This is a genomic window from Isoalcanivorax pacificus W11-5 (genome assembly GCF_000299335.2).
Taxonomy (GTDB): domain Bacteria; phylum Pseudomonadota; class Gammaproteobacteria; order Pseudomonadales; family Alcanivoracaceae; genus Isoalcanivorax; species Isoalcanivorax pacificus.
In genome coordinates this window covers 1,835,315-1,891,756 of sequence record NZ_CP004387.1, presented here as the reverse complement: position 1 = coordinate 1,891,756, position 56,442 = coordinate 1,835,315, and the positions used below count along the sequence as shown (strand labels likewise).

Annotated in this window: 53 protein-coding genes (2 of these 53 only partly in view); 12 read left to right on the top strand and 41 right to left on the bottom strand. The window is 64.3% G+C overall.

The annotated features are described in order from the left end of the window. On the bottom strand, positions 1 to 8 hold the 5' end (the start) of the coding sequence (locus S7S_RS08530; RefSeq protein ID WP_008736034.1) for a TetR/AcrR family transcriptional regulator. Its footprint begins 625 nt before the window's first position; 8 of the gene's 633 nt are visible here — the first part of the coding sequence; the start codon lies at positions 6 to 8; its stop codon lies beyond the left edge, outside the window. A 309-nt stretch (positions 9 to 317) separates the two neighbouring features. Here S7S_RS08530 and S7S_RS08525 point away from each other — a divergent pair, with 309 nt between their 5' ends. Together S7S_RS08525 and S7S_RS08520 are read left to right on the top strand one after the other, a co-directional pair. Then, on the top strand, positions 318 to 1,484 hold the full coding sequence (locus S7S_RS08525; RefSeq protein WP_008736032.1) for an aminotransferase class V-fold PLP-dependent enzyme: 1,167 nt from the start codon (positions 318 to 320) through the stop codon (positions 1,482 to 1,484). A gap of 6 nt (positions 1,485 to 1,490) precedes the next feature. After that, positions 1,491 to 2,351 carry a hypothetical protein gene (locus S7S_RS08520; protein ID WP_008736031.1) on the top strand — a complete coding sequence of 287 codons (861 nt, stop codon included), beginning with the start codon at positions 1,491 to 1,493 and terminating at the stop codon, positions 2,349 to 2,351. An 8-nt stretch (positions 2,352 to 2,359) separates the two neighbouring features. Here the strand turns inward: S7S_RS08520 and S7S_RS08515 are convergent, their stop codons facing one another. The 15 genes from S7S_RS08515 to S7S_RS08445 form a co-directional block, all read right to left on the bottom strand. Continuing rightward, positions 2,360 to 4,000 (bottom strand): S1 family peptidase, encoded by a 1,641-nt coding sequence (locus S7S_RS08515; RefSeq protein WP_008736028.1) that lies wholly within the window; start codon positions 3,998 to 4,000, stop codon positions 2,360 to 2,362. 189 nt (positions 4,001 to 4,189) lie between these two features. After that, positions 4,190 to 5,533 (bottom strand): DNA recombination protein RmuC, encoded by a 1,344-nt coding sequence (locus S7S_RS08510; protein ID WP_008736025.1) that lies wholly within the window; start codon positions 5,531 to 5,533, stop codon positions 4,190 to 4,192. Beyond that, positions 5,530 to 6,342 (bottom strand): TatD family hydrolase, encoded by an 813-nt coding sequence (locus S7S_RS08505; RefSeq protein WP_008736023.1) that lies wholly within the window; start codon positions 6,340 to 6,342, stop codon positions 5,530 to 5,532. The genes S7S_RS08510 and S7S_RS08505 overlap by 4 nt, the downstream gene beginning before the upstream one ends. A gap of 13 nt (positions 6,343 to 6,355) precedes the next feature. Further along, entirely contained in the window at positions 6,356 to 6,703 is a 348-nt protein-coding gene (locus tag S7S_RS08500; RefSeq protein WP_008736021.1) for a PilZ domain-containing protein, read from the bottom strand. 190 nt (positions 6,704 to 6,893) lie between these two features. After that, positions 6,894 to 7,904, bottom strand: a complete 1,011-nt coding sequence (locus S7S_RS08495; RefSeq protein WP_238582953.1) for a DNA polymerase III subunit delta' — start codon at positions 7,902 to 7,904, stop codon at positions 6,894 to 6,896. After that, entirely contained in the window at positions 7,901 to 8,554 is a 654-nt protein-coding gene (gene tmk / locus S7S_RS08490) for a dTMP kinase (RefSeq protein WP_008736019.1), read from the bottom strand. Before tmk ends, S7S_RS08495 begins: the two co-directional genes overlap by 4 nt. Then, a complete protein-coding gene (gene mltG, locus S7S_RS08485) occupies positions 8,551 to 9,633 on the bottom strand; it encodes an endolytic transglycosylase MltG (RefSeq protein ID WP_008736018.1) in 1,083 nt (360 codons plus the stop codon). The genes tmk and mltG overlap by 4 nt, the downstream gene beginning before the upstream one ends. Then, positions 9,630 to 10,445: an aminodeoxychorismate lyase gene (pabC, locus tag S7S_RS08480; protein WP_041025969.1), complete on the bottom strand. Its 816-nt coding sequence runs from the start codon at positions 10,443 to 10,445 to the stop codon at positions 9,630 to 9,632. Before pabC ends, mltG begins: the two co-directional genes overlap by 4 nt. Before the next feature lie 3 nt (positions 10,446 to 10,448). Next, positions 10,449 to 11,687: a beta-ketoacyl-ACP synthase II gene (gene fabF, locus S7S_RS08475; protein ID WP_008736012.1), complete on the bottom strand. Its 1,239-nt coding sequence runs from the start codon at positions 11,685 to 11,687 to the stop codon at positions 10,449 to 10,451. A 205-nt stretch (positions 11,688 to 11,892) separates the two neighbouring features. After that, the gene (gene acpP / locus S7S_RS08470; RefSeq protein ID WP_008736011.1) at positions 11,893 to 12,126 is read right to left on the bottom strand and encodes an acyl carrier protein; all 234 of its coding nucleotides are present in this window, start codon (positions 12,124 to 12,126) and stop codon (positions 11,893 to 11,895) included. 162 nt (positions 12,127 to 12,288) lie between these two features. Further along, entirely contained in the window at positions 12,289 to 13,035 is a 747-nt protein-coding gene (gene fabG / locus S7S_RS08465; protein ID WP_041025968.1) for a 3-oxoacyl-ACP reductase FabG, read from the bottom strand. Positions 13,036 to 13,050: 15 nt separating this feature from the next. Then, complete coding sequence (fabD, locus tag S7S_RS08460) at positions 13,051 to 13,980, bottom strand: ACP S-malonyltransferase (protein ID WP_008736007.1); 930 nt, start codon at positions 13,978 to 13,980, stop codon at positions 13,051 to 13,053. Positions 13,981 to 14,062: 82 nt separating this feature from the next. Continuing rightward, positions 14,063 to 15,085 (bottom strand): phosphate acyltransferase PlsX, encoded by a 1,023-nt coding sequence (gene plsX / locus S7S_RS08455; RefSeq protein ID WP_008736005.1) that lies wholly within the window; start codon positions 15,083 to 15,085, stop codon positions 14,063 to 14,065. A gap of 141 nt (positions 15,086 to 15,226) precedes the next feature. Further along, positions 15,227 to 15,421 (bottom strand): 50S ribosomal protein L32, encoded by a 195-nt coding sequence (gene rpmF / locus S7S_RS08450; protein ID WP_008736003.1) that lies wholly within the window; start codon positions 15,419 to 15,421, stop codon positions 15,227 to 15,229. A gap of 18 nt (positions 15,422 to 15,439) precedes the next feature. Next, positions 15,440 to 15,979 (bottom strand): YceD family protein, encoded by a 540-nt coding sequence (locus S7S_RS08445; RefSeq protein WP_008736001.1) that lies wholly within the window; start codon positions 15,977 to 15,979, stop codon positions 15,440 to 15,442. Positions 15,980 to 16,127: 148 nt separating this feature from the next. Between S7S_RS08445 and S7S_RS08440 the strand changes: the two genes are divergently transcribed. Next, on the top strand, positions 16,128 to 16,730 hold the full coding sequence (locus S7S_RS08440; RefSeq protein ID WP_008735998.1) for a Maf family protein: 603 nt from the start codon (positions 16,128 to 16,130) through the stop codon (positions 16,728 to 16,730). Between the two features lie 12 nt (positions 16,731 to 16,742). On the opposite strand, the gene S7S_RS08435 is transcribed toward S7S_RS08440, so the two are convergent. From S7S_RS08435 to S7S_RS08420, 4 genes are all read right to left on the bottom strand, one after another. After that, entirely contained in the window at positions 16,743 to 17,666 is a 924-nt protein-coding gene (locus S7S_RS08435) for an N-acetylmuramoyl-L-alanine amidase (RefSeq protein ID WP_193786230.1), read from the bottom strand. Between the two features lie 67 nt (positions 17,667 to 17,733). Continuing rightward, positions 17,734 to 18,726, bottom strand: a complete 993-nt coding sequence (locus S7S_RS08430; protein WP_008735993.1) for a S49 family peptidase — start codon at positions 18,724 to 18,726, stop codon at positions 17,734 to 17,736. Beyond that, complete coding sequence (locus tag S7S_RS08425) at positions 18,707 to 19,426, bottom strand: HAD family hydrolase (RefSeq protein ID WP_008735991.1); 720 nt, start codon at positions 19,424 to 19,426, stop codon at positions 18,707 to 18,709. The genes S7S_RS08430 and S7S_RS08425 overlap by 20 nt, the downstream gene beginning before the upstream one ends. After that, a complete protein-coding gene (locus S7S_RS08420) occupies positions 19,423 to 20,556 on the bottom strand; it encodes an RluA family pseudouridine synthase (RefSeq protein ID WP_008735988.1) in 1,134 nt (377 codons plus the stop codon). The genes S7S_RS08425 and S7S_RS08420 overlap by 4 nt, the downstream gene beginning before the upstream one ends. Positions 20,557 to 21,278: 722 nt before the next feature. Here S7S_RS08420 and rne point away from each other — a divergent pair. Continuing rightward, a complete protein-coding gene (gene rne, locus S7S_RS08410) occupies positions 21,279 to 24,194 on the top strand; it encodes a ribonuclease E (RefSeq protein WP_008735986.1) in 2,916 nt (971 codons plus the stop codon). Positions 24,195 to 24,295: 101 nt separating this feature from the next. On the opposite strand, the gene S7S_RS08405 is transcribed toward rne, so the two are convergent. Continuing rightward, positions 24,296 to 25,342, bottom strand: a complete 1,047-nt coding sequence (locus S7S_RS08405; protein ID WP_169745555.1) for a helix-turn-helix domain-containing protein — start codon at positions 25,340 to 25,342, stop codon at positions 24,296 to 24,298. A 141-nt stretch (positions 25,343 to 25,483) separates the two neighbouring features. Here S7S_RS08405 and S7S_RS08400 point away from each other — a divergent pair, with 141 nt between their 5' ends. The 4 genes from S7S_RS08400 (at position 25,484) to S7S_RS08385 (ending at position 30,753) form a co-directional block, all read left to right on the top strand. Then, positions 25,484 to 26,329 (top strand): metal-dependent hydrolase, encoded by an 846-nt coding sequence (locus S7S_RS08400; protein WP_008735982.1) that lies wholly within the window; start codon positions 25,484 to 25,486, stop codon positions 26,327 to 26,329. A 162-nt stretch (positions 26,330 to 26,491) separates the two neighbouring features. Beyond that, complete coding sequence (locus tag S7S_RS08395; RefSeq protein ID WP_008735980.1) at positions 26,492 to 27,487, top strand: alpha/beta fold hydrolase; 996 nt, start codon at positions 26,492 to 26,494, stop codon at positions 27,485 to 27,487. A 189-nt stretch (positions 27,488 to 27,676) separates the two neighbouring features. Beyond that, positions 27,677 to 29,785 carry a YgiQ family radical SAM protein gene (locus tag S7S_RS08390; protein WP_238582952.1) on the top strand — a complete coding sequence of 703 codons (2,109 nt, stop codon included), beginning with the start codon at positions 27,677 to 27,679 and terminating at the stop codon, positions 29,783 to 29,785. Between the two features lie 125 nt (positions 29,786 to 29,910). Then, positions 29,911 to 30,753 carry a MerR family transcriptional regulator gene (locus S7S_RS08385; RefSeq protein WP_008735977.1) on the top strand — a complete coding sequence of 281 codons (843 nt, stop codon included), beginning with the start codon at positions 29,911 to 29,913 and terminating at the stop codon, positions 30,751 to 30,753. A 49-nt stretch (positions 30,754 to 30,802) separates the two neighbouring features. On the opposite strand, the gene S7S_RS08380 is transcribed toward S7S_RS08385, so the two are convergent. Then, the gene (locus S7S_RS08380) at positions 30,803 to 31,576 is read right to left on the bottom strand and encodes an acyl-CoA thioesterase (RefSeq protein WP_008735975.1); all 774 of its coding nucleotides are present in this window, start codon (positions 31,574 to 31,576) and stop codon (positions 30,803 to 30,805) included. Between the two features lie 212 nt (positions 31,577 to 31,788). Here S7S_RS08380 and S7S_RS08375 point away from each other — a divergent pair, with 212 nt between their 5' ends. Continuing rightward, complete coding sequence (locus S7S_RS08375; protein WP_008735972.1) at positions 31,789 to 32,247, top strand: hypothetical protein; 459 nt, start codon at positions 31,789 to 31,791, stop codon at positions 32,245 to 32,247. Between the two features lie 43 nt (positions 32,248 to 32,290). On the opposite strand, the gene S7S_RS08370 is transcribed toward S7S_RS08375, so the two are convergent. Both S7S_RS08370 and S7S_RS08365 read right to left on the bottom strand, forming a co-directional pair. Next, a complete protein-coding gene (locus S7S_RS08370; RefSeq protein WP_008735970.1) occupies positions 32,291 to 32,554 on the bottom strand; it encodes an acyl-CoA-binding protein in 264 nt (87 codons plus the stop codon). 91 nt (positions 32,555 to 32,645) lie between these two features. Next, positions 32,646 to 33,269: a lysophospholipid acyltransferase family protein gene (locus S7S_RS08365; protein WP_008735968.1), complete on the bottom strand. Its 624-nt coding sequence runs from the start codon at positions 33,267 to 33,269 to the stop codon at positions 32,646 to 32,648. Positions 33,270 to 33,650: 381 nt separating this feature from the next. On the opposite strand from S7S_RS08365, the gene S7S_RS08360 reads away from it, so the two are divergent. After that, complete coding sequence (locus S7S_RS08360) at positions 33,651 to 35,042, top strand: pectin acetylesterase-family hydrolase (protein WP_052269229.1); 1,392 nt, start codon at positions 33,651 to 33,653, stop codon at positions 35,040 to 35,042. Positions 35,043 to 35,123: 81 nt separating this feature from the next. Here the strand turns inward: S7S_RS08360 and S7S_RS08355 are convergent, their stop codons facing one another. From S7S_RS08355 to S7S_RS08340, 4 genes are all read right to left on the bottom strand, one after another. After that, complete coding sequence (locus S7S_RS08355) at positions 35,124 to 35,774, bottom strand: hypothetical protein (protein ID WP_008735964.1); 651 nt, start codon at positions 35,772 to 35,774, stop codon at positions 35,124 to 35,126. Between the two features lie 107 nt (positions 35,775 to 35,881). After that, positions 35,882 to 37,012: an SO2930 family diheme c-type cytochrome gene (locus S7S_RS08350; RefSeq protein ID WP_008735962.1), complete on the bottom strand. Its 1,131-nt coding sequence runs from the start codon at positions 37,010 to 37,012 to the stop codon at positions 35,882 to 35,884. After that, a complete protein-coding gene (locus S7S_RS08345) occupies positions 37,009 to 38,217 on the bottom strand; it encodes an SO2930 family diheme c-type cytochrome (protein WP_035204138.1) in 1,209 nt (402 codons plus the stop codon). Before S7S_RS08345 ends, S7S_RS08350 begins: the two co-directional genes overlap by 4 nt. A 62-nt stretch (positions 38,218 to 38,279) precedes the next feature. Further along, on the bottom strand, positions 38,280 to 39,719 hold the full coding sequence (locus S7S_RS08340) for a parallel beta-helix domain-containing protein (RefSeq protein ID WP_052269228.1): 1,440 nt from the start codon (positions 39,717 to 39,719) through the stop codon (positions 38,280 to 38,282). Positions 39,720 to 40,062: 343 nt separating this feature from the next. On the opposite strand from S7S_RS08340, the gene S7S_RS08335 reads away from it, so the two are divergent. Then, positions 40,063 to 41,079, top strand: coding sequence for a helix-turn-helix transcriptional regulator (locus S7S_RS08335; RefSeq protein ID WP_008735961.1), 1,017 nt, complete (start codon positions 40,063 to 40,065; stop codon positions 41,077 to 41,079). 4 nt (positions 41,080 to 41,083) lie between these two features. Here the strand turns inward: S7S_RS08335 and hrpB are convergent, their stop codons facing one another. Then, entirely contained in the window at positions 41,084 to 43,540 is a 2,457-nt protein-coding gene (gene hrpB / locus S7S_RS08330; RefSeq protein WP_008735959.1) for an ATP-dependent helicase HrpB, read from the bottom strand. Between the two features lie 79 nt (positions 43,541 to 43,619). On the opposite strand from hrpB, the gene ppnP reads away from it, so the two are divergent. Further along, positions 43,620 to 43,904, top strand: a complete 285-nt coding sequence (gene ppnP / locus S7S_RS08325; protein ID WP_008735957.1) for a pyrimidine/purine nucleoside phosphorylase — start codon at positions 43,620 to 43,622, stop codon at positions 43,902 to 43,904. Positions 43,905 to 43,920: 16 nt separating this feature from the next. On the opposite strand, the gene S7S_RS08320 is transcribed toward ppnP, so the two are convergent. The 12 genes from S7S_RS08320 to S7S_RS08265 form a co-directional block, all read right to left on the bottom strand. After that, positions 43,921 to 45,981 carry a transglutaminase TgpA family protein gene (locus S7S_RS08320; RefSeq protein WP_008735955.1) on the bottom strand — a complete coding sequence of 687 codons (2,061 nt, stop codon included), beginning with the start codon at positions 45,979 to 45,981 and terminating at the stop codon, positions 43,921 to 43,923. A gap of 1 nt (position 45,982) precedes the next feature. Beyond that, positions 45,983 to 46,951, bottom strand: coding sequence for a DUF58 domain-containing protein (locus tag S7S_RS08315; protein WP_008735954.1), 969 nt, complete (start codon positions 46,949 to 46,951; stop codon positions 45,983 to 45,985). Then, entirely contained in the window at positions 46,951 to 47,859 is a 909-nt protein-coding gene (locus S7S_RS08310) for an AAA family ATPase (protein ID WP_008735952.1), read from the bottom strand. The genes S7S_RS08315 and S7S_RS08310 overlap by 1 nt, the downstream gene beginning before the upstream one ends. After that, positions 47,859 to 49,079: an O-succinylhomoserine sulfhydrylase gene (locus tag S7S_RS08305; RefSeq protein WP_008735950.1), complete on the bottom strand. Its 1,221-nt coding sequence runs from the start codon at positions 49,077 to 49,079 to the stop codon at positions 47,859 to 47,861. The genes S7S_RS08310 and S7S_RS08305 overlap by 1 nt, the downstream gene beginning before the upstream one ends. 44 nt (positions 49,080 to 49,123) lie before the next feature. Next, positions 49,124 to 50,653 (bottom strand): amidophosphoribosyltransferase, encoded by a 1,530-nt coding sequence (gene purF, locus S7S_RS08300; RefSeq protein ID WP_008735948.1) that lies wholly within the window; start codon positions 50,651 to 50,653, stop codon positions 49,124 to 49,126. An 18-nt stretch (positions 50,654 to 50,671) separates the two neighbouring features. Continuing rightward, complete coding sequence (locus S7S_RS08295) at positions 50,672 to 51,169, bottom strand: CvpA family protein (protein ID WP_008735946.1); 498 nt, start codon at positions 51,167 to 51,169, stop codon at positions 50,672 to 50,674. 130 nt (positions 51,170 to 51,299) lie between these two features. Then, positions 51,300 to 51,905: an SPOR domain-containing protein gene (locus S7S_RS08290; protein ID WP_008735945.1), complete on the bottom strand. Its 606-nt coding sequence runs from the start codon at positions 51,903 to 51,905 to the stop codon at positions 51,300 to 51,302. After that, a complete protein-coding gene (locus S7S_RS08285) occupies positions 51,898 to 53,133 on the bottom strand; it encodes a bifunctional folylpolyglutamate synthase/dihydrofolate synthase (RefSeq protein WP_008735943.1) in 1,236 nt (411 codons plus the stop codon). Before S7S_RS08285 ends, S7S_RS08290 begins: the two co-directional genes overlap by 8 nt. Positions 53,134 to 53,247: 114 nt before the next feature. Then, entirely contained in the window at positions 53,248 to 54,135 is an 888-nt protein-coding gene (gene accD, locus S7S_RS08280) for an acetyl-CoA carboxylase, carboxyltransferase subunit beta (protein WP_008735941.1), read from the bottom strand. 2 nt (positions 54,136 to 54,137) lie between these two features. Continuing rightward, on the bottom strand, positions 54,138 to 54,947 hold the full coding sequence (trpA, locus tag S7S_RS08275) for a tryptophan synthase subunit alpha (RefSeq protein WP_008735939.1): 810 nt from the start codon (positions 54,945 to 54,947) through the stop codon (positions 54,138 to 54,140). Between the two features lie 9 nt (positions 54,948 to 54,956). Then, entirely contained in the window at positions 54,957 to 56,168 is a 1,212-nt protein-coding gene (gene trpB, locus S7S_RS08270) for a tryptophan synthase subunit beta (RefSeq protein ID WP_008735937.1), read from the bottom strand. A gap of 70 nt (positions 56,169 to 56,238) precedes the next feature. Continuing rightward, positions 56,239 to 56,442 carry the 3' portion of a phosphoribosylanthranilate isomerase gene (locus tag S7S_RS08265; protein WP_082027668.1) on the bottom strand. Its footprint extends 480 nt past the window's final position, so 204 of the gene's 684 nt are visible here — the last part of the coding sequence; its start codon lies off the right edge, out of view — the gene reads right to left on this strand; the stop codon is at positions 56,239 to 56,241.

Genomic DNA, 56,442 nt, shown 5'->3' with positions numbered 1-56,442 from the left:
TCACCCATCTGCACTGCTCTCCTGAATTGACACACCGCCCGACTGAAGCCCCACTGCGGGCGTGGCACTGGCCAGGCATGCTGCTCCAACATTAACGGCAGGCAGCGGACACCGACAAGCGCCACGGGGCAGACTGCGATGCTGGCCCGGCGCGCAAAAAGAGCGCGCAAAGAGCCTGCGACAAGCCACGGAAGTCTAGCCCACTGCCCGCCACCGGGCAAAAGCACTACCATGACGGGACACTGACCAAGGCTACCGATCAGAACAGGCCCGGCGCGATGATACGCCAACCGTCCCGAATGGCAACGAGGCACAGCATGGCATCCCGTTCCTCCCTCCCCTTGTCCCAGGTCCTGCCGGCACCGGCTGCGGAGATCGCCGCAGAATTTCCGCTGGCAGCGGACCTCTGCTATCTCAACCATGCCGCCGTGGCACCGTGGCCCGGACGCACGCTGGAGGCCATCACCGCCTTCGCGCAGGAAAACGTCACCCGTGGCGCTGCGGATTATCCACGCTGGCATGCCATGGAAGCGCGTTTGCGTGCGCAACTGTGCACCCTGATCAACGCGCCCTCCACAGACGACATTGCGCTGCTGAAGAACACCTCCGAGGGGCTGTCGCTGATCGCCGCCGGCCTGCCCTGGCAGGCCGGGGACAGGATCGTGACCAGTGATCAGGAATTTCCCTCCAACCGCATTCCCTGGCAGGCATTACGCCCGCGCGGTGTCGACACCCTGTGCGTGGACATCAGCGGGGACGATCCGGAAGGTGCCCTGATCGCGGCACTGACGCCCCGCACCCGTCTGCTGTCGATCAGCTCGGTGCAGTACGGCACCGGCCTGCGCATGGACCTGGCCCGGCTGGGCGACGCCTGCCGGGCCAACGGCACGCTGTTCTGCGTCGACGCCATCCAGAGCCTGGGCGCCCTGCCGTTTGACGTGCAGGCCTGCTGCGCGGATTTCGTTGTCGCCGATGGCCACAAATGGATGCTCGGGCCCGAGGGGCTGGCACTGTTCTACTGCCGCGACAGCGTGCGCGAACAGCTCGCGCTGACACAGTATGGCTGGCACATGATCGAAGACGCCGGCAACTACGACCGCGACGACTGGACACCGGCACAGAGCGCCCGGCGCTTTGAATGCGGCAGCCCGAACATGCTCGCCACCCACGCGCTGTCGGCCAGCCTGTCGCTGTTGCTGGAAGTGGGCATGGAACAGGTCAGCGAGGCACTGCTGGCGCGGACCGACTATATCGACCGGCAACTGCGCGCCAGCGGCCGTGGCACCGTGCTCAGCCCGGCCGACGCCGGCCGCCGCGCCGGCATTGTCACCTGGCGCCCGGATGAGCCACTGGAGGCCTGCTTCGAGCGTCTGCGGGCCGCGGGCGTAGTCTGCGCCAGGCGCGGCGGCGGCATTCGGCTGTCACCGCACTTCTACACTGACCAATCAGTCATCGACCATGCCCTGGGATTGCTGCTAGCATAGCCGGCCATGAGTGCAGACCCCGATTTTTCTGATACCGCAGACTGGCCGACCCTGGCGGGCTGGCTGGAATCCGAGCAGCCCGGCGCCACCCCTCGCCTGTCCGATTTCGAGCGGGTGCGGCAATTGCTGCGCCCCTGCGATGTGTTGCTGGTGGACGGCCGCACACGGCTGGATGAGCGCGTTCGTGGTATCACCACCAGCCGCTGGTCGCAGGCGGTGCTCTATCTAGGACGTCTGCATGAAATCCGTGACGCGGCGCTGCGCGCCACCATCACCGAATATTTCGCCTGTGAACCGGACACGCAGCTGATCCTGCGCGCCATACCGTCACGCGGGCTGTGTCTGGATGCGCTGTCGGAATTGCAGGAAGAACACCTGCGCATCTGCCGCCCGCGCGGCATGCGCGGCGACGATGCACAGACCGTGATCCGCTACGCCATCAGCCGCCTTGGCGTCGTGCCGCCGCTGACACTCAGGGAAGGCTTGCGCCTGCTGCTGCCCTGGGGGCTGGTGCCGCGCCGCTGGCGTACCGGGCTGTTCGCGCGGCTGGCAGGCCGCACGCTGCGCATGCTCACCGGCAGCGCTGTTGGCGAGGCCTTCTCGTTCATCCAGTTTCCGGTACTGCCGCTGGTCAAGCGGACCGAGACCGATATCAGCCGGCTGTACCGCCGCCATCCGCGTATTTTCTATCCGGCGGATTTCGATCACTCACCCTACTTCGATATCGTCAAATACCCGTTCGTGGACCATAACGACGACCGCCGCATCCGGCTGCTGCCCTGGAAAGGCAGCCTCGGTGCGCTCGACGAAGCCGCCCCGCGCCAGAACGAAACGGCCCGGGAAGCCCGGGCCGATCGGGAAGCCTGACACCTCAATCAATGCCGGCGCTGACGCAGTAATCGCAACAGTGCCAGCGCCGGCAACGCCAGCCATCCCAGGCTGCCACCACCGCCGCCGCCACTGCGGGCAGATGCCAGCAGGCCAGACGCAGGCATCGAGCGCTCTGCGTCACTGAGCGGGTAGCTGCCATTGCGTGCCGCCAGTTCAAAACGCAACTCGCCCTCGCCACTGCCCACTTCAATATCCAGCGGCAGATCGCGTGCTTCTTCCGGACGCAGCGTGCCGAGATCGCAGACCACCGGCACCCCGTTCACACAGCCTGCGGCCTCCAGGTTCGCAATGCGCGTGCCGCCTGGCAGGAACACTCGCAACTGCGTACCCTCGGCCGCCACATGCGGCGCGTCGTTGGCCAGTTGCACTGTCACGCGGGCACGACGATCGGCGAGCACTTCGCGCAGCAGGTGCAGGCTCAGGTCCGGTTTTTCAGAGAAACGCAGGCCAATCACATCATTGGCGCGCTGGCGATAATTGTGCTGGCTGGCAATCGGCGTCACTTCTAGCTCGACATCGGCATCCGTCTGGCCGCTATAGCTGATCTCGAAGCGGCGCGGGTTTGCCTGCTGCCCCACCGACAGCACGGTCTGCGAACGGCAGTCAGTGATGCCGCCTCGCTGGGTGCAGGTCAGGCCGTCCAGGCTGCGTACCGACACCGGGGCATCCGAACGCAGACGCCAGCCCACCGCCGAGGCCTGTGTCAGTGCACTCTCATTGCTGATCGCACTGGTGACCACGCGTGTCGTGAAACGGCTGCCGGAGGTGTTGTCAGAACGGCTGCTGGATGCCAGGTCTACCAGTTGCCCGGTCGCGGTCTGTTCCATCCACCCGGAGAAGGACGCTGCCGAAGTGTAGACGCCCGGCACACCGGGGCTGCCACACTCCTGGGCGCCATAGCTGGTGATGCCCACCAGCCACTGGGTGCCGTCATGCTCGAGCACCAGCGGGCCGCCACTGTCGCCGGTGCAGGTATCCACTGCCCCCGCACCGCCGGCACAGATCTGGCTGCCGGTCACGCTGCGCCAGGTGCTGCGGCACTGTTTGCCCGGCACATAGCCCAGCGAGACTTCATGCAGCAGCCGCGCGCCGCTGGCCGGGTCGTTGGCGCGGGTGCGCCCCCAGCCCAGTGCCGTGAACAGCGCGTTGCGACCCACCGCACCGAGGTAATCGAGTTGCGCGGCACCCGCCACGTTCACCGGCGCCACTGTGGCCGGGCTGGCCAGTTGCAGCAGCGCAATGTCGTTATGCAGACCGTCGCGGTTGTAATTCGGATGGGTTCGTACGGCGGCGACGCGCAGATGCTCCCCGCCACTGCCGTCGCGGTGGGCACTGCCCACAACCACCAGCAGGTTGTCTGGCAGCGTACGCTGCCCCTGGCTGTTGATGACACAGTGCGCCGCTGTCAGCACCCAGCGCGGTGCGATCAGCGTACCCCCACAGATCAGGGACTTGCGGGTGCTTTCAGGACCGGGCACATAGTTCACCGCGGCCATCCAGGGCCACTTGTTGCCTTGCTCGATTTCCGTTCCGCCGATGACCCGTGCTTCGACCTCGCCCCCCGCCACCCCCTGGCTGGTCAGGCACAAAGCCATGACCAGGCCAAAGCCCAGCAAGCGAAACATAGCACTTTATTCCTAGATTTATGATTTTTGTAATCGGTAATCTGGCGGAGAACTTGAGGGGCGTACAGGCCGAAAAGGCTGTTCTGTGATGGGTGGCTCGCTTTCACGCGGCCAGGGAAAAAAACTTGCGAAAGAGGTCTCAGGGAACAGCCGGCCTGCTTCACAGCACACCGCCTGCCCGCTCAGGTGTCAGTCAGTTTCTGGCTCGTCGTCTTCATCGTTGTCTTGGGGTGCTGGCAGTGTCCGTCGCGCTTTCGCCCCCAGGTCTCGCAATTGATGCGCCTGGCGCAGCAGGTTGCCACGGCCGTCGGACAGCCGCTTGTAGCTGGTTTCCCAGGCATCGTGGGCCTTGCTGATGCGGTCGCCCACCTCGCGCAGGGATTCTTCCAGCAGCGAAATCTGGTCGCAGATGCGGCCGGCGCGGTCGGCAATCGTGATCGCGTTGCGGTTCTGGTATTCGTAGCGCCAGATGTTGTTGATGGTGCGCAGGGTGACCAGCAGCGTGGTCGGGCTGACCAGCACGATGTTGCGGTTGTAGGCGTCGTTGTACAGCGTCGGCTCGTGTTCCATGGCAATCAGGAACGCCGCCTCGATGGGGATGAACAGCAGCACGAAATCCAGCGTGCGCACGCCGCTGAGGCCCTCGTAGTTTTTCCGGTTCAGCCCGCGGATATGGTTGCGCAGGGACTGGATGTGTTCGTCCAGTGCCAGACGCCGCACATCATCGTTTTCTTCGCTGCAGAAGCGTTCATAGGCCAGCAGCGACACCTTGCTGTCGATGATCACGTCCTTGTCGTCCGGCAGGTGTACGATCACATCCGGCTGGCGCCGCTCGCCTTCATCGCCGGTCAAGGATACCTGCGTATCGTATTCGCGCCCACGCACCAGACCGGATTCTTCCAGGATGCGCTCCAGAATCATCTCGCCCCAGTTGCCCTGGGTCTTGGTCTGGCCTTTCAGTGCATTGGTCAGGTTGCGCGCGTCCTCATGCATCTGTTGATGCAGGGCATGCAGGCCGCGAATCTGTTCGGTCAGCGTCGCCTGCTGGCGGGCATCCTCACCGTGGATCATGTCGACACGGCGGCGGAAATCCGCAATCTGCTCGCGGAACGGTTTCAGCAGGTCATCCAGCCCGGTGCGGTTCTGTTCCTGCAACTGCTGGCTGCGGGTTTCAAATATCCGCGCGGAAAGCTGCTCGAATTCCTGTCGCAACTGCTCGCGGCTCTGTTCCACCCAGGCGATTTTTTCCTGTTGCGACTGTTGCCTCTCTTCCAGCCGGGCCAGTTGCGCCTGCAATTCCGCCACCCTGCCCTGCGCCTGCTGCAACGCCTGCTGCGCGGCACTGGTTTGCGTGGCCTGTTCGGCCACACGTTGCTCGCCGGCCTGTTGTTGCGCCTGGGCGGCGGCCAGGGCCTGTTGCAGCGACTGCACCTGCGACGTGGCGCCGCGTGAACGCCAGAACATCAGCGCAACGCCGAGCAACAGCCCCAGCAAGGCCGCGAGGGCGCCAATCAATAACGTGCTGTCGGTCATACCGGGCGGGCCTTGTTGAACAGGCGAAAGAAATTGTCACGCGTACAGGCGGCGACATGCTCTACCGGCACACCTTTGAGCCCGGCCACGCAGCGCGCCACATCGGCGACGAAACGCGGTTCATTCTGTTTGCCGCGATGGGGCACCGGCGCCAGCCAGGGCGAGTCGGTTTCAATCAGCAGGTGTTCCAGGGGCAGTGCGCGCACTACGTCGCGCAGCGGTTCGGCATTGCGGAAGGTGACGATGCCGGAAATGGAAATCATGAAGCCCATCGCGATAGCGGCTTCGGCCATCGCCAGGTCTTCGGTGAAACAGTGCAGCACACCGCGCACCTCGCCACCGCCGTGCTCGCGCAGCATGGCCAACGTATCGGCACGCGCGTCGCGGGTGTGGATCACCAGCGGCAGGCCGGTCTGGCGTGCAGCCAGGATGTGCGCCACAAAGCGCTCGTGTTGCCAGCTCGGGTCATCGCCCGCGTAGAAATAATCCAGCCCGGTTTCACCGATGGCGACCACTTTCGGATGCTGTGCATGGCGCACCAGTTCTTCGGTGGTGGCGGCGCGGGACTTGCGGTACAGCGGATGCACACCGACCGTGGCATACACCTGCGGCCAGGTTTCCGCCACCGCCAGCACCTGCGGAAAACTTTCCAGGTCGACGCCGATACACAGCATGTGCGATACACCGGCTTCGGCCGCCGCGCGCATCATCGCATCGAAGTCGCCGTCGTGGGCCGTCAGGTCCAGGCGGTCCAGATGACAATGGGAATCCACCAGGCCTGCCACGGCCGGGTGTACGGAAGCATTCATGGGCGCGTCCGTGTTACATGGTGTGGGTGGGTCGGTCTGACTCCAGCGAGCCAGCCAGGTAATTCTCGATGGTCCGGCGGGCAATGTCATCCTGGTCGGAGAACTGCACGCCGATACCGGCAGTGCGGTTGCCCTGGGCGCCGCGCGGGGTGATCCAGACCACCTTGCCGGCTACCGGGATCTTTTCGGACTCTTCCATCAGGCTCAGCAGCAGGAAAATTTCCTCGCCCAGCTTGTAGTCCTTGGTGGTGGGAATGAACAGGCCACCGTGTTTGATGAACGGCATGTAGGCCGAGTACAGCACTGCCTTGTCCTTGATGGTCAGCGACAGGATGCCGCTGCGACCGCCAGGCATTTTCATAAGCAACCCCAATTCAGGATATCAATCGAGACATCCGCCGCCGGCGCAGGTTCCTTCACGCCGGCCGGGCCGTCCCGCAGCACCATAGCACCCGGCCCCGCGACAGGCGAGCCTGTGCCCTTCTCATCCGCCCCGTTGACCGGGGTCTTTGTAGCGGAGCAGTGCAGCTTCCGTGCCATGACGCAGCCCGTCAAGCCTGCAGCGCGTCAAGCGACTGGCTGCCCGCCAGCACCAGCAGCATCTGTTCCAGCAGCAGATCACGATTCGGGTTGGCGCCGGAGCGCGCCAGCCGCCGGGCGCGCGACACGGCCCCGGCGAAATCCAGCAGCCGGGCCGGGCCGACCGCCGCCAGATGCTTCAGCGGCTGGTTCAGTTCCGGATCGCTGACCAGTGGCGCCCCACCCGCCAGGCGCAGCGCCTGCCGCACCCAGCCGTAGCAGGCTTCCAGCAGGTCGCCGGTGTCGTGCGTCGCCAGTTGCCGGGCCACCACGGCCACACTCGCCTGCCCGGTGCCTACCCGGGCCAGTACCTGCACCAGTGCGCCACGTTCGGCGAACCAGTCGGCCTGCTCCAGCGCCAGCGCTTTCAGTGGCGCCCCCCCGGCCGCAGCCAGCAACGGTGCGGCGCGCTCCGGCACGGCCAGTTGCTGTGCCAGCCACGGTTCTGCCTGCGCCTGCGGCGGCACGGGCAGCAACTGCTGCTGGCAACGGCTGCGCACGGTGGGCAGCAACTGGCTGACCTGATCGCAGACCAGCAGCAGCAAGGTGTTTGCGCCCGGTTCTTCCAGGGTTTTCAGCAAGGCATTCTGCGCGGCGCGGTTCATCGACTGGGCCGGCATGATCAGCGCCACGCGATAACCACCGTATTGCGGGGTGCGGCCAGCGAAATCCACCAGTTCCCGGATCTGGTCGATGCGGATCATCTTGCCGGTCTCGGCCGGTTCCACCAGCCACAGGTCCGGGTGCGTGCCGGCCGTGCTCATGTGGCACGCGTGGCAGCGGCCACAGGCCAGGCCGCCACGGGGCGACTCGCACAACAGCAGCTGCACCAGCGCCAGCGCCAGGCGCGCCTTGCCGATGCCGGCCGGCCCGGCCAGCAACAGGGCATGAGGCAGCCTGCCGTCGTCGCGACGGGCCACCAACTGGTTCAGGGTATCGCGGTGCCAGGGGCAAGGCGCCTGGACGGCGGCCGTCTCGCTCACGATGCAGCTCCAGTGGCGTAGCCACGTACGATGTCATCAATCACCTGCTGCACGCGCTCGCGGACCTCGTCCAGGGGCGCGGCAGCATCGATCAGGGAAAAGCGTGCCGGCTCGGCCTGTTGCCGGGCCAGATAGTGTTCGCGGATGCGTTCGAAGAAGGCCTGCTCTTCGCGCTCGAAGCGGTCCAGAGCACCCCGCTTGCCGGCCCGGCGCAGCCCTTCCGCCACCGGCAGGTCAAACAGCAGGGTACGGTCGGGACGCAAGGCGCCCTGCACCAGTTGCTCCAGGGTGGCGATATGCGCCTGCGGCAAGCCGCGCCCGCCGCCCTGGTAGGCATAGGTGGCATCGGTGAACCGATCACACAGCACCCACTTGCCGGCGGCCAGCGCCGGCTCGATCACCTGGGCAATATGCTGTGCCCGGGCGGCGAAGATCAGCAGCAGTTCAGTGGCCGGGGCGACCGGCTCTGGCTGGTCGCGCAGCAGCAGGTCCCGGATCGCCTCGGCGAAAGGTGTGCCACCCGGCTCGCGGGTGATCAGCACTTCAATCTGGTTGGCGCGCAGCAACTCTGCCGTCCAGGCCAGATTGCTGGATTTGCCGGCGCCCTCGACACCCTCGAAGGTAATAAAACAACCACGCGCGGAGGTCATGGCTGCTCCACGTCAGGCACCGGTAACGGTGCCGGTGAGGAGCGGTAATCCTCCCGGCGGTTGAGCTGGTAGCGCCGCACGGCTTCCTGGTGCTCGCGCAGAGTCTCCGAGAACACGTGCGAGCCGTCGCCCCGGGCGACGAAGAACAGCGCCGCCGTGCGCTTCGGGTTCACCGCTGCCTGGATGGCGGCCGCCCCCGGCATGGCAATGGGGGTGGGCGGCATGCCAGCGATCACGTAGGTGTTGTACGGTGTCGCTTCGCGCAGGTCTGCGCTGCGGATGCGGCCCTGGTAGCGCTCGCCCATGCCGTAGATCACGGTCGGGTCAGTCTGCAGGCGCATGCCCTTCTCCAGACGGCTGACGAACACGCCGGCAATCTGGTCGCGCTCTTCCGGCACGCCGGTTTCGCGCTCCACGATCGAGGCCATGATCAGTGCGTCGTACGGATCACTGTACGGCAGGCCTTCAGCACGTTGTGCCCAGGCTTTTTCCAGAATCGTTTCCTGCCGCGCCAGCGCCCGGCCCAGCAGGGCCAGATCGGTCTCGCCGCGGGTGTAGAAATAGGTGTCCGGTGAAAACCAGCCTTCCGGGTGCCGGTCAGGCCGCCCCAGCTCGGACATGATCTGCCGGTCACTGAGGTTCTCGGTGACCAGCGTCAGGCCCGCCGCGCTGGCAAACTGGCGACGGATATCGCGAAAGGTGCTGCCCTCGACGATGGTGAAGGCACGCTGGATCACATCACCGTTTTCCAGCTTGTCGAGCAGCATGGACAGGTTTTCGCCGGGGCGGATGCGATACTCGCCGGCATGGATATGCCGCGCATCTTCATTGGTGAAGGCGTAGACACGCACCGCCATGCGACGCAGGCGCGCCTCCGACGGTTCGCCCAGCAGGCCATCGGCGGACAGCCGGCGTATCACTGAAAACAGGCTGCTGCCTCGCGGCACATCGAGCAGATATTCCTGCTCGGTCTCCAACGGTTCATGCAGGTGGCCGGCCAGCCAGGCAAAGCCCATGGGCACGGTGATCAACAGCATGAAGCTCAGCAGTACGAAATACTTGATATGGCGTTCTTTCATTGGAATATCTGTGCCCACCCGGACTGTAGCGCCAAGGTAGCCCTCCCCACGGGCCACTGCCAGTCTGCCAGTGTACGGACCGGCAGGATTCCGGCAACACTGTTGCAGGCAAAAACCTCATCGGCCGCTTCCAGCTGTGACAGTGAACGCATCTGCACGGTGGTTGCCAGGCCCGCGCCGGCGGCCAGCTGCTCAAGAATCAGCGCCCGTGCCACACCGGCCACGCCGCATTGGGTCAGCGGTGGTGTCCACAGGGTGTCACCGAACCGGGCGAACAGATTCATGCTGGTGAATTCCACCGGCGCCCCCGCGCTGTCCAGCAGCAGCCCTTCATCCCAGCCCGCCTGCTGCACTTCTCGACGTGCCAGCACCTGTTCCAGGCGATTGAGATGTTTCAGGCCCGCCAGCGCTGGCTGTTGCGCCAGGCGCAACTGGCACAGGCCAGTGGCCAGCCCGTCACGGTAGTGGGCAGCGGGACGCGCCGGCAGCGGGTGCAGGCTGGCCAGCAGACGTGGCTCGCACGGCTCGGGCGCGGCGTAGCCACGCCCGCCACTGCCGCGGGTGAGGATCAGCTTCAGTACGGCCGCCCCCTCGCAGCACGTCAGCGCCTGCCGCAGGGCCTCGTCCAGCGTGTCCTCTGTGAGGGGAATGGCCAGGGCCGCCGCACCGGCGAGCAGGCGTCGCCGGTGCCAGGGCCACAGGGGGGCACCGGCGGGGCTCAGGCGCAGGGTTTCAAAGCAGCCGTCGCCGTAGGCCAGGCCGCGATCATCTGCGGCCAGGGAGGGCTCCCAGAGTCCTTTCAGGGGCGCCATCGGTTACACGCGGCGAAACAGCAGCGATGCGTTGGTGCCACCAAAGCCGAACGAGTTGGACAACGCCACCTCCACCTCGCGCTTGAGCGCGGTGTGAGGGATCAGGTTCAGGTCGCAGCCATCATCCGGGTTATCCAGGTTGATGGTCGGCGGCAGCATGCCGTCGCGCAGGGCCAGCATGCAGATGATCGCCTCCACTGCACCGGCTGCGCCCAGCAGATGCCCGGTCATGGATTTGGTGGAGCTGACCGCGAGCTGTTCGGCATGCGCCCCGAACACGGAACGGATGGCGCGCACCTCGGCGATATCGCCGGCCTTGGTGGAGGTGGCGTGGGCGTTGATATAGCCGACCTGCTCCGGGGCGATACCGGCATCCCGCAGCGCACACTGCATGGACAGCGCGGCACCGGCGCCGTCTTCCGGCGGCGAGGTCATGTGGTAGGCGTCGCCGCTCATGCCGAAGCCGATCAGTTCGGCGTAGATTTTCGCGCCACGGGCTTTGGCGTGTTCGTACTCTTCCAGCACCATGATGCCGGCGCCGTCGGACAGGACAAAACCGTCACGGTCACGGTCCCATGGCCGGCTGGCTTTTTCCGGTTCGTCGTTGCGGGTCGACATGGCGCGGGCAGCGGCGAAGCCGGCCATGCCCAGCGCGCAGGAGGCTTTTTCCGAGCCGCCGGCAATCATCACGTCGGCCACACCGTGCATTACCTGCTGCGCCGCCAGCCCGATGCTGTGGGTGCCGGTGGTGCAGGCAGTGACGGTAGCGAAGTTCGGGCCACGGTAGCCGTACATGATCGAGAGGTTGCCGGCGATCATGTTGATGATGCTGCCTGGCACAAAAAACGGCGACACCTTGCGCGGGCCACCGTCGAGCATTTTCTTGTGGTTTTCCTCGATGCCGGTGAGGCCACCGATACCGGAGCCGATGGCAATGCCGATACGGTCGGCATCTGCTTCCTGGTCGGTCAGGCCGGCGTCACGAATCGCCTGTACGGCGGCCGCCAGGCCATACTGCACGAAGATATCCATCTTGCGTGCATCCTTGGCTGGCAGGTATTGCTCGATATCGAATTCCGGCACGGTACCGACAATGCGGGTGGACATGCCTTCCGGATCAAAATGCGTTATCGGGCGAATACCGCTTTTGCCGGCCAGGATGTTCTCCCACCCCGATGCCACATCAGTACCCATCGGACTGAGCATGCCCATGCCGGTGACGACTACTCGACGTCTTGTCACTGCCATTCCTCCATCCACACGTTGCGCGCAGTATACGAAAAACCGCTGCGCAGCATGCCGGAAAGTTGTGTCAATTAGTCAATGCGGCGCTGCCTTCGCGAGGACACGCGACGAGCGGCGTCGCGCGCAACGCAACACGCATAAAAAAACCGCAAGTTCACACCGTGAACCTGCGGTTTTTTTATTTGATCAGGCCAGAGCCGGATCAGGCGTGTTGCTTGACGTAGTCGATGGCAGCCTGAACGGTGCTGATCTTTTCGGCTTCCTCGTCGGGAATCTCGGTTTCGAATTCCTCTTCGAGGGCCATCACCAGCTCAACCGTATCCAGCGAGTCGGCGCCCAGGTCTTCCACGAAGGATGCTTCCGGCTTCACGTCTTCCGGTTTGACACCCAGCTGCTCGATGATGATCTTGGCGACCCTTTCTTCAATGCTGCTCATGATCCTGACTCTCTCCTGTTGTGGTGTCCATGCACCTCAGGCGGCTATTCTAGGTGAACGCTGTTTGCCCATGCAAGCCGCGATCCCGACCACCCGCTGCGCGTATGTTGCGAATTATTCGCTATAAATATCAACAACCTGTAAAGCAATCTTCAACGCCAATCAACCAGTGAACATGCCACCATTGACATGAATGGTCGTGCCAGTGACATAACCGGCCCCTTCTGATGCCAGCCACGACACCGCGCTGGCGACTTCATCCGCCTGCCCGAGACGGCCTAGCGGGATCTGTGCCAACAGGCCATCACGCTGCCCTTCGGCCAGCGCATCGGTCATGTCCGTCTGGATAAAACCCGGTGCAACCGTGTTCACCGTGATCGCCCGCGAGCCCAGCTCACGCGCCAGCGCGCGGCTGAAACCTTCAGCACCACCCTTGGCGGCAGCATAGTTGGCCTGGCCGGCATTGCCCATCACGCCAACGACTGAACTGATGGTGATGATGCGTCCCCTGTGTGCCTTGGTCATGCCCTTCAGGCAGGCACGGGTGACCCTGAACAGTGCATTCAGGTTGGTGTTGATCACCGCATCCCATTCATCTTCCTTCATGCGCAACATGATGTTGTCACGGGTGATACCGGCATTGTTCACCAGCACCAGCGGTGCGCCAAAGCGCTCCTGGACTTCAGCCATGGCGCGGGTAACGGATTCGCTGTCGCTGACATCCATCACCACACCACCGCCGGCGTTACCCTGCGCGGCCAGCGCCTCGGTGATACCGGCCGCACCGGCTTCCGTGGTGGCGGTGCCGACCACAATGAAACCCTGCCCCGCCAGCATTGCGGCAATCGCCTTGCCAATGCCACGGCTGGCGCCGGTAACCAGTGCAATCCTGCCTTGTGTCTCGCTCATTTCTGCTCCTGTGATTCAGGCATCCGGCGTTGCAGCCTGCAACGCGGCGGCATTCTCCAGCGCCACCACTTCAACGCTGCGATCAATCCGTTTCACCAGCCCGGCCAGCACTTTGCCCGGGCCGCATTCGTAGGCCAGCGTCACACCGTCGGCGGCCAGTTTCTGTACTGTTTCCGCCCAGCGCACCGGCGAATAGAGCTGCCGGACCAGCGCGTCGGTCACGCGGCCCACATCAGTTTCCACGGCGACGTCGACGTTATTGATGACAGCGATCTCCGGCTCATGCAGGCGCAGGCCACCGATCACGCCGACCAGTTGCTCCGCTGCCGGGCGCATCAGTGCGCAGTGCGACGGCACGCTGACCGGCAGCGGCATGGCACGCTTGGCACCGGCCGCCTTGCAGGCTTCCACGGCCCGTTGTACGGCGGCCACGCTGCCGGCAATCACCACCTGGCCCGGTGCGTTGAAATTGACCGCTTCCACCACGTCGCCGTTGGCCGCTTCAGCGCAGGCGGCGCGCACCTGTTCGTCTTCCAGGCCGAGAATGGCGGCCATGCTGCCCTGCCCTTCCGGCACGGCACTCTGCATCAGTTGCCCCCGCTTCTCCACCAGGCGCACGGCATCACCCAGGGTGAGCACGCCCGCGCAGCACAGCGCGGTGTATTCCCCCAGACTGTGGCCGGCCAGCATGTCCGGGCGCGCACCGCCACGATGCTGCCACAGACGCCACAGCGCCACCCCGGCGGTCAACAGCGCCGGCTGGGTCTTGTCGGTGCTGTTGAGGTCGCTCTCCGGGCCTTCCTGCACCAGCTTCCACAGGTCATAGCCCAGGGCGCCGGAGGCTTCATTGAAGGTGTGCTGCAGTACCGACTCGTCCCGATAGTCGGCGAGCATGCCGACGGCCTGGGAACCCTGGCCGGGAAACAGAAAAGCTGTCTTGCTCATAGGCGCTCCGTTCTGGGTGCTCTTGCCGGCGGCATTATGCGCAGCCTGGCCACGGGATGCGCGCCGGCGTTGCAACAAAATCTTATGCGGTGCCGTCGCTCTTGTTCACCAGGGTGGCGCCAATCAGCGCCGGCACATTGCGATCCGCCTCGCGCACCGCCACTTCCAGGGCCGCCAGGAAGCCGCTGACACCGGCCCCGCCGTGGCTCTTCACCACGATACCGTTCAGGCCAAGCAGGCTGGCGCCGTTGTAGCGCTCCGGGTCCATGCGCTTTTTCAGGCCGCGCAGGACCGGCAGCGCCAGCAGGCCGGAGACTTTTTTCAGCCACGAGCTGCTGATTTCGGTGCGCAGCATATGGCCGATCATGGTGGCAGTGCCTTCCATGGTTTTCAGCGCCACATTGCCGACAAAGCCATCGCAGACCACCACATCGGCCTCACCGTCGAAAATACCCTTGCCTTCGATAAAGCCGCAGTAATTCAGCGCCGGGTGTTCCTGCAACAGTTTCGCAGCCTGTTTGATCAGGTCATTACCCTTGATGTCTTCCTCGCCGATATTCAGCAGCGCCACGCGCGGCGCCTCGATGCGATCCAGCGCGCGCACCACGGCGGCGCCCATCAGCGCAAACTGCAACAGGTGTTCGGCTTCGGAATCCACATTCGCGCCCAGATCGAGCATGTGGCAGTGGCCGGTGCGGGTGGGAATGGCCGTGCAGATGGCCGGGCGCTCGATGCCCGGCAAGGTCTTCAGGACAAACCGGCTCACGGCCATCAGCGCGCCGGTATTGCCGGCGCTGACCACGGCCTGGGCCTGCCCGTCGCGTAGCTGATTGACCGCCACGCGCATGGAGGAATCCTTTTTATTGCGCAGCGCCACCGCAACCGGATCGTCCATGGTCACGATGTCACTGGCCGGCACGACACGTACCCGCGCGTGCTGCGCCAGGCCTGCATCGCGCAGTGCAGCCGCCAAAGGTACCGGCTGGCCCACCATCAATACTTCAACGGTGGCGTCTTGTTGCAGCAATTGCGCCACTGCGGGCACGGTCACCGGCAAACCGGCATCCCCGCCCATGGCATCCACAGCCAGCGTGACCTGTGCCATGAAATCCCTCATCCGCTTTTATAAAGCCGACATACAAACCGATTTGTCACATCGCCGCAACGGGCTGGACATATCCGGAAACTGTTATGTCAGCGCAACGAAAAACGGGAGCCTCGGCTCCCGTTTTCCGTGGTGTGTGCGTTACGCTTCGTCGTCGTCCGCTTCCACCTGTTTGATCACCTGGCGGCCGCGATACATGCCGTCCGGGGAAATGTGGTGGCGACGGTGCACTTCACCGGTGTTGGTGTCTTCGGTCAGCGCCGGCGCGGACAGGGCGTCGTGCGAGCGACGCATGTCACGCTTGGAACGGGTTTTCCGATTCTGTTGAACTGCCATGGTTCGCTCCTGTGGGGCTTATTCCTGACCGTCCCGTTTCTTGAGAGTGGCCAGTATTGCAAAAGGGTTATCCGCCTGTTCCTGTGACGCGGCTTCTTCTTCCTCCTCCACCTGGGTGGTGGTGGGAAGCTGCGTCGGGCATTGCTCGTGCATGGCGACCAGCGGCAGCGCCAGCAGCAATTCTTCTTCCATCAGCGGCGCCAGCGGCATCTTGTCGTCCGTCACCAGCCAGGGATCAAAACGATCCGGCACCGTATCAATATCGTCTTCGCTCCAGACCAGTGCCAGGCGTACTCTGGCAGTGATTCCGCAGCGGACCGGCTCGAGGCAGCGCTGGCAGGTCAACACCAGGTGGGTGCTGATGGTGCCTTCGACACTGCGCACGCCATCCTCGTCGCTGCGCGCAAACGTGAGCGCGACATCTACCGGCTCGCCCTGACTTTGCTCGAACTCGCTCAGTCGGGGAAGCGCTGCGACAGTGGTCTGGCCACCAATGGAACCGCCTTGATCGGCCAGCTTGCGCGGCTCAACGTAATGCGGCAATTGCCCGGAAAACATAAGCGCGCAATTCTAGGGCCGCAGCCCGCCCCTGTCAAAGCGTAAATTAAAAGCCAAGCCGTTGATGAAAAAGGGTTTTTCAGTGCAGCGTCAAAACCGTCGCGTTACACTGCGACAAACCTGGTGTGAAACCCCGACCGGAGCCCCCATGACAACCGCCGCACCGCCCCTCGTTCTGGCCTCTTCCTCCCCGTTCCGGCGCAGCCTGCTGCAGCGCCTGGGGCTGACGTTCAGCTGCCACAGCCCGGATATCGACGAATCCCGCCGCCCCGGCGAGACGCCGGTGGAACTGGTGCTGCGCCTGGCGCGGGAAAAGGCACGCGCAGTGGCCCAGGAATACCCGGGCGCCCTGATCATCGGCTCTGATCAGGTTGCCGTGACGGCAGACGGCGAGGTGCTCGGCAAGCCCGGCAGCCGCGACAAGGCCATTCACCAGCTCGAAGCCAGCAGCGACAGCACCGTCACCTTCCAGACCGGCCTGTGCCTGCTGAACAGCGCCACCGGGCGCGACCAGTGCGGCTGCGAGCCGTTCACCGTGCATTTCCGCCGGTTGTCGCGTGCGACCATCGAGCGCTACGTGGACCAGGAGCAGCCGCTCAATTGCGCCGGCAGCTTCAAGTCCGAAGGGTTGGGCATTGTGCTGTTCAAGGCCCTGGAAGGCCGCGACCCGAATGCGCTGATCGGCCTGCCGCTGATCATGCTGACCGACTTTCTTGCCACCGAAGGCGTGGCACTGCCCCCGGAACGCTGATCAGCAGTGGCCTCAGCCGTGACCGGTGTCGCGCATTACCGGGCAGGTCACGTTCCAGCCCGCCCAGCTCGGCGGGCCGCCCGTGTCCCACTCGGCCAGCGGCGGCAATAACGCCGGCCGATAACGCTCCAGCAAGGCCCACAGGATCGCCACCGTCTCGGCATCCGGCACACCACGGTAGTCCGCCGGACGGAAGCGCATCTGGAACGCCTGCACCGTGGAGCAGGTCTGCCGGTCCGGCTCGCCGGTCAGGCGAATCGGATACCCGAACGTGGCCAGCGCCTCCTGCACATCGCTTAACGTGGGCGGCAGCAGTGTGAACCAGTCACGATAACGCTGCACCACCCGCTCCTCCGGCCAGACGCCCAGGCCGGCGTCATACAATGCCTTCCAGGGAAACGCCGGACCGGGGTCCACCTTGCGCAACGGCGCCACATCCGAATGCCCGACGATATTGATCGGATCAATGTCATAGCGGCGCACCAGATCACGCACCAGCGCAATCACCGCATCGATCTGCTCCGGCGGATACGGCGCCCAGGCCACGCCACCCTCTGCCGCACGCGGGCCTGTGTTGATGATTTCGATGCCGATGGAGGTGTCATTGATATTGCTGCGGCTGCCCCACGCACTGACGCCGGCATGCCAGGCCCGCTCATGTTCCGGCACCATCTGGTAAATCACCGGGCGGGTTTCGCCCCGGGGCGGCACCGGCACCAGATAATGACTGCTGACTTCCGGCCCGGTCAGCGAACGCAGCGCGCGCGGCTCCTCGCTGCTGGTGTAATGCAGCACCAGATGATAGATGCGGGAACTGTAGGCAGTGGCCGGGTACTGGTGATCCACCCGATAGCCATCGCGGCGCTCGGGCCAGTGGGTGCAGGCGGCGAGCAACGCCGCCATGCACAGCAGAATGACGCACCGTCCTGACGACATGGCACTCCCTGGCCGACACAGACTGTTCGCAAAAAAAACGCCACAACCGACCTGTGGCGGTCATGACTTAACGCAGGCTCCAGCCATCCACGCCGAGCATCTGGCCAACGCCCTTGCCGATGCTGACGCCGAAACCACCCAGCAGACGCTCCAGCGGATGCGGCAGCACGGAGTAGTCGACGATCTCTTCCTCGCCCACCACCTCACGCGCCACCTGGCCGGGGCTGCCGGTGCCATCTGCCAGCCCCAGTCGCACGGCTTCTTCGCCAGACCAGACGAGCCCGGAAAACAGTTCCGGATGACCTGCCACCTGAAGACGATCACCGCGCCCGGCTTTCACTGCATCAATGAACTGCTGGTGAATCTGGTCCAGCATGCCCTGGAAGTGGGCGGTCTGCTCAGGCTTTTGTGGCTGGAACGGGTCCATCAGCGCCTTGTTTTCACCGGAAGTCTGCACGCGGCGCTCGACACCGAGTTTTTCAATGGCCTCGGTAAAGCCGAAGCCGGCCATGATCACGCCGATGGAACCGACGATGCTGGCCGGGTCCACATAAATCTCATCCGCCGCTGCCGCAATATAGTAGGCCCCGGACGCGCCCACATCGGTGATCACCGCGTAGACTTTTTTCTCCGGGTACTTGGCTTTCAGCCGCATGATTTCGTTATACACATAACCGGACTGCACTGGCGAACCGCCCGGGCTGTTGATGCGCAGCATCACCGCCTTCGACTGCTCCGCCTCGAAGGCGCGACGCAGCCCCTGGCTGATGGCATCGGCATTGGCTTCTGCGCCATCGGCAATCACGCCGGAGACATCAACCAGCGCCGTGTGCGGCTCCACTGCCGCCATGCTGCCGGAGAAGCCCGCGCGCAACGGCAGGAACATCAGCAACACCAGCACCAGATAACCGAGCGTTGCGGCGCGGAAAAAAATGCTCCAGCGGCGCTGCTTGCGCTGCTCGTCCTGCATGGACAGCACCAGTTTTTCGATCAGTTGCCATTCGCGATTGCTTTGCGGCGGCGACACCTGCGCACCGCGATTATCGTTGTACTGATCCATCCACTCTTACTCCACTTTCCGTCTGAACCGATGCTGCCTCAATCGACCGCCGCCGTGCGTCGATCAACGGCAGCAGCCCCTCAATATGTTCCAGCAATGCCAGCGGCCGATGCACCGCCAGGCGCTCACGCGGGTGCGCGCCGTACAGCACACCGACACGATCCACGCCGGCACGCTCGGCCATTTCCAGGTCGAAACTGGTGTCGCCAACCACCAGCGCCTGCTCCGGGGCATGGCCCAGCTCAGCCAGCAACTCCAGCACCATATCCGGGTGCGGCTTGGAACGGCTCTCATCAGCGCAACGGGAACTGTCAAACCATTTGCCCAGCCCGGTGCTGCCCCACACCCGGTCCAGCCCGCGACGGCTCGTGCCCGTCGCCACGGCCAGCTGCATTCCCTGACCACGCAATGCGGCCAGGGTTTCCAGTGCACCGGGAAACAATGCACTCGGCTGCACCTCCGCGGCAATGAAATGCACCGCGTAACGCTCCCGCATCGCATGTACCAGTGCGTCGTCCGCCTCGGGATAGAGATCGCGAATCGCCTCGAACAGCCCGAGGCCAATGATACTGCACAGCCTTTCCGGCGGCAGGGCCGGCAAGGTCACATCAGCAGCGGCGGCGGCCAGGCAACTGACGATACGCCCGGTGGAATCCATCAGGGTGCCGTCCCAGTCGAAAATGACCAGTGAATAGCTCATCCGCGCGACCTGCTCCGCCGCCCGGGCGGCTTGCCGGTCGGTTTGCCGGCTGGCTTGCGTCCTCCACGGGCCGGGGGTGCTGCCTTTTTCACCTGCGCACGCGGACGCTGCATCTCCCCGCTGGCCGGCTTCGGCGTTGGCGGGCTGGCCGGCAACGCGGCCGGCCCGCCGCGCAGCCGCACCAGGGCCTCCTCGAACGCTTCGTCCAGAGGCGCCTCGACACGCAGCTCGCGCCCAGTTTCCGGATGCCGCAATGCCAGCAAACGGGCATGCAGAAACATGCGCCGGGAACCGACCTGTTCCGCCAGCGCACTGTTGACGTCGGCATCGCCATATTTGTCGTCACCGAGCAGCGGGAAACCGCCGAACTGGGCATGCACGCGAATCTGGTGCGTGCGCCCGGTGGCCAACACGGCTTCCACCAGTGCCACGTCGCCGAAACGCTCCAGCACGCGGAAATCCGTGCGGGACGCCTTGCCCTCGCGGGACACCCTGACCACCCGCTCATTGCCATGGGTCTGCTTCAGCAGCGGCGCCTCGATGGTTTTCTGGGTGCCCTTGAAGCCCCGGCACAGCAGCCAGTAGCGCTTTTCCACCCCGCCGCCCTGCATCAGCCGTTGCAGGCGACGCAAAAAGGCACGGTGACGTGCCACCATGATGGCGCCGGACGTGTCGCGGTCCAGCCGGTGCACCAGTTCCAGAGATGCCGCCTCGGCCGGGTACAACGCCCGCAGCGTCTCGATCAGCCCCAGGCTGATACCACTGCCGCCATGAACGGCCAGCCCGGCGGGCTTGTTATAGATGTACAACCAGTTGTCTTCATGGATCAGGCTGCGCGACAGGCGCTCGGACAGCCCCTGCCCCACGGCAGGCGGTGGCCCGCTGTCGCTGGCCACCCGCACCGGCGGGATGCGCACCTCGTCGCCTTCTTCCAGGCGCTGGGTCTGCTTGGCACGGCGGCCGTTCACGCGCACCTGGCCATCGCGGATGATCCGGTAGATACGGGATTTCGGCACCCCTTTCAGGGTTGCCATGAGGAAGTTATCCAGCCGCTGCCCGGCACGATCATCACTGATGCGCACATGGCTGACGCCGGGAGAACCGGACGGAGATTCGGGGGTCTGTGACATGGCGGCGATTCTAGGGCCTGTCCGCCGCCAATGCATCATGCACGTTGCATGGCGCCGGCCCCGCTTGCCACAAACCGCTATCTGATTGATGTCGCTGTCATTTTGCTGCTATAGTCGGCTGTCGGCCTGGACCGGCCCCGGCGACGCGATGCGAACATTCGCCGGTAGCTGCGGACCCTGCGCCTTGTTTACTTCAAGCGCGCTCGCCATCCGCGTGGCCTGGCTCCGCCCGACAGCAAAGATAGCGAACACTGTGATATGACGCCTGTGCCACACGCACAGCGTCGCAGGCAACACACCCGATTGATTGACTGGCGCCATCATAACGCCCATTGCGCGGATGGCGATTCAACAACCCTGGTGGCCTGCAGAGACGCCCAGCACACTGGGCGACAGACACTGACGACAAGAGATGCCACGCGGGACGCCCCTTCGGGAGAGCGGCCCGCGGCAAACTGAAGGGCACACGCCCGCGGCCCGGCCTGAACCGCTTCGGCCCGCCCGTGTCCCTGGTATGACTCTCCGCAATCGACACGGGGATCAGCAGTACGGACAGCACCCTGCCGGCGAGACCGGCTCGTGCCAGCAGCAGGAAAGGATGTTCCCTGACAAGGCTATCCCGTTCCCGCGCCGGCGCTTATTTCACCGCTGCCCATGCCCTGCCCCGGTCTGCCGCCCCCTACGGGCGCTCTGCGCTGGCTGCCACTGAATGTGGTAGACACATGAAACGTATGCTTATCAATGCGACGCACCCGGAAGAGGTTCGCGTCGCGCTTGTCGATGGTCAGCGTCTGTACGATCTGGACATCGAACACCGCACCCGGGAACAGAAAAAAGCCAACATCTACAAAGGCAAGATCACCCGCGTCGAACCCTCCCTTGAAGCCGCCTTCGTCGATTTCGGCGCCGAGCGTCATGGCTTTCTGCCACTGAAGGAAATTTCCCGCCAGTACTTCAGCAAGGACCCGAAAGACATCCAGGGTCGCATCAACATCAAGGATGTGATCCGCGAAGGCCAGGAAGTGATCGTCCAGGTCGACAAGGAAGAACGGGGCAACAAGGGCGCTGCCCTGTCCACCTTCATCAGCCTGGCTGGCCGTTATCTGGTCCTGATGCCGAACAACCCGCGCGCCGGTGGTATTTCCCGCCGTATCGAGGGTGATGAGCGTCAGGAACTGAAAGAAGCCATGAACGCCCTGACCATCCCCAATGACATGGGTGTGATCGTGCGCACCGCCGGCCTCGGCCGCTCCGCCGAAGAGCTGCAGTGGGACCTCAACTACCTGCTGAAACTGTGGGATTCCATCAGCACCGCCGCCAACGAGCGCCCGGCGCCGTTCCTGGTGTACCAGGAATCCAACGTCATCATCCGTGCCATCCGCGATTACCTGCGCAAGGACATCGGTGAAGTCCTGATCGATTCCGAAGAGACGTTCGCCGAAGCCAACGGCTTCGTCAGCCAGGTGATGAGCGACTTCTCGCACAAAATCAAGCTGTACCGGGACGAGACACCGCTGTTCTCCCGCTACCAGATCGAATCGCAGATCGAGACCGCCTTCCGCCGTGAAGTGAAACTGCCTTCCGGCGGCTCCATCGTGATCGACCCGACCGAAGCGCTGGTGTCCATCGACATCAACTCCTCGCGCGCCACCAAAGGCGCCGACATCGAGGAAACCGCACTGCAGACCAACCTGGAAGCGGCCGACGAGATCGCCCGCCAGTTGCGCCTGCGCGACATCGGCGGCCTGATCGTGGTCGACTTTATCGACATGGGCCCGGCCCGCAACCAGCGCGATGTGGAAAACCGCATGCGCGAAGCGCTGGAAGCCGACCGTGCGCGCGTCCAGGTGGGCCGCATTTCCCGCTTTGGCCTGATGGAACTGTCGCGCCAGCGCCTGCGCCCGTCACTGGGTGAAACCTCCAGCATTGTCTGCCCGCGCTGTAACGGCCAGGGCCATATCCGCGACGTGAAATCCCTCGCCCTCTCGATCCTGCGTCTGGTCGAGGAAGAGGTAATGAAAGAGCGGACCGGCGAAATCCAGGCCCAGGTGCCGGTGGCGGTGGCCACCTACCTGCTGAACGAAAAGCGCCAGGCACTGCGTGATATCGAGGGCCGCTACAAAGTACGCGTGCTGATCATCCCGAACCAGAATCTGGAAACGCCGCACTTTGAAGTGCAGCGTATCCGCGACGATCAGGTGCAGTCGGATCTGGTCAGCCACGAAGTGGCGCTGCTGGAAGGCGAAGAAGACCCGACCCTGGTGTCCGCGCAGGATACCGAGATCAAGCGCCAGGAAGCGGCCGTCAAGCTGGTGGCTCCGGACACCGCCCCGCCGCCGCCGAAACCGGTCGCCGAACCCGGCCTGTGGGAACGCTTCTTCGCGTTCCTGGCACGCATTTTCAAGAGCGAAGAACAACCGGAAAAGCGCACCAAACCGAAAACACAACGTAGCCAGCCGGCAAATCGTCGCGGCAACGACAACCGCAATGCCCGCAACCGCCGTGGCGGCACCGAGCAGCGCGGCAACCGTCGTGACAACGACAAACGTGACGACAAGCGCGATAACGAACGCGACAGCAAGCGTGACGACAAGCGCAGCGACAACGACAAGCCGCAGCGCAATGCCCGTGACGACAGCAACCGCGACAAGCTGCGTGACGGCAATCGCGATGGTGGCAAGGGTGCGCGCAACGACAACCGCCCGGAGCGAGCGGAACGTGCCGAACGCCCGGAGCGCCAGCCGCGCCAGAATGACCAGGACGCCGACAACAAGGGCAACCAGGACAAAGCCGCTGCACGCCCGGATAACAATGCCCCGCGCAATGACGACGGCCAGGCCCAGGAACGTCCCGGCCGCCGCCGTCGCCGCAACCGTGGCCGCGGTGGCAACAGCAACACGGAACAGCCGGCCGCCCGGCAGGACAACAGTGCCGACAGCGACAACCAGGACGACCACAACACCATCCGCGAACAGGACAGCGCCGAGCGCCGTACCCATGTGAAGGATGATCGTCCGCTGCGTCAGCGCCAGCGTCCACGCCGTCAACGCGATGACAGCAACGAAGCCGAAGAAGCCGCCATTATTGCAGCGGCCACCGCCAGCACCGTTGTCGTCACCGAAGCGACTCCGGAAGCACCCCGGACCGGGACAGCCGCCAGCGCCGACGAAGCAGCTCAAACCGAGCAAGCACCGGTTGCCGCAGACACGGCCCCGGCTGACAACACGGCACCGGCCGAACCCGTAGCCCAGGCCGACAATGCCGCGCCAGAAGTGGTTGGCGTTGAGGCTGAAGCCGAGGCAACACCGGCGCAACCGGAAGAACAGACCACCGACACCGTTAACGCCCCCGTCGCCGAAACACCGGCCACCGAGGTCGAAGCCGAGGTGCCGGCCGATGTGACGCCGGCCGCTGAAGAAGCCCCCGCAGCAGCCATCGCTGACGTCGTCACTGAAACGGAAGTGAAGACCGAAACCGGCACCGCGCCGCAACCGGCCGCTCAACCGGCAGAGGCAGAAGCCGCAGCTCCGGCCGCCCAGCCCAGTGGCGGACGCGCTTCCAACGATCCACGCGTGCTGCGTCGCCAGCAACTGGAAGCAGCGCGCCGGGAAACGGAGCAAAGCGGATCGGATAGCTGATTCGTACGCAGCAAAAATGAAAAAGGGCGGAATTTTCCGCCCTTTTTTTTAGCCGCTACCCGTCAGTCAGGTCGTGCCGCGGAATGGAAAGAGCGCACACCTTACCGCTCTCGCGCCCCACGCCACTCGCGCGGCGTCTGCCCTGTCCAGCGACGAAACGCACGGGAAAAATTCGACACATCGTTATAGCCCAGCTGATACGCCACTTCGCTCACGCCGAGCCGGGTGTCACCGAGCAGGCGGCAGGCACGCTGCTGCAATTCCGCATCGACCAGATCCCGATAGTTGGCACCTTCCTCCTGCAAACGTCGCTTCAGTGTGCGGCTGGAGGTATGCAGGACAGCGGCCATCTCTTCCAGGCCGGGCAGCGGCTCACCTTCCGGCACCTGTTGCAGGCGCTGCGCCACGTGCATGACCTGGCTTTCTCCGGCGGCAAACAACTGGCGGAATTCCTGTTCGCACTGTTCCCGCGCCAGCGCAGCGATAGCCGGATCAGCCAGGCGGGGTGAGGCCATGAAATACGACTGCGGGACACGCAACTGGCACACGGGTTGCTCGTAGCGCATGCGCGCCGGCACCTGGGCAGCCTGGCGGGCCAGATATGCGGGCTCAGCGCCGCGCATATGGATTTCAGCCCCGGTCAGCGGCTCCCCCATCAGTTGCTCGGCCATGTGCGCCAGGCTCACCAGCATCACTTCGAGAATGAAGATTTCCAGATCGCCAAGATCCCACAGGGCCTCAAGCGTGATGGCGGCGGTATCGCCGTCAGTTTCATACCGCACCGCCAGAAACGGCGCGCGCAGCGTGACGTAACGCGCCGCCGCATCGATGGCCGCGCCCACGGAGGGGCTGGACAGCGCCATCATGCCCAGCGGGCCATGCAGGCTGACTTTCAGTGCGCGCGCGTAGATCAGCCCCAGGCCCTGCTCCCCGGCCAGCGCCACGGCGCGCTGGCAAGCCGTATGGCAGACGGCAAGGGGCGCCCGGGCATCCGGTTGCAGCAGGCTGCTGCGGGTGACGCCGAGCCCTTCCAGTAACGTCGCGTCGTCATGCCCGAGACCACGTATCACATCGCACAACAACAGCAGATATACCGCCGGCACGCCGGGCCGGTTCTGCAACAATGTCTTCTGCTGGCCTGAATTCACCTGAAAATGGCCTCCCGACACCAGACTTTCCACTTCCGCGTGGCCAACATAATGCCGTGCAGACACCGGGTAAAGGCCCGGTGCGCCTCAAGGCTGTGCCATGCAGTCAGTCATCGTGCCTTTAGCACCGAGGAGAAACGTATGCGGTCGCGGAAAAAAAAGCCGGCCAATACCCTCACCATCACGCCGCAGCGGATGGATTTTGATTTCGCCGGGGTACCGAAGCACTGGTTCGACAATGATCCGGTGCTGTCACACTTTCTGAATGCCCTCTCGCTCACTTTCCCCGATGGCGAGCGCTTTTTCGTCGATGCCGTGCGCGCCTTCCGCGACACGGTCAAGGACCCGGAACGGCAGAAGGAAATCTCCGGCTTTATTGGCCAGGAAGCGATGCACTCGCTCGAACACGACACCTTCAACAAGATGCTTGCTGCCCAGGGCTATCGCGAACAGGCCGAGGGCGGCCAGAAGCTGGCGCGCTATCTGATCAAGCAGGGCCGCGAGCGCCTGTCCGCGAAAAAGCAGCTGGCCGCCACCGCCGCGCTGGAGCACATCACCGCGATCCTGGCCAACCGCCTGCTGAAAGACCCGGCCCTGCTGGAGAGCATGGACCCGGCCGTGCGCGACCTGTGGATGTGGCACGCCATCGAGGAAATCGAGCACAAGGCCGTCGCCTACGACCTGTATCAGGACGTCTGCGGCGATTACCGGCTGCGCGTGCGCATCCTGCTGGCCGCCAGCCTGGCCCTGGCCAGCTACACCTCCAAATACACCTGGGCGTTCCTGAAGCAGGACAACCTGCACCGCAACCCGCTGGTGCTGGCCCGTGGCGCCTGGCGCCTGTTCGGCTTCAACGGCCTGCTGACCCGCACCGTGCCGGACTTCCTGCAGTTTCTGCGCCCGGGCTTCCATCCCTGGCAGGAAGACAACAGCGCCCTGGTGGCGCGCTGGCGGGGCGTGCTGTCCGAGACCGCCGAAGCCGCCTGATGCCTTGACCCTCGCGCCGTGGGCGGCTGTCGCGCTGCCCACGGCTCTCCCCGTACCGCGTCCGTATTATGGCTCAATGTGACATCGAACAATGTCACTGTTTGGGTGAGTATCGTCTGCAACCTGACCCTGCGCACAGCAGACACGACGCGAGACCAGAATATGAAAAACGCCGCCTCGAACACCGTCAGCGCTTCTTTCGTGGAGACCATCGGCCAGCCTTTCCTGGCCAACAGCCGCTATACCCCGGACGCTGCGGAACTGGCACGCTGGAAACCGACCCGCTCGCTCTGGAATATGGCGCGCCGCAGCCAGATCGCCGTGTCCGGCCTGAAACGGCGCCACGTCTGGCTCGACCAGCACCGCATCACCTTCCTGGAAGGCGGTCGTGCCGATGGCGAGACCGTGGTACTGCTGCACGGCTTCGGTGCCAACAAGGAAAACTGGCTGTTCATGGCCGGCCTGCTGGCGCGCCGTTACCACCTGATCATTCCGGACCTGGCCGGCTTTGGCGAAAGCCATTTCATTGCCAGCTCCAACTATCGCCTGGCCACCCAGGCGGAACGCATCCATCGCATGCTCGGCCTGCTCAAACTCGGCCCGGTGCACATCGTTGGCAACTCCATGGGCGGCGCCATTGCCGGTATCGTCGCAGCACGCGCCCAGGACGATGTCCTCAGCCTGACGCTGATGAACTCCGCCGGCATGCGCGGCCACAACATGAGCGATTTCGAAACCGCGCTGCTGCGTGGCGAGAACCCGCTGATCCCGCGCACCCTGCTGGATGTGGCGCGGCTGTTCCGCATCACCACGCACCGTAACCGCCACAGCCTGTCCGCGTTGCTGACGCCGCTGCTGTACCGCGAAATGGCGCACCGCTACCCGGTCAACCACCGTATCTTCCGCGACCTGCTGGAAATCGACGAAGACCCCAATGACCTGTTCGCCGATATCCGCTGCCCCACCCTGATCATGTGGGGAGACCGCGATGAGGTGCTGGATGTGAGCTGTGCCGCCACCTTCAAGCAACTGATCCCGCATGCACGCACCTGCATCTTCAAGGATGTGGGCCACCTGCCGATGCTGGAAGCCCCGGCACTGACCGCCCGCGCCCTGCGCAGCCACTGGCGCGAAGCGCGCCGGCAGCGCAGCCACTGACCTGTCGCGCCCCGGACTGCCGGGGCGCTTATTGCGGCGGCGGCTTTCAGGTACACTGGGCGCCCCGCTGTTCCTGGTATACGCCTGATGTCGTCGTCACCCGCCGTTTCCATCCCCCGCCCCGGCACGGCCCTGTATGGCTACACGCCCTATTGGGCAGAGTGTTTCGGCACTGCGCCGTTTTTGCCCATGTCCCGGGCAGAGATGGACCAGCTCGGCTGGGACAGTTGCGACATCATCATCGTCACCGGCGACGCCTACGTGGATCATCCGTCGTTCGGCATGGCGATCATCGGCCGGCTGCTGGAAGCCCAGGGCTTCCGCGTCGGCATCATTGCCCAGCCGTCCTGGCAGGACACCACCGATTTCATGGCGCTGGGCCAGCCAAACCTGTTTTTCGGCGTGGCGGCGGGCAACATGGATTCCATGATCAACCGCTACACTGCCGACCGGAAGGCCCGCTCTGACGATGCCTATACGCCCGGCGGCAAGGCCGGCAGACGCCCGGACCGCTGTTCGCTGGTCTACAGCCAGCGCTGCCGCGAAGCCTATCCGGAGGTGCCGATCGTGCTTGGCGGCATCGAAGCCTCGCTGCGCCGCATCGCACATTACGATTACTGGCAGGACAAGGTGCGCCGTTCGATCCTGGTGGACGCCGCCGCCGACATCCTGCTGTACGGCAACGCCGAACGCGCCGTGGTCGAGGTGGCCCACCGGCTGGCCCGTGGCGATGCCATCACCGACATCACCGACGTGCGCGGCACCGCCTTCGTGCGCCGCGATACCCCCGCCGGCTGGCTGGAAATGGACTCCACCCGGATCGATCGCCCCGGCCAGATCGACCGCATCATCAACCCCTATGTGAACACCCAGGAACTGGACAGCTGCGAACTTGAAAAGCGCAATGCCATGCAGATCGACCCGAACGCCGAACAGGCCGTGGTCGTGCAATGGCACCCGCGCCACGACCGTGACCGGACCGTGATCCGCCTGCCCAGTTTCGAGAAGGTCCGCGCCGACGCGGTGCTGTACGCCCACGCCAACCGCGTGCTGCATCTGGAAACCAACCCCGGCAACGCCCGGGCGCTGGTGCAACGCCACGACGAGCAGGACATCTGGATCAATCCACCGCCGATTCCGCTCAGTACGGACGAGATGGACTATGTGTTCGGCCTGCCCTATGCGCGCGTGCCGCACCCGGCGTATGGCGGCGAACGTATTCCGGCCTACGAGATGATCCGTTTCTCGGTGAACATCATGCGCGGCTGTTTCGGCGGCTGCACCTTCTGTTCGATCACCGAGCACGAGGGGCGCATCATCCAGAACCGCTCGCAGGAATCGATCCTGCGCGAAATCGAGGACATCCGCGATAAAGTGCCCGGCTTCACCGGCGTCATCTCCGATCTTGGCGGCCCCACGGCGAACATGTACCGCATCGCCTGCAAGTCCCGCGAGATCGAAGCCGCCTGTCGCAAGCCAAGCTGCGTGTACCCCGGTATCTGCGAGAATCTCAATACCGATCACTCGGCGCTGACACAACTGTACCGCGACGCCCGCGCCCTGCCCGGCGTCAAGAAAATCCTGATCGCCTCCGGCCTGCGCTATGACCTGGCGGTGAAAGACCCGGAATACGTGCGCGAACTGGTCACGCATCATGTCGGCGGTTACCTGAAGATAGCACCGGAGCACACCGAAGACGCCACCCTGTCGAAAATGATGAAGCCCGGTATCGGCGCCTACGATGAATTCCGGCAGCTGTTCGAGCGTTTCTCACGCGAGGCCGGCAAGGAGCAGTACCTGATTCCCTACTTCATCGCCGCCCACCCGGGCACCCGCGACGAAGACATGATGAACCTGGCGCTGTGGCTCAAGCGCAACGGTTTCCGCGCCGACCAGGTGCAGGCCTTCTATCCCTCGCCGATGGCCACCGCCACCGCGATGTACTATTCCGGCCGCAACCCGCTCAAGCGCATCAGCTACAAGAGCGAGTCGGTGACTATCGTCAAGGAAGCCCACCAGCGACGCCTGCACAAGGCGTTCCTGCGCTACCACGATCCGGCCAACTGGCCGATGCTGCGCGACGCACTGAAGGCCATGGGCCATGCGGACCTGATCGGCAATGGCGAACACCAGTTGATTCCGCGCGACCAGCCGGACAGCAAGGGCGAATACCGCGCGCCACGGCGCAAGAATTCCCAGCAGGCGCACAATGCGCGGCGCGGGAAGGTGCTGACACAGCACACCGGGTTGCCGCCGCGCGAAACTGGTGCACCACGACGCCCACGCAAGGGGCGCTGACGTCATTCAGTGCACACCCGGTGGCGCTCCGGCCACCGGCTTCGACTTTCGGATAATTCGTCCCCAGTGGCCGGTGGTGAAAAAGGGAAATCCTCGCTATCATCGCGCCCATGAAACCAACTCAAATGACCCCCACTGCCATCTTCCAGAGCCTGCGCAAGTATGTGCGCCAGTCGCCTGCAACAGTGGAACGTCAGGAAGGACGAGAATTCACCATCGATGAACTGGCCCGCGCGGCAGACACCACCGTGCGCAACGTCCGTGCCTACCAGGATCGTGGCCTGCTGCCGCCGCCGGAGAAACGCGGCCGCACCGGCATCTACAGCGATGTGCACCTGGCACGCCTGCGTATCATCGGCCAATTGCTCAACCGGGGCTTCACCCTGGCCAATATCCGCGACCTGCTGACCGCCTGGGAACAGGGCCGCGACCTGAACGATATCCTCGGCCTGGAAGTGGTCGTCACCAGCCCCTGGAGCGACGAAGCGCCCTCCTACATCAGCTATGAAGAGCTGCTGGAGTATTTCGGCGACCACCTGACCCAGGACGTGCTGCTCAAGGCCGTCAACCTCGGCTACATCATCCCCGAAGGCGACCGCCTGCGCGTGCCCAGCCCACGTGTGCTCAGCGCCGGGCGCGAGCTGGTGGCCGCCGGCATCCCGCTGGAAGCCCTGCTGGATGAAGTGAACAAGGTGCGCTATGAAGTGGACCGCATCGCCGAAGGTTTCGTGCGCCTGGTGACCACGCACCTGATCGACAAAAAATACGGCGAGAACGACCTGCCGCGCGGCGAGGACGTGCCGAACCTGGCCCACTTCATCCAGCGCGTGCGTCCGCTGGCCGACATGGTGGTGTCCGCCGAGCTGGCACGCATCCTCGACAAGTCGATCAACAAGGTGCTGGTGGACCGGCTGGCCAACGTGCTGACCCATCTGGAACAGCAACGCAGCGAACAGAACGAAGCCTGAACACGCCTTCTACCGGGCAGAGCGGGTGCCACCCGCCCTGCCTCTTTCCCTAGATAAACACCGTCACTGTCTGCCGGCTGATGGCCACCATCTCGCCCCGGTCGTTCCACAGGTTGGCCGCCGCATGGCAATAGCCCTCGCTGGCGTACTCGGTATCGGCCCGATACTGCCACCACTCGCCGGTAAACGGCCCGTCCTGCAGAAACTCGATGGTCCAGGTGAGGCTGCTGCCCGGTGCCGGACGCGAATACATCGGCAGCACGGCCGGCGGCCAGGCATCCACCAGCGCCAGCAATGACGCCACGCCGTTGTGCTGCGTCGGCTCGGCAAAGCGCACCCAGCCACCGATCAGGCCACGGTCACTGCGGCTGAACGGCGCATCGCCCTCGACCCAGCGGAAATCAAAGTGGAAGGTGAAATCCGGCACCAGCCCTTTCACCCTCGGCATCGGCATCCCTTCCTCGGGGCGTTTCGCCTTTGGCGCGGCAGCGGACGGCACACTGATTTCCGAACTGCGCGCCTTGCCGAAACTGGCCAGCATCACCGCCAGCGTTTCCCCGTTCTGGCGCAGACGGCTCTGTGCCTGGGTCACCGACTTGCCGGTGCGCAGGATCTCGGTTTCCAGCGTCACCGGCCCCGGTGCCACCGGGCCGACAAACGACACCGTGATCGACCGCACCGGCCGGTCGTTGATCAACCGCCCCAGCGGCGCATACAGCACCGCTGCCACCAACCCGCCAAAGCACGCCCGTCCCTGCCCCCAGCCTTCCGGAATCTGCGCAGCGCTGTCCGTTACCTGCGCCAGGATCTCATCAAACGTCATAGCGGATATTCCCGATCTGATCTGCCTGCGGCCCGCACCGCGGGCCTTCCGGACGACACCATACCCCAGCCGCGACGCCGGATCACTGGCGAGTGTGTTCACGTTTTTTAACCTTTTTACTCATCACCGCGCGGGTTGGCAGAACCCGCAGCGGCACACGAGTCAGAATCAGAACGGGAGGATCAGTCACCACGCTGCCGAGGAGGCCTTACATGCGCTTCAAGACCATCGAGGAAGTACTGGAATGGACCGGCGTCTTCCACGACCACCTGGCCGGGGAGTACCAACGACTGTCCGAACGCCAGCAGCGGCAGCGTCTGGACCTGCTGCTCAGGTATCTGGCCGACCACGAACGCCTGTTACAGCGAAGTGTCGAGCGATTTCGCGAAGACGCTCCGGCACGGCTGCGCCACACCTGGTTCGACATGGCGCCGGATGTGCCGCTGCCAGGCACGCTGGCTGAATTCAACGCGCTGTGCCGGGTCAGCAATGTGCCGGAACTGGTGGACATCGCCGTGCGTTTCCACGACGGCGTGCTGGCGGTCTACACGAGCCTGCGCAACCAGGCCCCCAACGAGAGCATCCGCGAGCTGTTCGACAGCCTGGTGCAACTGGAGCATCACGAAAAACTGAAAATGGTGCGCGGCGCGCAGCAACTGGAGGATGTCTGAGGGAGGTGGCGCCGGGCGTCGTCGACACCCGGCGCGGCAGCGGTTATTTGTGAGTCTTGAGCAGCGCCTGCACTTTATCGATGTATTTCTGCATTGCCTGGTCCTTGCCGGTGCCTTTCAGCTTCGCCCAGGCGTCGTACTTGGCCCGGCCGACCATATCCAGCATGCCCGGCCGCTTGCCCGAGACATCACCGTCAGCGGCCTGTTTGAAATGCGCATACAGAAACAGCAGGTCATCGTTGCCGGGACGGCGTGTCAGTGTCTTGACGTCCTTCTGTGCCTGTTCAAAAGCCTGTACATCACTCATGGGTCGCTCCCTGTTGTTCTGGTGTGGTGCTGCCCTCGCGCAGCGGCCTGATGACGTTTAACCATATGCGGCAGGCCCGCACAAGCAGCGGTCAGCGAGGCGGCTCATCATTGAGCGCCTTCAGCGGTGCCGACAACCGCGCCGGGCGCCGGGGCACCACACCACGAAAGCACGCGAGAATGCGCCGCATGTCCGCGTCGAGATCTTCTGATGGAGTGATGACGTCGGCGAAGCGCAGTTCGCGCCGGCCATAATCCAGCACCGCCACCACGATCGGCACGTCTGCATGCCGGGCGATATGCCAGAAACCGGTTTTCCACTGCGTCGCTGCCGCGCGTGTCCCCTCCGGCGCAATGCCGAGAAACAGTTGCTCGCGCTCGCGGAAACGGTCCAGCGACTGCTCCACCACGCCGCGCTTGCTGCGACGGTCAATCGGGATGCCGCCCAGCCAGCGCAGCAGCCCGGCAACAGGCCAGCGAAACAGACTGTCCTTGGCCATCAGGCCAATGCGCACCTGCAGTGCCAGCACCACACCGGCTGCCACCAGGCCATCGTAGTTGGAGCTGTGAGGTGCACCGATCACCACGGCCTTGGGCACATTCGGCAACTCGCCAACAATGCGCCAGCCGATCAGACGCAGCAGCCACATCCCCAGCCAGCGGCTGAAGGCATTGCCCCGGCGTGGAATGCGGTCAGGGAAAAGTGTCTCGTTCATGGTCCGGATCTGGGCTGTTATGGTTATCGGCGCCTCGCCGTACTGACGCCCCGGTGGTGCCCCGCCAGCGTGTCGCACGCCGGTTTCCTGATAGACCACAAATGATAGCAGCGGGTGGCCGATGATGTCAGTTCGCAAGCATCGGCGAAGTTTATGTGCGTTGCATCCAATGCCTGTATTTTTCCCGGGTGCCAGCATTGTTGAGGCTGATTTTTTGTACTAACGTGCCTGACAAGATGGCACCAAAGTACACAATATCAAGGTGCCATCTTTCTCCTCTGTTTCCCTGCCGTACTCAGAGAACACATTCCGGCCCTGCGCCAGGATATGCCCTGTACTGAGGCCGGAGAAAACAACAAGGACTGAGGGAGAACTCTATCCATGAGAAGCACTCTTTTTTTGCCCAGCCTGCTCGCAGGCCTGCTGCTGTCCGGCCCTGTGCTCGCCGAACTCGGCGATTACAACGCCTGGCAGACCACCGTCAATATTTTCTCGCCACGCACGGCAGACAACCCGGTCACCCCGGCGGACCAGACCGGCCCCTACCCGCTGCTGACCAACCCTTCCGGCTTCAGTGACGGCTTTGCCCCCGGTAATTACTACGCCTGGCAAACCATCCAGATGGCTCCGGAAACCGGCGCGGTATGCGGCAACGGTTCACCGTTCAAGTTCTTCGTCAACCGTGTGCCCAACACCAGCAACACCATCGTCTATTTCGAAGGCGGCGGCGCCTGCTGGGATTACGAAAGCTGCTCCGGGGATTTCGGCATTCGCGGCGCGCGCAATCCGAACGGCATTCCTGACGATTACATGAGCCTGCTGAACCCGTCCTCCAGTCTGGTAAGCCCGTTTGTAGTACGCCTGCATCCGTGGACACGCACCAAGGCGCAGAACTGGAACATGATCTATGTGCCCTATTGCACCGGCGACATCTATTCCGGTGACACCGTGGCCGTGTACGAAGACCCGACCGGGACCAACGATCCGCTGGTATGGCATCACAACGGCGTGCGCAACACCCGCGCCGTGGTCGCCTGGCTGAAGAACAACCTGCAGCGCTCCGGCCAGATGCTGGCCACCGGCTGCAGCGCCGGCGGTGCCGGCAGCTTCACCAACTACCTCGGCGTACGTCGTGATCTGGCGCCCACACGCGGTTACCTGATCAACGATTCCGGGCCGGTCTTTACTGCCCCGGTGGGCGGTGATCCGGAAGACTATCCGTCGCTGCCGTTGCAGAATCACATCCGCGACGCCTGGGGCCTGGATCAGCCGGATGGCCCGCTGGAATATATCGCCGACGCCATGCCGGGCCTGGATCTCAATGACCTGGGCACATTGTACCCGGCCCTGGCTGCCACCTTCCCGAACGACAGACTCGGCCACACCCATTTCTGGGATGACCTGAACTACTCCTCCTATTCCTATGAGCGGTTCTTCCCGGAAATTGAAAACGCCCCGGACCAGGCCACCAAGGAAGCGCTGATCCATGAGCGCTGGTACATCGACACCGCTCGCCTGCAAAGCGAACTGTCCAGCCTCGATAATGTCGGCTATTTCATGCCGCGCTACCGCGCAGTGAACGAAAGCCATTGCACCAGCATCATCGAGTTCGCCAATGCGGATATCCAGGAACAGGGCCTGGAGCTGGATGATTTCATCAACAACGTGATGGAAGGCAGCGGTGCCGTCATGCAGGCATCGGAGTCGGATACCACCGCCGACTACAACAAGCCGTTCAACCTGCTGTACTACACGCTGGATCAATTGCTCTGAGCCTGAAACAGGGATGGCGCCTTTCGGCGCCATCCCTGTTGTATTACTCCACGTTTTCAGCAAATGCCCTGCGGCAGTCTGTTAACGCACGCTCCGGTAACTTTCCTCTCTGGCTGCCTGTAACTGCTGGCGCAGATACTGCGCCCGGGTCATGCCGCCGGGAAACTCTGTCATCTGCTGTACTTCACGCACAATCTCTCGCTCGCGGGCCTTGTAATCGGTAAAGGCCGGCGGCTGGTTGGCAATGAACTCGGCCATCGCGGCTTCACTGCGCTCGGCGTACTCTGCCATGATCCTTTCTGACGCAGCAGCGTACCCGGCGTCGTCGGTCGTTTCGCGCAACAGTGCCAGGCGCAACGTCACGGCTTCAGCGGCGGATAATTGCCCGGCCTGTTCATAGCGATCCACCTGGGCCACCAGAACCTGTGCGCGGGCGGCGCGCTCCGCATCGCCCAGGGTGTCCGCCTCGGCCAAAAAATCACGCACCGACTGTTCGAACTGCTGGCGTTCGCGATACGCCCGCATTTCCGGCGTGCTTTCCAGTGCGGCAATGTCCACCTCCGGCGGCGCAGACGGCGTGGGCGGCGGTGGCGACACCGGCGCGGCGGCCGGCGGCGGTGTCACCTCCCCCACATCCGGTGCGACCACCTCGCGCTCCGGCGCCAGGTAAAAAATCAGGGCGCCGAGCAACACCAGCGCGAGCAATATCAGGATGGCGGGGATTCGCTTCATGGGACCTCCTGTCGACCGGTGCACGCCGGCCTTGTCCGTGTCATTTTTTTGTCGATGGATGATAGCGCAGATAACGCGGCCCACGCATGCGGGCCGCGCGTGATGAATCAGCGGTCACAGGATTGCGGCGGCAGGCTGTCGATCCAGGCGCTGATCAGGGCGACGCCCTCTTCATGCACCAGCTTGCGCCCCACGGGTGGCATCATGTCCCGCGCGGTCAGCTGTGTCATGCGGTAGCGCAGAATGGACGCCTGCGCATCGCCCGGCACGATATCATAAGCCAGGTTTTCCGCCCCGCCGTCATAACCCGGTGGCTGCTTGCAGATACCATAGGACGCCGTGGTCGGGTCCTGCTCAAAGCCCAGGCGCAAGCCGGAAATACCGGCAAAGCCGCCTTCCCGATGACAATGCGAACAATTGATATCCAGATAACCGCGTGCCTGTTCGGCCAGCGTCACACCCGGCATGTCGGCAGCGGGCACACGGAACAGCCCCTCCAGCGATGCAGGCACATCGCGCAGCAACCCCTGATCCGCCCACAGGCGCAACTGGTTCACCGCACTGCCCTGGTGGTCGATCTCCTGGTTCAGGTAACGTGCCCGGACGCCGATGGGCTGCATGCCCTGTTCGCCCCGGCGATGGCATTTGAGGCACTGGTTCGCATCCGGCACCTGATAGGTGAAATCCACCTGCACGGCATCGCGCAGTATCTGCTGTGGCAACAGCGCGCCGGCAATGCGCAGGCGGGCTTCGCTGCCGTCTTCATCCCACACGTAGGGCAACCCTTTCCAGCCATGCTCACGGCGGATCATCAAGCGGGTTTCCAGCGCACGGGCCGGCAGGTCGCCAGCCGTGGTCGTCGGCAATGAAAAGGTCTTGCTGATCACCGAGCCGACGGGAAAATCAAATGCCTCCTCCGCGTCGAACCGCGCCTGCTCTCCCGGCGGGATGAACACCACCCGGTACTTCAGCGTGTAATCGGAAAACAGCTTTACGGACGGCTCGAACACCTGCCCTGGCGTGCGCGGTGCACCCGCAGCATCGAACAGGTTGTAGTCACTCAGCCGGGGACAATCCGCGTCGCGCAGCGCGGCCCAGTTGATACTGTCCTGCTGCGCGTCACAGACACTCGGCGACGGGGGCGGTGCAGCGGCGCCACTGCCGCCACCGCCCCCTCCGCAGGCGGAGAGCGATGACCACAGCAGCGCGACAGCCGCGAAAAATATAATGGGTTTCATTGATCAGAAGGTGTACAGGAAGGCAACTCCAATCTGTTGATCCAGGCCTCAATCAGCGCCACGCCTTCCTGATGCACCAGCATACGGCCTATTTCCGGCATGCGATCACCCGGCTGATTAGTGCTCATCCGGAAGTGCATGATTGACTGCTCGGCATCCCCCGGCACGACATCAAAGCTGAGCGAATTCGGACCACCAGAGTACGCAGTCGGCGTTTTACATACACCGTGCGCACTTTCGTTGCCAGCAAAGGGTCTGTCATATTCAAGACGCAAGCCAGTAGTACTAGCGCTGCCGCCAGGTCGGTGACAATGCGCGCAGTTTATATCGAGATAACCTTTGACTGTATCCAGCAGCACTTCATCATTCATGCCGTCAACTAGTCCTGCGTCTTCATCATTATAGGCGGGAATGGTGGCAATGCTACTCAAGTCCGCCGGTATATCACCAATCAGTCTCCCGGTGTTAATCCACACTTGAAGCTGGCTCTCTGGTCCACCCCCGTAATCCACATTCATATTCAGCAATCTGGCTTTTGGCCCAATCAGGCTCATTCGGGAGTCTTTCTGGTGGCATTGCAGACACTGGTTGGTGTCCGGCACGCGGTAATTGAACTCGATCTGTTCGCCGTTGTGGATCAGTGTCGACGGAATAGGGCCGCCGGCCACTTTCAGTACCGCGTCCGTGTGTGCTTCATTCCACACATAGGGTATGGCCACCCAGCCATTTTCGCGGTGGATCAGCAGACGGGTTTCCAGCAGCGTTTCGTTCTCGAAGCCACGGTGTGCGGTATCCGCAGGCAGGGAAAATGTCTTGGTAATCACCGTGCCCACCGGAAAATCGAAGACTTCCGATTCCGTATAGGTTGCGCTCTCTCCTTCCGGCAGGAACACAAAACGGTATTTGCTGGTGTAGTCGGTAAACAGTGGCGTGGTCAGTTCATAACGCAGGCCACCGCCGTGGGCGTCCGTGGTCGGGTTGGCGGCGTCGGCAAACAGGTTGTAGTCGGACAGCCTCGGGCAGTTTTTCTGCATCAAGGCATGGTGATTGATCTCGTCGCCACTGGCTTCGCTGCACACATCCCCGGTCGGTGGCGGCTCTTCCGATCCACCACCACCACCGCCGCCACCCCCACCGCCTCCACAGGCAGTCAGGGCAACGCTGGCCAGGCCAAGCAGCATTACGGAAAACAGTCTGGTAAGCATGGCAATATCCTCGTCAATGCGGGGCCGTCACCGGCCCCGCGACTGCTGATGAGTACGTCGGCTCAAAGCGCGCAGGCGGCTGAGTTATCATCAATGCCACAACCGTATTCCACGCCGTTGATGGTGGCGCTGGCGGCGGGCAGGCGCGGCTGGAAGCAATTAATAAGACTGTTGTTCCCCTGCCCGATACCCGGCATCGGGTCCATCGTAACGGGGTCGAACGTCATGCCTGGCTGATAGAGGTAACCCAACGATACAGCCCCGTTGTTCTGTGCACAGATGTTGTCACTGCCATCGCTGGCGAAAGGCACCTCACTGAAGACAGGACCGGCAACAGGATCATTGGCAATCGCCTGCCCCAGGCCGTCATAGAGAATGGCCGGGATACCGCCAAATGCCTCAAAGGCCATGATCACCATTTGCATCAGGTCCCCGCGCGGATCGTTGGCGAAAGAACCGATATTGTTGTCGTGTATGTAGACATTCCGCGGCACGGAGCGGAAGCCGTCAGCGATAGCTGAGGTTTCCGGCGTCTGCGAAGCAATCATGTAGCTGCTGACAATCACTGCCGAGCCATCGTGGTCATCGATCATGTTGTTATAGATTTCCACGTCACGGGTGGACAACACGATCACGCCAGTACCCGGCGGCACGATATGTACCCCCGCCGGATTGCTGCTCTGGTTGGCAAAGTTGTCGGTGTTGTTGCTGAACACTTCGTTGTCGAACACACGCACGGTGCTGCCGTAGATACCGTTGCCGATCGGCAGGTCAAAGATCAGCACGCCACCGGTGTTGCCCCGGGCAATGTTGCTGTACACATCGGCGTTGGTGGAGTTTTCGATTTCGATACCGGCGACGTTTTCCACCGCTTCGTTATGTCGCACCACGATGTTCTGTGACTGGCCGACGTAGATACCGGCATCCGCCGAACCGCGCACATAGCTGTGCTCAATCAGGATATTTTGCGATTCCACCGGATACAGGCCATAGGCCCCGTTTTCCTCATTCAGTTCGCCGCGCCACTCGGTGCCGGTGTGGTGAATGTGGATGCCATTGACCCCCTTGAGCTTGATGGCGTTGTTGGCTGCCTCGATCACCGTCAGGTCGCGGATGGTGACGTTGCTGACGCCCTCGATGTAAATGCCGTCACCGCCACTGGAATCGCTGAAATCCAGCACCGTGCGCTCGCGGCCATAACCGCGCAGCGTGATATTGCTGACGCCGGTGGCGTTGATCAGGCTCAGGGTGTCCTCAATCGCGAATTCACCGTCGGGAAACACGATCACATCCCCGGACTCGATATTGATCAGTGCCTCTTTCGCGCTGGTGGTCAGGTCCTCTGCGTCGAGGAAAATGGCATCAGCGGGAAAACTGGGGCCGCCTCCGCCGCGTCGGCTGCTGCTGTCGCCACCACAGGCGCTCAGCAGCGCCAGGCTGGTACTCAATGCCACCACTGCGGCAACACGTCCGCGGCCGCCTGCCAGGTAAGGCTTGTTCATGATGCTCTCCCTTGGATTCTTGTCGGTATAGGTCGCTGCCGGACGACGGGGGCGTGCCGGAAGCGCTCAGGAGATAGTCGTAATCCGGGGTGTACACCGGCAATGTCATGAGACGCCAGTCAAAGCCCTGAACTGTCGTATAGAACCATCGTACAAACTGGTGTTATGGTTGTGTGGCAGAGTGTCGCGGACCGGTGTGAGTCCGCGGTCCCGGAAGCAGCCTGGTGGCGTTATGTCATTACCCATCCGCTTTTTCTGGTACGTTTTCGGTGAACAGGGCTCTGCTTTCCCGCTGTCGCCACACGACAGTGGACCAGAACAATAAAGAAGACAGGACACGACCATGATCCTGACCAAACACCCGGCCCTGCTTGCCAGTCATCTGCGTTACTGGCAGTACAAGGGCATTACACTGAGTGAGCTGAGTGCCGCCGCCGGCACAGAGATTTCCACTTCCGAGCGCGTGTCGGCGGAAATCGTTCATCGTCTTTACAGCTACACGGAAAAGCGCCTCAACGATCCCTACATGGGCCTGCGTATCGGGCATCAGATTCTGCTCGCCGACATCGCCCCGGTGATGAATGCGGTGCTGTACAGCGCCGACGGCTGGCAGATGCTGCGCACCGTGCAGCACTTCTGGCCGCTGCTGAGTGAAATCGAACGGCTGGAAATTCATATCGACCCGCAGCGCTACCACATCCGCATGGTGCCGATCCTGCCGGAGCTGGTGCATCCGCAGCAGACCGATACCGTGCTCAGCGGCTTCCTGCGCCTGGCGGCCGTGCTGCTGGGGATCGACCAGACACCGGATATCGGCGTCAATCTGCGCCGGCCGCCGCCGGCGGACGAAGCACTGTTCAGCCGCCTGGCCGGCGCACCGGTACAGTTCAACCAGCCGCATGACGAGTTGTATTTCAGCCGCCATGTGCTGGATGTGAAAAACCCTACCGGCGACCCGGTGCGGATGCGTGACGCCCTGCAGGACACCCAGCGCCTGCTGTCATCGTTGCGCAGCCGCGTGCTGGCCGACGAGATTTCCTCGCTGATCCGCGACCAGTTAGTGCACGGCACGCCCGACCAGGGCCGCATCGCGGCCCTGCTGAACATCAGCGTGCGCGCACTGCAGCGGCGGCTGCAACAGCAGCACACCAGCTTCCGCCTGCAACTGGATCAGGTGCGTTTTCATCTGGCGCGGGAACTGGTGGCCGACAGCAGCCTGAGTTTTCCGGACGTGGCGAACCGCCTCGGCTATACCGAGACCGGTTCGCTGTTCAAGGCGTTCAAGCGCTGGACCGGCCTGACACCGGGAGATTACCGGCTGTTGTACGGCAGCGACGTGCCGCTGATGGACGAAGCCTGAGCGGCTACCCGCGCGGTTTTACCCGGCCGGTGGCGATGGCGGTGTGCGGGTCTTCCGGCCAGGGGTGGCGGGGATAACGGCCCCGCAGATCCTTGCGTACCTGCGGGTAGCCCTGTTGCCAGAAGCTGGCCAGGTCCTGTGTCACCGCCACCGGCCGGCGGGCCGGTGACAGCAGATGGATCGTCAGCGGCTGTTTGCCGCCGGCGATCTGTGGCGTCCGGGTAAGGCCGAACATTTCCTGCAATTTTACCGCCAGCACAGGGCCGTTTTCGTCGCAGTAATCGATCGCCGCCTGGCGCCCACTGGGCACTGCCACGGCGGGCGGTGCCAGTACATCCAGACGCTGCGCGGCGGCATAATCGAGTTGCTGCCGCAGCGCATCGCCCAATGGGAAACGCTCCAGTTGCCGCAGCCGGCTGACACCGGCCAGCCACGGCGCCGCCCAGTTTTCCAGACCCGCCAGCAGCGCCGTGTCGGACACATCGGGCCACACCTCACCTTCCAGACGCCGCAGCAGCATCACCCGGGCCTGCCACTGGCGCAGCGCCGGCTGCCACGGGAACGCCTGCATGCCCTGGGCGCGAAGGCCTTCGCACAGTGCCGCCAGCAGGCCCTCCGGCGACGGGTCAGGCAGTGGCCGGCTGTCGAGTACCAGCGCGCCGAAGCGCCGTTCGCGACGCGCCACGACGGCGCCTTCGCGGGCGTCCCAGTCGAGCCGTTCCTGCTCGATGATCTGCCCGGCGAAATCCGTTTCCAGGTCGGCCTGATCCAGCGCCGCCGCCAGAAACACGCGCGCCTCGCGCTGCTGCCCGTCCAGTTCCGCCGCCACCAGCCAGGGCTCGCCGGCCAGGCCGTCGTGTGCGTCCAGCAGCGCACCACGGCCGTTGCTGAGCAGGTAACGCGGTGCATCGCCGGGCCGGCGCCGGGCCACCCGGTCCGGAAAGGCGGCGGCCAGCAGGCGCCCTGGCTCGTTGCTCGCCAGCGGGCGTTGCGGCGCGCCCTCTGCCAACCGCTGCACCAGTTGCCCGAGCCGCTTCAGGCGGGCCGGGTCGACACCGCTCTCGCGTCGTTCGCCGCGCAGACAGGCCAGCCGGTGCAGGATATCCGTGCCCTGACGGACGCCCAGCAGATCGCGCTCGGACAGCAGCGCTGCCAGCTCTGCCGCCAGTCGGCCCTGCCCCCGCTCCCGCCCGGTGACCAGCATATGCGCCAGCCGTGCCGGCAGGCCAATACCCTGCATGGCCTTGCCGTGTCCGGTGATGGCGCCCTGTGGATCAAGCGCACCGAGCCGCTGCAACAGTTCGACCGCCTGCTGACAGGCCGGGGCCGGAGGCACATCCAGCCAGCACAGGTCAGCGGGGGTGCGGCAACCCCAGGCCGCCAGTTCCAGCATCAGGTCGCTCAGGTCGGCGCCGAGTACTTCCGGTACGGCAAAGGCAGCCAGCCGTTCGCTCTCAGGCCATAGCCGGTAGCAGACTCCGGGGGCGGTCCGCCCCGCCCGCCCGGCGCGCTGGTCGGCCGCCGCCCGGGACACTCGCTCGGTCACCAGCCGCGTCATGGCGCTGCCGGGATCAAAGCGGGCCCGGCGGGCGTAACCGGCATCCACCACGATGCGCACGCCGTCGATGGTCAGGGAGGTTTCGGCAATGGCCGTGGCCAGGACCAGCTTGCGCTCGCCGTCAGGCGCGGGCGCGATGGCGGCATCCTGCGCCGCCGCGCTCAGGTCGCCATACAGGGGCGCCAGCCGCACATCGCCGGGTAGCCGCCCGTTAAGCGCCCGGACCAATCGATGGATCTCGGCGGTGCCGGGCAGGAACACCAGCATGGAGCCGGTCTCCTCTGCCAGCAGGCGGGGAATCTGTGCCGCCAGGTGTGCTTCCCAGTGCTCGCGGGCCGGGGGCAGGTAGCGGATATCGACCGGCCAGGCACGTCCTGCGCTGGCAATCACGGGCGCCTGGTCCAGCAACGCGGCAATGCGGGCACCGTCCAGCGTGGCCGACATCACCAGCAGCTTCAGGTCCGGCCGCAGTGCCTGCTGGCTTTCGCGCGCCAGCGCCAGGCCCAGGTCGGCCTGCAGGGAGCGTTCATGGAATTCGTCGAACAGGATGGCGCCGTAGCCGTGCAGCTCCGGGTCGCGTTGCAGCATCCGGGTGAGAATGCCTTCGGTCACCACTTCGACGCGGGTGGTGGCGGTGATCCTGCTTTCCATGCGGGTGCGATAACCCACCGTCTGGCCGACCGGCTCGTTACGCTGGCGCGCCATGAACAGGGCGGCGTTGCGCGCCGCAATCCGGCGTGGCTCCAGCATCAGTACTTTCTGGCCCGCCAGCCAGGGCTGCGCCAGCACCGCCAGCGGCACGCGGGTGGTCTTGCCGGCGCCGGGCGGGGCCTGCAACACCACCGCATCAAAGCCGGCGAGCGCGTCCAGCAGCGCCGGCATGACCTCGTCAATCGGCAGCATCGGCAGGCTCCCGGCATACTGGGCGGTTTTCCTGCCCTGTGCGATACTGCGCGCCCCGCACATTTCGGAGCGTTGTTTGATGTTCAAGGTTAACCAGTATTTCGAAGGCCAGGTGGCCTCCATTGCGTTCCAGACCGCGACCCTGCCGGCCACCGTGGGTGTGATGGCACCGGGTGACTATGAATTCGGCACCAGCAAAAAAGAAACCATGAAAGTGGTCAGCGGCGCCCTGACGGTGCAACTGCCGGGCCGCGATGACTGGCAGACGTTCAACGCGGGCGACGAATTTATCGTGCCGGCCAATGCCCGCTTCAAGCTTCAGGTGGCGGTGGATACTGCCTACCTGTGCCTGTACGGCGAGTGACGTATCAGCGCGGGGTTCAGCTTGGAGAGACATGCTGCCCGCCCCGCGCGCCGCGCAGCCAGCGCAGTTGGCGACGATAACGGCGCAGTGCGCGCAACGACGTATTCGCCTGCCCGCCGTACACACTTTCCTCGAACGCCCGGCCCCATTTTTTCAGTAACGGCCGCGCCGCCGGCCACTGGCCACCGGCTTCGCGCACCAGCCGCCGGGGCGGCAAGTCATCCGACAATTCCAGCCCGCGCCCGCGCAACTGCTTCAGCATGGCGCGGTATTCGCGCTGCATCGGCGTGCGCCCCGGTCCACGTCGACGCAACAACACCCACAACGCGACCGGCAGCAACAGCACCGCCGCGCCCGCTGCCAGCGCCATGCCGATACGCGCCGGAGAGACTTCGCCCAGCCAGCGCTGCAACAGCGACAACTGGCTCGACTCGTCGTAATCAAGCACCCATTTCTGCCAGATGAATTGCACGTAGTCGAAACGGTTACTCAATTGCTGCAACCAGGGCAGGTCCCGCATGATGCCCTGGAAATCGGCCAGCGGATCATCCTGCAACGCCGCTTCCGGACCCATCTCGATACGCGACGGCGCCACGGCGGCGGTGGGATCGACTTCCACCCAGCCCGAACCCGGCAGCCAGATTTCTGTCCAGGCGTGGGCGTGGTACTGATGCACCCGCAGATGATTGCCGACCGGGTTCAGCTCGCCGCCCTGGTAACCGGCCACAATGCGTGCCGGCACACCCGCCGCACGCATCATGAAGGCAAACGCCGAGGCGTAGTGTTCACAAAAACCACGCCGGGAACCAAACAGGAATTCATCCACCGTGTGCTCGCCAAGCAACGGTGGCTCCAGGGTGTAGTAAAAAGATTCCTCACGGAACCAGCGCAGCAGCCGGTTGGCATACGCCTCGGCGCTGCCGGCCTCGCGATACCAGCGCCGCGCCATCTCCCGCGCACGCGGATTGAAACCCTCCGGCAATTGCAGGCTGATGGCCTCGTCCGCCGGCGAGATCGGCATCGCCGCCCGCAGCGCGGGATAGCTGGTAACGCGATAATCCGCGCGCTGATTCAGTTCATCACGGCTGACCAGCCGCATGTCGCGCACCAGCCCGAGCCGCGCGTCATCGGCGAACGGCACCGCCAGCGCGTACAGCCAGTTGCGCCGGCTCGGCTCCTGCACCACCCGGTAGCGATACACCGGCCCGCGCGCGGCGGCCTCGTCGCGGGCAGCCATCAGCGTTGCCACCCAGTCCGGGCGTGGCTGCGGGCTGGCCGGGAACCAGACGTAATCCGCCTGGCTGATTTCCTGCGGCCGCGCCTGGCTCCAGCGGCGGCCATCAAACCAGGCGTAGGTCAGCCCGCGCCAGTAGCGCTCCGCCGGCGGTGGCACTGCCCCCTCGAATTCCACCCGGAATGCCAGTTCGCGGGACTGCGACAGGTGGCTGACTTCGCCCGGTGCCATGGAATCACTCATGCCGGTGCGCGAGCGCTCCTGGCTGAATTCCAGCGACCACAGTGGGCTGATGCGCGGTACCAGCACAAACAGCAGCAGCATCAGCGGCACCGCCTGCAACAGCATCACCAGCGCCAGCCGGAAATGCCGCCAGGCGCGGGCGCCCGCCTCCGGGTGATTGATGCCCGGCAACGCAGCGGTGAGGCACAGCATGCTCAACAGTACATACAGGCTGGCGATGGGCCCCTGATAAAACAGGAAGGTGGTGGCCAGCACGAAATAGCCGAGCACCAGCAGCACATAGGCGTCTCGCAACCGCACCATTTCCAGCAGCTTCAGCGCGAACGCCGCCACCAGCAGACAGGTGCCGGCGTCCGGCCCGAGCACGGTGCCGTGGGTATAGAGCGTGCCGAGCAGCACGCCGCCGAGCAGGATCACCCGCAGCACCCGGCCCGGCATCGGCAGCCGCCCGCGCTGGATCAGGATGCGGCCGAGCACCGTGGCCGACAGCAGGATACGCAGCCACAGCGGTCCATGAATGAGATGCGGCAGGGCTGCCATGAAGGTGCCGGCGACCAGCCAGCCAAAGGCGTGATGCGGGACCTGATAGACGCGCGCCATGTCAGGACACCTCGCCGTACAGGGCGAGCAGGTCCAGCGCCTGGCGCTGTTGCTCTGGCCCGAGCCCCGGTGGCAGTTCCGCACCGGGCAGGCGCAGGCCATAGCGCTGGTTTTTCTGTTCCAGTTGCAGCACCCACCAGGTCAGCCGGCTCAGGCGGGTTTCCGGGTCCACGCCGGGCATCATGGCCCAGTCCAGCCACAGCCAGCCTTCGGCGGGGTCGGCGAAGTACTTGCTGTGCAGCCCCCGGCCACGGGCGTAGGCCTTCCAGTCGACCATGCGCGGCGGGTCGCCGGGCCGGTAGCTGCGCAGGCCCTGGAAATCGTCACTGCCGGCCAGACGGGTGTGTTGCCGACCTTGCTCGGCATCGCCACCGCTGGCCGGGCAGAATTCATTCGGTACGGCACGCGGCCAGGCCAGTGCCGGGTGCGCCATGTCGAGCTGGCTCCAGGCCCGCAGCAGACCGAGCGGGTAGCGGCTTTCGATGTGCAGACGGCCCGGATGAACACGCCCGCGCCGTTTCAGCGGCAGGCGCAGCCAGACATTCTTTTCTTCGCCGGGCAGCACCGAGATTTCCTCCACCGGGCCGCCGGGCCAGCGCAGCCACAGGCTCAGGTGCGGGTGCCGGTCATCGGCGTGCAGCAGGATTTCCAGCGCGCCGTCGGCGCCGGCATGGCCCGGTTCACACTGCCCGGCACGTACCAGCAGGCCGGCGAGATTACGGAAGGTATGCAGAATGGCGATCATGAACAGGCTGGTCATCAGAAACGACAACGCCATGATCAGGTTGTTTTCATAGTTGATGCCGCCGAGGAACAGCAGCGCGGCAATCAGCAGGAAGAACAGCCCGTAACGGGTCGGCAGGATGAAGATTCGTTGCTGGGTCAGACGCTGCTGGCGCGACGCCGGCATGCGCCGGGCCAGCCATTGCCGGTAGCGGCGCCGTACCTGCGCCCGCACGGCGGCCTGCATCAGGGCACCACCGGCACCGCTTCCAGCAGACGCCCGGCGGCCCCACGGGCCGCGCCGCCGGCCACCGGTTGCAGGCGGTGTTCGCACACCGGCACCAGCACCGCCTGAATGTCTTCGGGGATCACATAATTGCGCCCGCCAAGCAGTGCCCAGGCGCGCGCGGCGCGCAGCATGCCGAGGCCGGCACGCGGTGACAGGCCGGCCTGGAACAGGCCGCTGCTGCGGCTGTGTTCCAGTAACCGTTGCAGGTAACCGAGCAGGTCTGCCGAGGCGTGTACCTGTTCCACCGCCTGCATGACCTGTTGCAGTTCGTCCACGGTCAGTGCGGGGGTCAGATCCAGCGCTTCGGCGCGCAGGTCGCCGGCGGCCAGCAGCGCCAGTTCCGCTTCCGGTGACGGGTAGCCGAGGCTGATGCGCATCAGGAAACGGTCAAGCTGGGATTCCGGCAAGGGAAAGGTACCGCCCTGCTCCACCGGGTTCTGTGTGGCAACCACGAAGAACGGCAGCGGCAATGGATAGGTATCGCCATCCAGTGTCACCTGACGCTCTTCCATCGCTTCCAGCAGCGCACTCTGGGTTTTTGGCGTGGCCCGGTTGATTTCGTCAGCCAGCAGAAGCTGGGTGAACACCGGCCCCTTGCGCAGCACGAATTCGCGCGTGTCGGCGTTGAACAGCGACACACCGAGAATATCCGCCGGCAGCATGTCGCTGGTGAACTGCACCCGTTGATAGTCGAGCGAGAAAATCCGCGCCAGGGCGTGCGCCAGGGTGGTCTTGCCCATGCCGGGCAGGTCTTCGATCAGCAGATGGCCGCGCGCCAGCAGGCACGCCACCGCCAGACGAATCTGGTCGTTCTTGCCCAGCACCACCTTGCCGACCCGGGCCAGCGCACGCTGCACCTTTTCCATCAGCGCACCAAATGGCCGAGTGCGGTAATCCCACGGGCCATGTCGGCTTTCAGGTCGGCCAGGCCTTCCAGGCCGACCGCAATGCGGATCAGGTTTTCGGTGATGCCCGAGCGCTGTTTTTCTTCCGCGCTGACCCGGCCATGGGTGGTCGTGGCCGGATGGGTGATGGTGGTTTTCACATCGCCCAGGTTGGCGGTAATCGACACCAGCCGGGTGGCATCGATAAAGCGCCAAGCCGCCTGCCGGTCGCGTGCACCGGCGCTGTCTTCCACCTCGATGGACAGCACACCGCCGAAGCCACTCTGCTGCTGCTTCGCCAGCGCATGTTGCGGGTGGTCCTTGAGGCCGGCGTAATGCACCCGGGCAATGCCCGGCCGCTGTACCAGCCAGTCGGCCAGCGCCTGGGCATTGTCCGAGTGCGCTTTCATGCGCAGGGACAGGGTTTCCAGCCCCTTGATGAACACCCAGGCATTGAAGGCGCTCATGGTGGCGCCGGTGGAGCGCAGGAAGCCGTAGATATCGTCCAGTGTCGTCTTCGGGCCCACCACCGCGCCACCCAGGCAACGGCCCTGGCCGTCGAGGTACTTGGTCGCGCTGTGGATGACCAGGTCCGCGCCCAGCGCCAGCGGCTGTTGCAGTGCCGGTGAGCAGAAGCAGTTGTCGACGATCAGTTGCGCGTCATGGGCGTGGGCCAGTTCGGCCAGCGCGCGGATATCGCCCACCTCGGCCAGCGGATTGGACGGCGTTTCCAGGTACAGGAAACGGGTTTCCGGCCGCACGGCGGCACGCCAGGCGTCGAGATCGGTCAGGTCCACCAGCGTCGTCTCGATACCGAATTTCTTCAGGTACTTTTCATAGACCACATTGGTGGTGCCGAACACGCCGCGCGAACTGACGATGTGATCACCCGGTTTCAGCAGTGCCAGAAAAGTGGAGGTGATCGCCGCCATGCCGGAGGCGAACGCCACGCAGCGCTCGCCGCCTTCCATCGCCGCCAGGCGCTGCTCGAAGATCGACACGGTCGGGTTGGTGAAGCGCGAATAGACGTTGCCCGGCTCGTCGCCGGCGAAGCGCGCGGCGGCCTGCGCCGCGTTCTCGTAGACGAAGCTGGAGGTCAGGAACAGCGGCTCTGAGTGGGTCATCTCGCCGGTGCGCAACTCGGCGGCACGGATGGCGAGGGTTTCTATACTCAGATCGTCCGGCAACTGCCGTTCACTCATGCCTGCTGTTCCTTTCTCTCAGTGATGCGCTGTCCGTGGTACGGCTACTCCGCGTTATGCAGATCGATGATACCGTTTTCAGCCAGTGCGGCGGCGCGCTCGCGGTCACGCTTGTGCTTGGAGGCATCGTTGCGCAGGCGCTCAAGGTAGTCGAGATAGTCCCGGCTAATATTGCCTGCCACGTAGTTGCCGTCAAATACCGAGCACTCGAACTGCTCGATGGCCGGGTTGCCCTCGCGACAGGCATCGACCAGGTCCTGCAGATCCTGGTAGATCAGCTTGTCGGCGCCGATCAGTGCGCAGATCTCTTCCACGCTGCGGCCGTGGGCAATCAGCTCGTTGGCGGCCGGCATGTCGATACCGTACACGTTCGGGAACTGCACCGGCGGCGCGGCGGAGGCAAAGTACACCTTGTTGGCGCCGGCCTCGCGGGCCATCTGGATGATCTCGTTGCAGGTGGTACCGCGCACGATGGAATCGTCCACCAGCAACACGTTTTTGCCGGAGAACTCCAGCTCGATGGCGTTGAGCTTCTGGCGCACGGATTTCTTGCGCTGCTGCTGGCCCGGCATGATGAAGGTACGGCCGATGTAGCGGTTTTTGATGAAGCCTTCGCGGAATTTCACATCCAGCGTGTTGGCCAGTTGCAGCGCCGAAGTGCGGCTGGTGTCCGGGATCGGGATCACCACGTCGATGTCGTGGTCCGGCCATTCGCGCAGCAGTTTCTCCGCCAGTTTCTCGCCCATGCGCAGGCGCGCCTTGTAGACGGAAATGTCATCAATGATGGAATCCGGCCGCGCCAGGTAGACGTGTTCGAAAATGCAGGGGTTCAGGCGCGGATTGTCGGCGCACTGCTGGGTGAAGATCTCACCCTGGGAGGTGATGTAGATCGCCTCGCCCGGTGCCAGGTCGCGCTCCAGATGGAAGCCCAGCCCGGACAGGGCCACGCTCTCGGAGGCCACCATGTATTCAGTGCCCTTGTCGGTTTCGCGCTTGCCGAAACACACCGGACGCACGCCGTACGGATCGCGAAACGCGAGGATGCCATAGCCGGTGATCATCGCCACCACGGCGTAGGCGCCTTCGACGCGCTCATGCACGCGGCGCACGGCGGAGAAGATGTCTTCCGGTTGCGGCATCAGCTTGCCCAGGGTCTGCAGCTCATGCGCGAACACATTCAGCAGCACTTCGGAATCCGATGTGGTGTTGATGTGGCGCAAATCGGCACGGAAGATGTCCTCGGCCAGCGCGGCAGAGTTGGTCAGGTTGCCGTTGTGGGCCAGCGTGATGCCGTATGGCGAGTTGACGTAGAACGGCTGCGCCTCCGCCGAACTGGAACTGCCCGCCGTGGGATAGCGCACATGGCCGATGCCCATGTTGCCGACCAGGCGACGCATGTGCCGGGTCCGGAACACGTCACGCACCATGCCGTTGTCCTTGCGCAGGAACAGGCGGTCTCCATCGCAGGTGACGATACCCGCGGCATCCTGGCCACGATGCTGGAGAACGGTCAGGGCATCATAGATGCTCTGGTTCACATTGGAGTGCCCGACTATGCCCACTATGCCGCACATGCTCGGTTCCTCGTTACGTTAGGGTTGACTGCCAACATTCAGGACGAACGCTATAAATTCTCCGGCCACCTGTCGTGACCAGTCTTCCATCATTGCAAACTGCGGCACCAGCACTGACTGCTGCCACCAGGCATCGTCGGTGAAGATCGGCGCGGCCAGGACCACCAGCACGATCACCAGCACGATACCGCGTACTGCACCGAACACCATCCCCAGCAGACGGTCGGTGCCGCTGAGTCCGGTGACCCGGATCAACTCACCCAGCAGGTGGCTGATCAGGGCGCCGACAATCAGTGTGCCGGCGAACAACAACCCGAACGCCACCGCCATGCGCACACTGGGCGTCTCAATGGAGGCTTCCAGCATGACTTCAAGGCCAGGGCCGAACAGCCGGGCAACAACAAAGGCGGCCACCCAGGTGACCAGGGAAAAGGCTTCGCGCATGAACCCGCGCCGGACACTGATCAGCGCCGACACGGCAATAATGAACAGGATCGCGCCGTCTGCGAGGTTCATATCCGCACCACAGGATGAGGACGCGCATGGTAGCAGAGCGCCTGTGCTCTGTTCCACCGGCGTGAGCCAATCAATGCGATAAACCGCCTGTGCTGACGGCGTGGCTGATCTGCCATGTCCGCCCTGGCCGTCAGGGCGCCAGCGACACCACCAGCCCCTGCAAACGCAGGTCGGCGTCGCTGGCCAGTCTTTCACGCAGCGCCACCGCAGCATCGCGGTCAAGCTCAGGGCCGGCAAACACCCGGTGCAATGTCTGCCCACCCTGCTCCACCGTGCGGGTGAAGGCGCGGTAGCCGGCATCACGCAATTGCTGCGCCTGGCCGCCAGCGCTGTCGGCGCTGCTGTAGCTGCCCACCTGCACCGCCCAGCCTGTCAACGGCGGCGGGTCCTGACGCGCGGCGGGTGCTTCGGTGACGGCGGGCGGCGCCTGCGCAGGAACCTCTGTCACCGGCTGCGCTGCAGGCGCCCCGGCATCCCGCTCGCGCTGGTCATAGTCCTCGCCTGCCCGGCGCACGGTATCGCGATCCTGTTCGATCTCGGCCAGGGCCATCTCCTGCTCGGCCTGATCCACCACCGGCTCGATCGCCATCTGTGGCAAGGTGGGCGGCGGCGGAATGCTCATGTCCAGGGCCACGCGCACCTCTTCCGGCGTGCGCAACAACAGCGGTGTGATGATGGCTGCCAGCAACAGCAGGAGCAGACCACCGATGATGCGTTGCTTGAGCTGTTTATCCACCTGTCACCTCGGCCATGAGTACCGTCTGGGCATCCGCCACAGTATAGAAGGAACCGAATACCAGCACCCGGTCACCGGGGCCGGCCGTGTTGCGCGCCGCCCGCACAGCGTCAGCCACGCTGGCGTGGCAGCTTACCGCTGCGCCCGGCAGGGCGTCGGCCAGCCGGGCGGCCGTGCCGGCACGGTAACCGTCCAGGTCGGCCAGCCACCATTGTTCTACCACCGGGGCAAACGGTGCCAGCGCCGCCACCGGCTTGTCGCCGAGCATGGCGCACACTGCCAGGGTACGGCCACCTCGCGCTGCCGGTGCACGGCGCAAAAAGCGGGCCAGCGCTTCGCGGTTATGGCCCACGTCCAGATACCAGTCCACGCCCTGCCGCAGCAGATGCTGGCAGCGGCCCGCCAGTTGCAGTGTCGCGGCCGTCGCCAGGTGTGCCGGGGCCGGAGGCTGTCCCAGCAGCGCCAGTGCCTGCGCGGCCGTGGCCAGATTGTCTTCACCCAGCGACACCGGCGGCAATGGCTGCGGGCCACTGCCCTGCCAGAACAGGCCACGCGCATCGCTGCCAAAATCGCGCCCGCCGCGCAGCAACGGCACCCGGTCCTGTTCGGCCAGTGTCGCCACCACCGGCGGCATGTCCTCTTCGCCATACAGCAGCGGCCGCCCGGTGCGTCGAATCCCCGCTTTCTCGGTGGCGATGGCGTCGCGGGTGTCGCCCAGCCAGTCGGTGTGGTCCAGCCCGACCGAGGTGATCACGGCCACGTCCGCATCGATGATGTTCACGGCATCCAGGCGGCCGCCCAACCCGACTTCCAGAATCAGCAGGTCCGGCGCGGCGGCGCGAAACACACACAGCGCAGCCAGTGTGGTGAATTCGAAATAGGTCAGCGGCACCTGCTCTGCCTCGCGCGCGGCCTCGACCTGCACAAAGGCCGCCACCAGCGCCTCGTCCGTCACTTCGACGCCATCCAGGCGCACCCGTTCATTGAATCGCAGGATATGCGGCGAGGTGTACACCGCCGTGTGCCAGCCGCCGGCACGGGCAAGATGATCCAGCAGCGCCACCGTCGACCCCTTGCCGTTGGTGCCGGCCACCGTCACGACCCGGCCCGCCCACGGCAACAGTTGCAGCCGCCGGGCCACCTGCGCGACACGCGCCAGCCCCAGTTCCATGTCACGGGGATGCAGGGATTCGATATAGCTCAGCCAGTCGGCCAGGGAGGATGCCATTGCCACTGCCACGGGATGTGTTGGATGGGCGGCATGATACCGGGGATGGGACGGGTGCGGGAGTGGCAGGGCGTCAGATGCCCCGCCCCGGACATCTGACGCACCTCACAGGCTTTAGCTTGCCGCCTGCTCCGCCATCGGCGCATGCATCATGCTGGCCAGCAACCGATGCAGGGTGTCCCGCATCTCGTGCCGGTGCACGATCATGTCGATGGCGCCGTGTTCCAGCAGGAATTCGCTGCGCTGGAAACCTTCCGGCAATTTCTGCCGCACGGTCTGTTCGATCACGCGCGGGCCGGCAAAACCGATCAGGGCGTTCGGCTCGGCCACGTTCACATCACCCAGCATGGCCAGCGATGCAGACACCCCGCCGTAGACAGGATCGGTCAGCACGGAAATGAACGGCAGCCCGGCTTCGCGCATGCGCTGCAGTGCGGCACTGGTCTTGGCCATCTGCATCAGCGAGAACAGGGCTTCCTGCATCCGCGCCCCGCCACTGGCAGCGAAGCACACCAACGGGATGTTGCGCTCCAGACAGACGTCCACCGCGCGCACAAAGCGCGCGCCGACCACCGAGCCCATGGAGCCACCCATGAAACTGAATTCGAACGCACAGGCCACCAGCGGCAGGTCGCGCAGCTTGCCGCGCAGCACGATCAGCGCATCGTCTTCGCCGGTGTCTTTCTGCGCGGCGGTGAGGCGGTCCTTGTACTTTTTCGAGTCCTTGAACTTCAGGCGGTCCACCGGCACCAGGTCGTTACCGATTTCCACCTGCGCACCTTCGTCGAGGAACAGCTTCAACCGGCGGCGCGCCCTGAGCCGCATATGGTGTCCACACTTGGGACACACATCCATGTTGCGCTCCAGTTCCGGCAGGTACAGCACGCCGTCACAGCGGGGGCACTTGCGCCACAGGCCTTCCGGCACGGTGGATTTACGGTCTTCGCCGTCGTTGCGGCGAATGGCCGGTAGAATTTTCTCCAGCCAGCTATTACTGCTCATGCTCAGTCGCTCTTGTCCATGGCGGCGCGCATCTCGGCCAGCAAGGCGGCCACCTGTGTCGGAATCTGGTCCGGCTGGCCGGCATGATCAGCAATGCGCTGTACCAGCGCGCTGCCCACCACGACGCCATCCGCCACCCGTGAAATGGCACGGGCCGATGCTGCGTCCTTGATACCAAAGCCCACCCCGATGGGCAATCTGGCATGTTTGCGAATTGTTTCCACCTTGGCCGCCACCTCCTCCACATTCAGCGTCGCCGAGCCGGTCACGCCCTTCAGCGACACATAGTAGAGGTAGCCAGTGCCCGCCTCGGCGATGCGCGCCATGCGTGCCTCGGTGGTGGTCGGTGCCAGCAGGAACACCTGGTCCAGGCCGCGCGCGCGGAACAGCGGGCCAACCAGTTCGGTTTCTTCCGGCGGCAGGTCCACCAGCAGCACGCCGTCCACGCCGGCTTCGCTGGCGCGTGCGGCGAATGTCTCGTAACCCATCGCCTCGACCGGGTTCAGGTAGCCCATCAGCACCACCGGCGTACGGTCGTCCTGGCGGCGGAACTCGGCCACCATCGCCAGCACTTTTTCCAGCGTGGTGCCGGCAGCCAGTGACCGCTCGCAGGCGAGCTGGATCACCGGGCCGTCGGCCATCGGATCAGAGAACGGCATGCCCAGTTCGATCACGTCAGCACCGGCCTCGACCATGGCATGCATCAGCGGCACCGTCACGGACGGTTGCGGGTCACCGGCGGTGACAAACGGGATCAGCGCTTTACGGCCCTGGGCTGCCAGTGCTTCAAAACAGCTTGCTATACGACTCACGACCGCTCCTTACACTTTCATGCCATCGAGCGCGGCGACAGTGTGAATGTCTTTGTCGCCACGGCCGGAGAGATTGACGATGATGCTCTGGTCCTTGCCCAGCGTCGGCGCCAGCTTGCGCGCATAGGCGAGCGCATGGGCGGACTCCAGTGCCGGCATGATGCCTTCCACCAGCGTCAGTTCACGGAACGCCGCCAGGGTTTCGGTATCGGTCACCGATACATAGTTGGCGCGGCCGATATCCTTCAACCAGGCGTGTTCCGGGCCGACGCCGGGATAATCCAGGCCGGCGGAAATCGAATGCGTTTCGATGATCTGGCCGTCGGCATCTTCCATCAGGTAGGTGCGGTTGCCGTGCAGCACACCGGGGCGGCCAGCGGCCAGCGGCGCTGCGTGACGGCCCGTCTCGACGCCATCGCCACCGGCTTCAACGCCATAGAAAGCGACGCTTTCGTCTTCCAGGAACGGGTGGAACAGGCCAATGGCATTGGAGCCGCCACCGACACAGGCAACCAGCGCATCCGGCAGGCGACCGGTCTGTTCCAGATGCTGCGCGCGCGCTTCGCGGCCGATCACCCGGTGGAAATCACGCACCATCATCGGGTACGGGTGCGGGCCGGCCACGGTGCCAATGATGTAGAACGTATTGTCGACGTTCGTGACCCAGTCGCGCATCGCCTCGTTCATGGCGTCTTTCAGCGTGGCGGAACCGGAGGTCACCGGAATCACTTCCGCACCCAGCAGCTTCATGCGGTAGACGTTGAGCTTTTGCCGCTCCACGTCTTCAGCACCCATGTACACCTGGCATTGCAGGCCCAGACGTGCCGCCACCGTCGCGGTGGCCACACCATGCTGCCCGGCGCCGGTTTCGGCGATCACGCGCGGCTTGCCCATGCGCTTGGCGAGCAGCGCCTGGCCAATGGTGTTGTTCACTTTGTGCGAGCCGGTGTGGTTGAGGTCTTCGCGCTTGAGGAAGATCTGCGCGCCACCCAGCTCACGGGTCCATCGCTCGGCCAGGTACAAGGGTGAAGGGCGGCCCACATAATTGGCCAGGTCGCGGTCAAACTCGGCCAGAAAGGCCGGGTCATTGCGCAGTGACAGGTAAACGGATTCCAGTTCTTCCAGCGCCGCCATCAGGGTTTCTGAGACGAAGCGGCCGCCGTAGGCACCAAAATGCCCCCGGGCGTCGGGGAAGGCTGCGTAATCAGGACGTTCAGACACCTTCAACTCCTCACGGTTGACTCGGGCCGCCGGTCGAGTCCGCCGGCCCCTGGTCGTCAGGCTGACACCGTCAGCACTGCGCCAATTGCTGCATCAGCGCCGCCACGGCGTCCGCTGACTTGATTCCCGGCAATCGCTTGCCTGTATCAGGATCGTGCGCTTCCACGCCCCCGCTCACATCCACGGCCCAGGGCCGTACCTGCTGCACCGCCTGCGCCACATTGCCGGCATCCAGCCCGCCGGCCAGCACCACCGGCAATGGCAACGACGACGG

What these genes read in the sequence shown, in the direction of transcription:
- S7S_RS08375 (WP_008735972.1), top strand. Translation starts at nt 31,789, where the DNA reads ATGCGCTTCAAGACCATCGAGGAAGTACTGGAATGGACCGGCGTCTTC.
- mltG (WP_008736018.1), bottom strand. Translation starts at nt 9,633, where the DNA reads ATGAAAGAACGCCATATCAAGTATTTCGTACTGCTGAGCTTCATGCTG.
- S7S_RS08390 (WP_238582952.1), top strand. Translation starts at nt 27,677, where the DNA reads ATGTCCCGGGCAGAGATGGACCAGCTCGGCTGGGACAGTTGCGACATC.
- pabC (WP_041025969.1), bottom strand. Translation starts at nt 10,445, where the DNA reads ATGGCGCCCCTGAAAGGACTCTGGGAGCCCTCCCTGGCCGCAGATGAT.
- S7S_RS08315 (WP_008735954.1), bottom strand. Translation starts at nt 46,951, where the DNA reads ATGCAGGCCGCCGTGCGGGCGCAGGTACGGCGCCGCTACCGGCAATGG.
- S7S_RS08440 (WP_008735998.1), top strand. Translation starts at nt 16,128, where the DNA reads ATGACAACCGCCGCACCGCCCCTCGTTCTGGCCTCTTCCTCCCCGTTC.
- purF (WP_008735948.1), bottom strand. Translation starts at nt 50,653, where the DNA reads ATGTGCGGCATAGTGGGCATAGTCGGGCACTCCAATGTGAACCAGAGC.
- S7S_RS08365 (WP_008735968.1), bottom strand. Translation starts at nt 33,269, where the DNA reads ATGAACGAGACACTTTTCCCTGACCGCATTCCACGCCGGGGCAATGCC.
- S7S_RS08310 (WP_008735952.1), bottom strand. Translation starts at nt 47,859, where the DNA reads ATGGAAAAGGTGCAGCGTGCGCTGGCCCGGGTCGGCAAGGTGGTGCTG.
- S7S_RS08335 (WP_008735961.1), top strand. Translation starts at nt 40,063, where the DNA reads ATGATCCTGACCAAACACCCGGCCCTGCTTGCCAGTCATCTGCGTTAC.
- S7S_RS08285 (WP_008735943.1), bottom strand. Translation starts at nt 53,133, where the DNA reads ATGGCATCCTCCCTGGCCGACTGGCTGAGCTATATCGAATCCCTGCAT.
- tmk (WP_008736019.1), bottom strand. Translation starts at nt 8,554, where the DNA reads ATGACCTCCGCGCGTGGTTGTTTTATTACCTTCGAGGGTGTCGAGGGC.
- S7S_RS08425 (WP_008735991.1), bottom strand. Translation starts at nt 19,426, where the DNA reads ATGAGCTATTCACTGGTCATTTTCGACTGGGACGGCACCCTGATGGAT.
- S7S_RS08430 (WP_008735993.1), bottom strand. Translation starts at nt 18,726, where the DNA reads ATGGATCAGTACAACGATAATCGCGGTGCGCAGGTGTCGCCGCCGCAA.
- S7S_RS08340 (WP_052269228.1), bottom strand. Translation starts at nt 39,719, where the DNA reads ATGAACAAGCCTTACCTGGCAGGCGGCCGCGGACGTGTTGCCGCAGTG.
- S7S_RS08380 (WP_008735975.1), bottom strand. Translation starts at nt 31,576, where the DNA reads ATGACGTTTGATGAGATCCTGGCGCAGGTAACGGACAGCGCTGCGCAG.
- ppnP (WP_008735957.1), top strand. Translation starts at nt 43,620, where the DNA reads ATGTTCAAGGTTAACCAGTATTTCGAAGGCCAGGTGGCCTCCATTGCG.
- rpmF (WP_008736003.1), bottom strand. Translation starts at nt 15,421, where the DNA reads ATGGCAGTTCAACAGAATCGGAAAACCCGTTCCAAGCGTGACATGCGT.
- S7S_RS08345 (WP_035204138.1), bottom strand. Translation starts at nt 38,217, where the DNA reads ATGCTTACCAGACTGTTTTCCGTAATGCTGCTTGGCCTGGCCAGCGTT.
- S7S_RS08355 (WP_008735964.1), bottom strand. Translation starts at nt 35,774, where the DNA reads ATGAAGCGAATCCCCGCCATCCTGATATTGCTCGCGCTGGTGTTGCTC.
- S7S_RS08305 (WP_008735950.1), bottom strand. Translation starts at nt 49,079, where the DNA reads ATGAGTGAACGGCAGTTGCCGGACGATCTGAGTATAGAAACCCTCGCC.
- S7S_RS08295 (WP_008735946.1), bottom strand. Translation starts at nt 51,169, where the DNA reads ATGAACCTCGCAGACGGCGCGATCCTGTTCATTATTGCCGTGTCGGCG.
- fabD (WP_008736007.1), bottom strand. Translation starts at nt 13,980, where the DNA reads ATGAGCAAGACAGCTTTTCTGTTTCCCGGCCAGGGTTCCCAGGCCGTC.
- S7S_RS08370 (WP_008735970.1), bottom strand. Translation starts at nt 32,554, where the DNA reads ATGAGTGATGTACAGGCTTTTGAACAGGCACAGAAGGACGTCAAGACA.
- S7S_RS08505 (WP_008736023.1), bottom strand. Translation starts at nt 6,342, where the DNA reads ATGAATGCTTCCGTACACCCGGCCGTGGCAGGCCTGGTGGATTCCCAT.
- S7S_RS08420 (WP_008735988.1), bottom strand. Translation starts at nt 20,556, where the DNA reads ATGTCACAGACCCCCGAATCTCCGTCCGGTTCTCCCGGCGTCAGCCAT.
- S7S_RS08500 (WP_008736021.1), bottom strand. Translation starts at nt 6,703, where the DNA reads ATGAAAATGCCTGGCGGTCGCAGCGGCATCCTGTCGCTGACCATCAAG.
- hrpB (WP_008735959.1), bottom strand. Translation starts at nt 43,540, where the DNA reads ATGCTGCCGATTGACGAGGTCATGCCGGCGCTGCTGGACGCGCTCGCC.
- S7S_RS08360 (WP_052269229.1), top strand. Translation starts at nt 33,651, where the DNA reads ATGAGAAGCACTCTTTTTTTGCCCAGCCTGCTCGCAGGCCTGCTGCTG.
- S7S_RS08520 (WP_008736031.1), top strand. Translation starts at nt 1,491, where the DNA reads ATGAGTGCAGACCCCGATTTTTCTGATACCGCAGACTGGCCGACCCTG.
- S7S_RS08350 (WP_008735962.1), bottom strand. Translation starts at nt 37,012, where the DNA reads ATGAAACCCATTATATTTTTCGCGGCTGTCGCGCTGCTGTGGTCATCG.
- S7S_RS08515 (WP_008736028.1), bottom strand. Translation starts at nt 4,000, where the DNA reads ATGTTTCGCTTGCTGGGCTTTGGCCTGGTCATGGCTTTGTGCCTGACC.
- S7S_RS08385 (WP_008735977.1), top strand. Translation starts at nt 29,911, where the DNA reads ATGACCCCCACTGCCATCTTCCAGAGCCTGCGCAAGTATGTGCGCCAG.
- S7S_RS08395 (WP_008735980.1), top strand. Translation starts at nt 26,492, where the DNA reads ATGAAAAACGCCGCCTCGAACACCGTCAGCGCTTCTTTCGTGGAGACC.
- plsX (WP_008736005.1), bottom strand. Translation starts at nt 15,085, where the DNA reads ATGGCACAGGTCACGCTGGCTGTGGATGCCATGGGCGGGGATGCCGGT.
- rne (WP_008735986.1), top strand. Translation starts at nt 21,279, where the DNA reads ATGAAACGTATGCTTATCAATGCGACGCACCCGGAAGAGGTTCGCGTC.
- S7S_RS08525 (WP_008736032.1), top strand. Translation starts at nt 318, where the DNA reads ATGGCATCCCGTTCCTCCCTCCCCTTGTCCCAGGTCCTGCCGGCACCG.
- S7S_RS08435 (WP_193786230.1), bottom strand. Translation starts at nt 17,666, where the DNA reads ATGTCGTCAGGACGGTGCGTCATTCTGCTGTGCATGGCGGCGTTGCTC.
- accD (WP_008735941.1), bottom strand. Translation starts at nt 54,135, where the DNA reads ATGAGCAGTAATAGCTGGCTGGAGAAAATTCTACCGGCCATTCGCCGC.
- fabG (WP_041025968.1), bottom strand. Translation starts at nt 13,035, where the DNA reads ATGAGCGAGACACAAGGCAGGATTGCACTGGTTACCGGCGCCAGCCGT.
- S7S_RS08510 (WP_008736025.1), bottom strand. Translation starts at nt 5,533, where the DNA reads ATGACCGACAGCACGTTATTGATTGGCGCCCTCGCGGCCTTGCTGGGG.
- acpP (WP_008736011.1), bottom strand. Translation starts at nt 12,126, where the DNA reads ATGAGCAGCATTGAAGAAAGGGTCGCCAAGATCATCATCGAGCAGCTG.
- S7S_RS08400 (WP_008735982.1), top strand. Translation starts at nt 25,484, where the DNA reads ATGCGGTCGCGGAAAAAAAAGCCGGCCAATACCCTCACCATCACGCCG.
- S7S_RS08445 (WP_008736001.1), bottom strand. Translation starts at nt 15,979, where the DNA reads ATGTTTTCCGGGCAATTGCCGCATTACGTTGAGCCGCGCAAGCTGGCC.
- S7S_RS08320 (WP_008735955.1), bottom strand. Translation starts at nt 45,981, where the DNA reads ATGGCGCGCGTCTATCAGGTCCCGCATCACGCCTTTGGCTGGCTGGTC.